Genomic DNA, 56,336 nt, shown 5'->3' with positions numbered 1-56,336 from the left:
GGTGTACTCAGGCGCGACGGAGGGCGCGGGAGTCCGCCTCGTGGCCGAGCTGCTCGTCTTGCCTGCCGCGGGCGCGGCGCCGGAGGGAGCACCGCGGGGAGGGGGCGGCGACTCCTTAAGGACGAGCCGGCTGCCGTGCGTAGATGTCTGCTGCCGACCGAACTCGCGATGGGACCTTTCCCCGAGGCTGGGCTCGACGGTAGACGCCTCGCTCTCGGCAGTCGCGTCTCCCCCCTGCGGTCGCCCTGGTCGGCGGACAGCCGTCGGCGCCGCGACCGAATCGCCGGCGTCCGGCTGGGAAAGTCCGCCGACGTTGCCATCGCCGGAGGGTGACTGGATCGAGGTGCTCACGAGGCCTCCTGCAGATATGCAGTGTGAAACTTATTGGGCAGCATATGGGTGAGGCGCGCCAGGTCCTCGACGGTTGCACCATTCTCAAGGCGCGAACGGAGACGTTGCATCATCAGTGAGGGCTGCTCTAATGGCAGATCCACCGGCTCCTTGAGTCTGTAGCCGGCCGTCGAGAGCTCGATGTTCAACTTCTTGTACTCGTTCTCCGTGATGGTCCCGACATCGCGGGCCTTGCGGACCAGTGCTGCCATGGACGCGCCCCACTTCCGCTTCAGCAGCGCGAGTTTGCCCAGGTCGAGATTCACGAGGTCGTCGCGCACACCGGCAGCAGGAAGAAGCAGCTCGCTGGCGAACTGGTCAGCTTCGCGCTCCTGGTCAGTCCGTGGCTCGGAGTGCATCACGGCGTGTCCGAACTCGTGCGCGAGGGTGAAGCGGCGCCGGTCGGCCGGCGAGGACGCGTTGAGCAGGAACAGAGGCCGGTACCCCTCGGGCCATGAGCCGATGGCATCGATCTTGGTCGCCTGGAGATCGCGGACCAAGATCACGGCGCCGAGGGACTCCACGACACCGACCAGATCGGGGATCGGATCGTTACCGAGCCCTGCAGCTTCGCGGATGTCGTAGGCGATGTCAGCGGGCGTGGTCCAGCCGTCGTCCGACGGAGTCTCGCGCGGGACGCTGACATGCGGTTCGACATCAGAGAGGACGGCGGCGACCTCTAGGCCGGTCAAATCGAGGATCGCGCGGATTCGCTTGGCATCGGAGACCGGCAGGCTCGCCCGCTTGCGGTGGAAAGCGCATGCGCTCAGTACGCCGCCGGCGGGAGCCCCGTCGAGGAACCGATCGATCGGCACCTCAAGAACCTCAGCGACTAGGGCAAGCCGGGCGTCGTCGAGCGCGACAATCCCGCTCTCGGCCTTCGACAGCACGGCCTGCGAGATCCCGGTGGCGTTGGAGAGCGCATCCTGCGTAAATCCACGCGCTACGCGCACGAGCTGCAGCATTGCGCCAATGTCCGCTACGGAGTTCACGGGACGACGATAGACATACGTCCAACAGATAAGCAAGAATATTTCTGCAATCGTGCGGGCGAATGTGACAGGATGGGTCTCACGGCCAGCCGGGACTCCCGCTGGCGACAACGCGACAACGCCGCGGCCACGTCGATCCGGGTCGCGGGGCCCGCCATCGTGATTATGCGAGGGGAGATGACACCTTGGCTGGTGCAACGTCGGCACCGAGCGCGACCTCAACCACGACGACGAGTTACGTCCCGGCAGTGACCGCGTCCGCCGCGGAGGCCGAGACTGTTGCCCATGACGGCAAGCTGACCAAATTCCTCACCATCACCCAGAAGGCTCCACCGACGACCCAGAAGTGCACCTGGCACCTCGGCACCGCGGTCGGGCTGTCCCCAGTCGAGCGAGCGGCAGTCGCGTGGGTTATCGCGGAGGCGGCGATGAAATACCGCGGCGGCAATTCGATCGTCTACTCGACCTGGCGCGCCGCCGCGCTCGCCGGCGTGAAGCTGACCGGCACCGACCGCGAGGTCGTAGCCGCGTTCGTAGACAGCGTCTTCGGCCTGCCGCCCACGGGCAAGAGCGAGGACCATCTCGTCGGGCACGTGGCGGAGTGGATGTGGTACCTCCACGCCTCCGAGACGGTCGACCCCGCGCGAACCCCCGTCGTGCTGGAGCCCCCGAAGTTCAACGTCACCGAGCCAGGCGCCGACGGGTTCATCGTCTTCCGCGAGACTGTGACCGACGAGCACCACTACCGCCTGTGGGAGCTGAAGAAGCACACCGCTGCCGGGCCGGTCTCCTCAACCGTCAGCACCGCCTACGTCCAGCTGCGAACCAAGGCCATGCGGTACCTAGCGCAGCAGGTCTCGATCTACTCGACGGCCGAAGGCCCCGTCGGCGAGTTGTGCAGCAAGCTCGTCGAGTTCTGGCTTGAGAGCCACGAGCGCGCCGGAGCAGGCGTCGGGGTGGCGTCTGCGACTACTCCCCCGCCCAACACGTGCTTCACCACGATGGGCAAGCAGTTCCCCGGGTTCGACAAGCCCGGACAACTCGAGGGTCTGCTCCTCGCCGTGGAGGACCTCTTGGAGATCGCGAAGGACGTGCGGGGGTACTTGTGGACCGTGCTCTGAACCCCGAGATTCTCGCCGAGGCTATCGGGCAACACACCCCGGGAGTCCTACCCACCGTCGAGGAGCTCACCGCGCTCATCGCCGAGGTTGAGGTCCGCACTTTCATCGAGCCGACCGACGTCGATGACGATCTTCTCCGCACGGCTTGGTACCTACACGGCGTCGCGTCGGCAGAACAAGCCGGGGACATGTATACCCCGGCGCGACAGCAGCGCGCCTTCGCCGTCTCCGCGCACATCTTCGACCTGGCGTTGAATGGTCCGGGCCGAACGATTCACGACCAGCTTACCTTGGCCTTCGGCGCACAAGTCGGCTACCGCCGAGGAGACCTGGAGCCCAACGCGACAGCGATATGGCGCCGCGTCAACCTCCACCTGGACCAGCCCCAGTCCGAGACCGACGAGACCGGTACCCCGGATGCCGATGCCCAGTGGTCCGACACCGACCACACTAGGGACCCCGGAGACGCCGAAGCACTCGTACACCTTCCGCGGAGCCTGGCCACGATGGCCTTGCGTGCCGGGGTCGCGTTCCTCGGGCTGGACGTGCGGCGTATCCAGATCCTGCTGAGGCAGTGGCGAGACGAGATCACCTCGATGCGTTCCCTGCTCAACCAGGACTCCCTCGCGTCGACGATGTTCGGCCCGGCTGAGGCCGTGACCCAGGCCGTCAGCGACCTCATGGTCTTCCTACGCTACGGAGACCGCGAGCGCCTCCAGGCCGCGCGGGACGCGCTGCGGTCCGTGGTCAATTTGGAGGCAGGACAAGGCGATCACGACGCACGGTGGGTCGCCGTGCACCTGCTTCACATCGCCGACGGCATGGAAACCTCGAGCGTGTGGGCCGTGCTGCCTGACGACACGCCCCCAATCGTCGCTCAGGCGTTCACCATCGGAACCCCTCCAGTGCTGACCCTCTGGCCGCCGCAGCGTGACCTGCTCACCCGCAACACCGCAAACCCGCTGGACCCCACGACGCGGCGGCTGCTGCTCTCGGTCCCCACCAGCGCCGGTAAGACCCTGATCGCGCAGTTGCTGATCTGCCACCATCTAGTCACTCAGCCGGGCGACGTCTGCTACGTCACGCCTCTGCGAAGCCTCGGACGAGAGATGCGTCAAGCGCTGAGTGGGCGGATGCGGGTTATCCAGAAGGGTCTGGGTGCCGACTTCGCCGACTTCGGCAACGTCACCATCGAGGAGTTCTTCGACCTCCTCGGCGAGCCCGCCGACGGCTCGGTGGAGGTGATGACCCCCGAACGGCTCAGCCACCTGCTGCGCCACGACCCCACCTCGGTGCTCGAGCGGTACTCGATGTTCGTCATCGACGAGGCCCACCTGCTCGCCCAACCCGGCCGAGGGCTCCTCCTGGAGACCGTGATCGCCGCGGTCGCCACCACCGACGCGCGCATCGTGCTGCTCTCGGGTGTCATGGGCAACGCCCACCAGATCGCGTCATGGCTCGACCCGACCCAGGAGGCAGCGCTGTTCGCGTCGGGCTGGCGGGGCCCGCGTCGCCTGCACGCGCTGCTGTACTCGCAAGTTGAAGGCAGCGCCGTCGACCGGCTGCCGTCAAAGTCATCGACCTTCACCCACCTCGAGCGCTTTCCGATCACGGCTGACCTACGGGTACGACCAGTCGAGGGGACCGTGCATCGATTGGTCACGACCGCGGACAGCCCGATCGGGCATCTCGTGCGCAAGATGCGCCCACCCGGCACCGGCAGGCCCGACGTGGAGGAGTACGACGCGTTCTACCGGATGTGCGCGAGGACCGCGCGCGAGCTCCTCGGGGCCGGCAGTCTGCTGATGATCCTGTCGCGACGCGATTACGCCCGCAACGCAGCGCAGGAGCTCACCACACGGCTCGACGTCACCCACACCACCAGCGACCTGTGCGAGTTCCTCGTCGAGCGGCTCGGAGCTGAGCACCCCCTGATCGACTGCGTCCGCCACGGCGTGGCCTACCACCACGCGGGGCTCCCCATCGATGTCCTCGACGAGCTCGAGCAGGCCATGCGCGCCGAGACGCTGCAGGCGATATTCGCCACCTCCACCCTGACCGACGGAGTCAACCTGCCGGTGCGCACCGTGGTGATCTGCGAGACGCGCTACGAGGGGCAAGACCCCGGCCAGCAGCTCGATGGCCCGCGACTGCTCAACGCCGTCGGCCGTGCAGGCCGCGCGGGTAAGGAGACCGAGGGGTGGATCATCCTCGGCCTGAAAAAGCGAGCCCGAGACAGCGACTTCGACCAGCTCCAGCCCGCCGACAGCGACTTGGAAATCCTGTCGACGCTCAACTCCGAGGTGGCCCTCGAGCGCCTGGCGGAGGTCGAGGCGCTCATCGCGTCGACGGCCGACGCGCTGTTCACCGTCGAGCAGGGGGAGGCCGCCGACTTCGCGGCGTACGTGTGGTTCGTCCTGTCCGCGCAGGAACGGCTCGCCGCCGTCGCCACCGACGCTGACCTCGCTGGGGCGATCGACGGGCTGTTGGCGTTCGTGCAGCTGCCTCCGGCCACCGCGGCTCGATGGAAGGCCTTCGCCGAGTATGTCCGCGAGCAGTACGAGGCAACCCCCGACGAGAGCCGGCTGCGTTGGACCCTGACCGGTACGACGCTTTCCAGCGCACGACGCGTCGAGCAGATCGCGCTAACCGTCGCCGACCAAGCCAGGACGCTGTTCGGGGAGCTCGACGAGCACGGAACCGCCGGCCCCGTCCTGCGGGCGCTGACTCTTGAGGAAGCCATGCGCGTCCTCGACCGCTCCGGAGCTCTTGACGCACTTCTGCAGCTGCCCGAGGCCGCCGGGGTGTGGAAGTTCAAGCCCACCGTCGGCGCCAGGACAGCCATCGCCGTCCCGGTCGCCGATGCGTTGGGCGGATGGCTGGCCGGCCTTAACATGCCGGATCTGGCCCAGCGAATGCTGCCCGGAGTGCCGGACGTGTCGTGGCGGCTCGAGCAGACGGTCGATGCGATCAGCGGCGCGTTCGAGCACTTTCTGAGCTGGACAATTGGGGTGGTCACCACTCAGGCGAACGAGCTCCTGGTCGATCAGGGCGGCATCGAGGCGCTCCCCGAGGACCTCGCGTACTTCGTGCGGTATGGGGTCGACACTGCGATCGCCCTCAACCTTCTCACCAGCGGCATCCGGTCACGGCGGGTCGCGTACGCGATCGGTCGTCGTGCCACCGCGCTCGGACTGGACTGGTCGCAGGTGCGCGACTGGCTCCGCGGCCTGCACATCGACGGGTGGAGGACGGAGTTCACAGCTGCTCGGCGCGAGATCGAAGACCTGGTCGAGTTCTGCCGCTCGCCGACGACGAGCCCGCTGCGGCAACTGCTGGAGCAGCACACGACCTCCGTCGAGCTGCACGCCCCGATGGCGCCGCCTCCGGCTGCGGGCAGGTTGCCGGTCGAGCTGCGGATCACGCGCGGCTCCGAGCCGATCGAGGTCTGGACCTCCGGGACGGCCAGCTACCGAGTCGGAATCATCGCCGCCGCGTCACATGCAGATGTCGCCCTGCTCGGGCTCAGCGGCCTGGAGTACAGAGCGGAGACAGACGGTAGCTCTGTAATGCTCCACGAGGTGCGATGACTCGGCTCCCACCGACCAGATTGGCGTTGTCGACGCTCCAGAGCGATCGGGCCTGGCCACACCACTTGACCTGTGCAGCTCCACATCTGCCGAAGGCTGCCCGGCACGCGGTCGGGCAGGGTGAGAGCCATCGCTCATGTGGTCGATCGAGCCCGCCTTCAATTCCCTGACGATGTAGTCGGCTCGCCGTTCAAGGATTCCCGCGCCGCGATCCGCTGGTCCAGCGGCTGCGCCTACCTTCAAGGGCTGACGTCACGGACCTGCCATCTGGGACCGCCGGGCCAGGTACTGGACCCTCCGAGACAGCCCGGTCGAGCCAATTGCTACTGAAATTCTTGCGGACTCTGTGCGGACTGGGAGTGATCACACCCCCTCTGAACTGCGGAAACGCACCGATTCACACGTTGAAGCGGAACTCCACGACGTCCCCGTCGTGCATCACGTAGTCCTTGCCCTCCATGCGGACGCGGCCGGCCTCGCGGGCCTTCACCATCGTGCCGTGGGCGACCAGGTCGTCGAAGGAGACGATCTCGGCCTTGATGAAGCCCTTCTGGAAGTCGGTGTGGATGACACCGGCGGCCTCGGGGGCCGTGTCGCCCTTCCTGATCGTCCAGGCCCGCGTCTCCTTGGGGCCGGCGGTCAGGTAGGTCTGCAGGCCCAGGGTGTCGAAGCCGACGCGGGCGAGGACCTCGAGGCCGGGCTCGGCGATGCCGGCGTCGGCGAGGAACTCGGCGGCCTCCTCCTCGTCCAGCTCGGCGAGCTCGGCCTCGAACTTGGCGTCGAGGAAGATCGCCTCGGCCGGCGCGACGATGTCGCGCATCTTCTGCTTGAGCGGCTCGTCGGCGAGCTCGTCGGAGTCGCAGTTGAAGACGTAGATGAAGGGCTTGGCAGTGAGCAGCGAGAGCTCGCGCAGCAGGGAGCGGTCGATCGAGGTGGCGATGATCGGGGTGCCCGCCTCGAGCGCCTCCTTCGCCTCCTTGGCGGCCTCGAGGTTCGCGACGAGGTCCTTGACCTTGCGCGACTCCTTCTCGAGACGGACGACGGCACGCTCGACGGTCTCCAGGTCGGCCAGGATCAGCTCGGTCTGGATGGTCGAGATGTCGTTGCCGGGGTTCACCTCGCCGTCGACGTGGGTGACGTCCTCGTCCTCGAACACGCGGGTGACCTGGCAGATCGCCGCGGACTCACGGATGTGGGAGAGGAACTTGTTGCCCAGGCCCTCGCCCTGCGAGGCCCCGCGGACGATGCCCGCGATGTCCACGAACTCCACCGTCGCCGGGAGGATCTTCTCGCTGGAGAAGATCTCCGCCAGCTTCGGCAGCCGGGAGTCCGGCACGCCCACGACGCCGACGTTCGGCTCGATCGTCGCGAACGGGTAGTTCGCCGCGAGCACGTCGTTCTTGGTCAGGGCGTTGAAGAGGGTGGACTTGCCGGCGTTGGGCAGGCCGACGATGCCGATGGTGAGAGCCACGGGCGTCGAGTCTAGGGGCGCGGCGCGCCAGCACCCAACGCGCACGACGAGCGCCCGCCGGACGCACGACGAGGGCGCAGGCGGACGCCGGCCGCCGACCGTGCCCGGACTAGGGTGCGCCCGTGCGGATCGCGACCTGGAACGTCAACTCCCTGCGCACCCGGATCGACCGTGTCGAGGCCTTCCTCGAGCGCCACGACGTCGACGTGCTGGCGGTGCAGGAGACCAAGGCCAAGCCCGAGCAGCTGCCCGTGATGGGGCTGGAGGCGAAGGGCTACGAGGTGGCCGCGTCCGGCTACAACCAGTGGAACGGCGTGGCGATCATCAGCCGCGTCGGCTTGGACGACGTCACCGAGCACTTCGCCGGCCAGCCGGCCTTCGGCAAGGGCGGCGCCGACCCGGTCGTCGAGGCCCGGGCGCTGGGCGCGGTCTGCGGCGGCGTCCGCCTCTGGTCGCTGTACGTGCCCAACGGTCGCAAGCCCGACGACGAGCACTACCACTACAAGCTCGACTGGCTGGCGAGGCTCAAGACGGCGTCGGACGCCTGGCGCGACGAGCCGACCGCCCTGGTCGGCGACTGGAACATCGCCCCGCTGGACACCGACGTCTTCGACATCACGGCGTTCGCTAAGGACACCCACGTGACCCCGCCCGAGCGCGCCGCGTTCGGTGCCTTCACCGGTGACGGATGGACCGACGTCGTCCGCCCCCACCTGCCCGACCCCGAGGTCTACACCTACTGGGACTACTACCGGCAGCGCTTCGAGCGGAACCGCGGCATGCGCATCGACTTCGTGCTCGGCTCGGACGCCTTCGCCTCGCGCGTGACCGGCGCCTTCGTGGACCGCGAGGAGCGCGACCCCGCCGTCTTCGCCGGCGCTCCCTCCGACCACGCACCCGTGGTCGTCGACCTCGCCGACTGACGCGATGGTCGCCCTGCGCCCCGCGACCCACGCGGACGTCCCTGCGCTGCTGGCGCTGTGGGAGGTGGCGGCGGAGAACGACAGCCGCCCTGTCGACGACGCGGCCGCCGTCGAGCGGCTGCTGGAGCGCGACCCGGACGCCTGCCTGGTGGCCGAGGCGGAGGGCCGGTTGGTCGGCAGCATCGTCGCCGGCTGGGACGGTTGGCGCGCCCACCTCTACCGCCTGGCCGTGCACCCCGACGCCCGCCGCCAGGGCGTCGCGACCGCCCTGCTGGAGGCCGCGTCCACGCGCTTGGAGGCCTTGGGTGCCTCGCGCCTGGACGCGATGGTGCTGGAGGGCAACGACCTGGGCCAGTCGCTGTGGCGGGGTGCCGGGTTCGCGCCCCAGCCCGCGTGGCGGCGGTGGGTCCGCGCGGTGGGGCCGCGCGCCTGACCGTGGGCTGTCGGTGGTCTCCGCCATGGTGGTCGCATGGACGTCGGCACCTTGCTCATCCTCGCCACCACCCTGCTCGTCGGGGTGCTGCTCGGCGTGCTCGTCGGCTGGTCGCTGGCACGCGCCCAGCGGGGCTCGTCCTCGGGTGACGACGTGGTCGCCTCCCTGACCGCACGGGTCGAGGAGTCGGCCGTGGTCAAGGAGGGTCTGGAGCGGCTCGGCGACCAGCTGCGCGACCTCGAGCACAACCGCGCCACGTGGCAGGGCCAGCTGCACCAGCAGGTGCTCGACATGCGCCACACCACCGACCTGCTGCGCCGCGAGACGTCCTCGCTGGCCACCGCCCTGCGCAAGCCGCAGGTGCGCGGACGCTGGGGCGAGCTGCACCTGCGGCGCGCCGTCGAGCTGGCCGGCCTGGTGGACCGGGTGGACTTCTCCGAGCAGGTGCGCCTGGAGGACGGCGCCCTGCGGCCCGACCTCGTCGTGCACCTCGTCGGCGGGCGCAGCGTCGTGGTCGACGCCAAGGTGAGCCTCGAGGGCTTCCTCGACGCCACCGCGGCCGAGGAGGACGACGAGCGCGAGGCTCACCTGCGGCGGCACGGCCGCCAGGTGCGCACGCACGTCGACCAGCTCGCGTCCAAGGGCTACTGGGAGGCCCTCGACTCCGCGCCCGAGTTCGTGGTGCTGTTCCTGCCGGCCGAGTCGGTGCTGGCCGCCGCGCTCGAGGCCGACCCGTCGCTGCTCGAGCACGCCGCCGCCAAGCAGGTCGTGCTGGCCTCCCCCACCACCTTGATCGCCCTGCTGCGCACCGTCGCCCAGGGCTGGCGCCACGAGGCGCTCGCCGAGCAGACCCGCGAGGTGCACCGGCTGGGCCGCGAGCTGCACCGTCGCCTGGGCACCCTCGGCGGCCACCTCGACTCGGTCGGCCGCTCGCTCAACGCCGCCGTCGGGCACTACAACGCCGCGATCGGCTCGCTGGAGTCGCGGGTGCTCGTCTCCGCCCGTCGCTTCGAGGAGCAGGGCGTGACGGAGGAGCACCTGACCTCCCCGCGCCCCGTCGACCTGCAGGCCGTCGCACGGCGTGGCACCGATCACCCGGGCCAGACCCGCCCTAGCGTGGGGCTGGAGGCGGTCCAGCTGGAGCGTCCCGAGGAGCACGGCGACCAGGACCAGATGCGCGAGGCGGACTCACGATGACGGCACGCACGGTGTGGGAGGAGGGCCGCGAGCCCGGGTGGCAGGTCGCCGCCCTCGCCACGGCCGCCACCGGTTCCGCGCTGGCCCTCGACCTGTGGTGGGGCGCCGACGTCGGCTGGCTCTTCGACACCGTGTTCGTGCTGGCCTGCATCGCCATGGCCCTGCTGGTGCGCCCCGGCGACTTCTTCGTGGTCGGCAGCGCCCCGCCCTGGCTGATGGTCGGGCTGATGGTCGTCACCGCCCTGATCGACCCGGCGTTCCTGGCCGAGGCCGACGACCGGGCCGTGCAGGCCGTCGTCGCCGGCATGAGCATGCACGCGTTCCCGCTCGTCCTGGGCTACGCGCTGGCGCTCGCGGTGCTCTACGTCCGGGACAGGGTGCGCAAGTCGCACACGCACCCGCGACCGCACCCGACGGCCTCCTGAGCCGCCGCACGCCCAGTGCCGTAGCGGCACCGGGAACGGCCGTCACTCGAAGCGGCTGACGTCCCCCGCGCCCTCGCGCAGCACCTCGGGGTACCCGTCGGTCCACTCCACGACCGTGGTCGGCACGGCGGGGGTCTCGCCGGCCTCGATGACGATGTCGACGGCGTGGTCGAGCTCCTCCTTGACGTCCCAGCCGATGGTCCGGGGCTCCTCCTCGCCCGGGAGGATCAGCGTCGAGGAGAGCAGCGGCTCCCCCAGCTCGGCGAGGATCGCCTGCGTGGCGACGTGGTCGGGGATGCGCACGCCGACGGTCTTCTTCTTCGGGTGCAGCAGCCGACGCGGCACCTCGGGCGTGCCCGGCAGGATGAACGTGTACGGGCCCGGCGTGCAGGCCTTGATCGCCCGGAACGCGGCGTTGTCGATGTGCACCAGCTGGCCGAGCTGGCTGAACTCCGAGCAGAGCAGCGTGAAGTGGTGGCGCTCGTCGAGGCCACGGATCTTGAGGATGCGGTCGCGGCCGTCCCGGTTGCCCAGCCGGCAGCCGAGCGCGTAGCCCGAGTCCGTCGGGTAGGCGATCAGCGCGTCGTCGTCCCGGAGGGCGTCGACGACCTGCCGGACGAGCCGGGGCTGCGGATTCTCGGGGTGAAGGTCGACGAAGCGTGCCACCCGACGAGCCTAGTCCTGCGCGGCGGCAGCGGCCTTGGCGGCCTTGAGGTCGCGACGCAGCTCCTTGGGGAGCGCGAAGACGAGGGACTCCTCGGCGGAGTGCACGGCCTTGGCGTCCGGGTAGCCGCGCTCGGCGAGGTAGGAGAGCACGCCCTGGACCAGCTCCTCGGGCACCGAGGCACCCGAGGTGACCGACACGGTGGAGACACCGTCGAGCCAGGCCTCGTCGATCTCCGAGGCGTCGTCGACGCGGTAGGACGCGCCGGCGCCGGCCTCGAGGGCGACCTCGACGAGCCGCACGGAGTTCGAGGAGTTGCCGGAGCCGACCACGATGAGGAGGTCGGAGTCCTTGGCGATCTCCTTGACCGCCAGCTGGCGGTTCTGGGTGGCATAGCAGATGTCGTCCGACGGCGGGTCCAGCAGCAGCGGGAAGCGCTCACGGATCGCGTCGACGGTCGCCATGGTCTCGTCCAGCGACAGGGTGGTCTGGGAGAGCCAGGCGACGCGGGCGGGGTCGCGCACGACGACGTTCGCCACGTCGTCCGGGCCCTCCACGAGCTGGATGTGCTCGGGCGCCTCGCCGGCGGTGCCCTCGACCTCCTCGTGGCCCGCGTGGCCGATGAGCAGGATGTCGTAGTCGTCGTTCGCGAAGCGCTTCGCCTCGTGGTGCACCTTCGTGACCAGCGGGCAGGTCGCGTCGATGGTCTTGAGGTTGCGCTCCAGCGACTCGCGGTGCACCTCGGGGCTCACGCCGTGGGCGGAGAAGACGACCGTGGCCCCCTCGGGCACCTCCGGGATCTCCTCGACGAAGATCGCGCCGCGCTTCTCCAGCTCGGCCACGACGTGCTTGTTGTGCACGATCTGCTTGCGCACGTAGACGGGTGGGCCGTAGAGGTCGAGAGCCTCCTCGACGGTGACGACGGCGCGGTCGACGCCGGCGCAGTACCCGCGCGGCGCGGCCAGCAGCACGCGCTTCTCGGCCTCCTCGGGCGACAGGACCGGCGGCATCCCCATGTCGGTGCTCATGACCTCATCGTAGGGGGACGTCGGTGGCGTCCTCTAACCTCGCCGCCATGCCCCTGGAGACCTCGCCGAGCGCACCGGCGCCCGTGCGTCAGATCGCCAACCTGATGTCGGGCTACATCGACCGGCTCGGCGCGGTCTGGGTGGAGGGCCAGGTCGCCCAGCTGAGCAAGCGGCCGGGCATGAACCGCGTCTTCCTCACGCTGCGCGACTCGGTGGCCGACCTGTCGGTCACCGTCACCTGCAGCCGCGTCACGGTCGACTCGCTGCCCACGCCGCTGGTCGAGGGCGCGAGCATCGTCGTCTACGCCAAGCCCTCCTACTACGCGCCCCGCGGCACGCTCTCGCTGGAGGCCCGCGAGATCCGGATGGTGGGCCTCGGCGAGCTCCTGGCCCGGCTCGAGCAGCGCCGCCAGCTGCTCGCGGCCGAGGGCCTGTTCGACGCCGCCCGCAAGCGCCCCCTGCCGTTCCTGCCGCGCACGGTCGGGCTGGTCACCGCGCCCGGCAGCGCCGCCGAGCGCGACGTGCTCGAGAACGCCCGACGCCGCTGGCCGGCCGTCTCCTTCGAGGTCGCCCACGCCACCATGCAGGGCACCCGCTGCGCGGGCGAGGTCATCGAGGCGCTGCGCCGGCTGGAGAACGACCCGGAGGTCGACGTCATCGTGGTCGCCCGCGGCGGCGGCTCCGTGGAGGACCTGCTGCCGTTCTCCGACGAGGGCATGGTGCGCACGGTCCATGCCCTGCGCACCCCGGTCGTCAGCGCCATCGGCCACGAGCCCGACACCCCGCTGCTCGACTACGTCGCCGACGTGCGCGCCTCCACCCCCACCGACGCGGCCAAGCGGGTGGTGCCGGACGTGGCGGAGGAGCTGTCCGGCGTCGCCTGGTCCCGCGAGCGCCTGCGCACCCTGCTCGCCGCCCGCCTCGAGCGCGAGCAGCACACCCTCGACGCGCTGCGCTCCCGCCCCGCGATGGCCGACCCCCGCTACCTGCTGGACGAGCGCGCGGGCGAGCTGCTCGCGCTGCGCGACCGCGCCAGACGCAGCCTGGGCCACCGCCTCGACCGCGCCGCCGACGAGATCGACCACCACCGCGCCCGGGCCCGGGCGCTCTCCCCCCTGGAGACCCTGCGGCGCGGCTACGCCGTCCTCCAGGACGACGGCGGGCACGTCGTGTCCTCCGTCGACGCCGTGGCCGCCGGGAGCCGGGTGTCGGTGCGGGTCGCCGACGGCCGGGTGCACGCCGACGTCACGGGCACCGAGAAGACCAGCACTACGCAGAAGGACGCAGATGGCTGAGACGAAGAAGGCCCCCGCCGAGGACGGCCTCGGCGACCTGACCTACGAGCAGGCTCGCGAGGAGCTCGTCGAGACCGTGCGTCGGCTCGAGGCCGGCGGCACGACGCTGGAGGAGTCACTGGCCCTGTGGGAGCGGGGCGAGCGCCTCGCCACCGCGTGCCAGGGGTGGCTCGACGGTGCGCGGGAGCGGCTCGAGGCCGCCCTGGAGAAGGACGCAGAGCAGGGCTGACGTCGCTTGTCGGGTGCGGGCGTCTCGAGGCTCGTCGCTGACGCTCCTCACACCTCGACGACCGGTGGTCTCGAGACAGGACTACGCCTTCCTCGACCTCCGGGGGTGTCAGCCGCGGGTCGAGACGAGCAGGCCGAGCATCTCCTGGAGGTCCTCGGCGGGCGCGGAGCCGTAGACGATGACGGACTTCTCCTGACCGCCACGGCCGATCGTCGCGGTGTAGGCGGTGTCGCCACCCTCGTCGGTCCAGGTCTCCCACTCGCTCGGCACCCCCGCGGACGCGCCCTCGAGCGTGTAGACGCCCTCGTCACGCGCCGCGGCATCGACGTAGGTGTCGACCAGCTCGTCGACGTCCTCGTCCTCCACGTGCACGCCCACGAAGAAGCCGGTCTCCTCGTCGCTGTCGTGGTCGGTGAGGATCGCCAGGTCGACGAACCCCTCGGCCGAGGGGATGCGCGGGTCGGTGTTGAGCACCCATCCCGCGGGCAGCGACGCCGGGTAGACCCAGGTGCCGTCGGAGAGCGCGAGCGCGTCGGCCACGTCGGGGTAGGCGATGTCGGTGCCCACGGGCGAGACCTCGTCGTCGCGGAACGCGCCGAACGCCTGCCACGCCACCACCACGACGACGACCATCACGATCATCGAGCCGATGAGGCCACCGGTGGTGCGCTGGTAGCGACCCGGCTTCTCGGTGGCCGGCTCGGGGGCGGAAGCGTCCTGACTCACGCCTCCCATCGTCCCCGACGCACCCCGAGCAGCCACATCCGCGTCCTCCCCACCACCAGTCCTGCGGCCCCCACAGCGCGGAGGAACCGCAGATGCGGCATCATGGACGGGTGAGCACCTACGCAGTTGCGGAAGCAGCGACGGTCCTGGGCGTCAGTGACGACACCGTGCGCCGCTGGGTCGACGCGGGCCGGGTCGCCTCACGACGCGACCAGGGTCGTCTCGTCATCGACGGGCCCGACCTCGCGGCCCTGGCCACCAGCCTGGTCGAGAACCCCGACCCCGGGCTGACCCGCACCGCGCACGTCAGCGCCCGCAACCGGCTGCCCGGCATCGTCACCCGGGTGCTGCGCGACACCGTGATGGCCCAGGTCGACATGGTGTGCGGCCCCTACCGCCTCGTCTCGCTCATGTCCGCCGAGGCCGCCGACGACCTCGGCCTCGAGCCCGGCTCGCGCGTCGTCGCGAGCGTGAAGTCCACCAACGTCACCGTGGAGACCCCGTGAACCCCCGCACCCCCAGCACCCGCCTGAGCACCCGCCCGAGCACCCGCACCCGGACGGCGGCGCTCCTCGCCGCCACCCTCCTGGGCGCCGGCGCCCTGACCGCCTGCTCCGGCGACGGGTCGAGCACGGGGTCGGGCACGGGGTCGGGCACGGGGTCGGACACGGGCGCCGACACCGAGCTCACCGTGCTGGCGGCCGCATCGCTCACCGAGACCTACACCGCACTGGCCGACGAGTTCGAGGCCGAGCACCCCGGCGTCGAGGTCACGCTGGCCTTCGACAGCTCCGCGACGCTGGCCGCCCAGGCCGTGCAGGGTGCGCCCGCCGACGTCCTCGCGACCGCCGACCTGCGGACGATGCAGGACGCGACCGACGCGCTCGCCGACGCCCCCCAGCTGTTCGCCTCCAACCAGCTGGTGGGCGTCACCCCCGCCGACGACCCGGCCGGCATCTCCGACTTCGCCGACGCCGTGGCCGAGGGCGTCGACTACGTGGCATGCGTGGCGACCGCCCCGTGCGGCGACCTCTGGGCGACCATCGCCGACGAGCAGGGCGTGACGACCGACCCCGCGAGCCTCGAGGTCGACGTGAAGGCCGTGCTCCAGAAGGTCACCTCGGGCGAGGCGGACGCCGGGTTCGTCTACTCCACCGACGCGGTCGCGGCCGGCGACGACGTCACCTCCTTCGCGGTGCCCGGCGCGGCCGACCACCTCACCGACTACGCCGTCGCGCCGCTGAGCCAGGCCGAGGAGCCCGACCTGGCCGTGGAGTTCATCGACCTCGTCCTCTCCGACGCCGGGCAGCAGGTGCTGGCCGACGCGGGGTTCGGCGCCCCGCGCGACTCCCAGGGCTGAGCCCCGTGGGACCAGGGAGCCAGCAGGGCACGGCCGGACGCGGAGGCGGCGCGAGCCGGCCGAGCACGCGGCCCGTCCGGCTGGGTCGACCCCCTGCCGTTCTGCTGGTGCCGGCGGCCCTGGCGGCGCTGCTCCTCGTGGTGCCCGTGGTCGCCCTCGTGGTGGCCGCTCCGTGGGGCACGCTCGCGGAGCGTCTGGCGTCCCAGGCGGTGGGTGAGGCGCTGGTGATCTCCCTGGGGACGTCGCTGGCCACCGTGCTCGTCTGCCTCCTGCTGGGCACGCCGCTCGCGTGGGTGCTGGCGCGGCTGGACCTGCCCGGCCTCGGGCTGCTGCGGGCCCTCGTCGCGGTACCGCTGGTGCTGCCGCCGGTCGTGGCCGGCGTCGCGCTGGTGACCGCGTTCGGGCGCACCGGCGTGGTGGGCGCCCCCCTGCGCGAGGCGTTCGGCCTCACGCTGCCGTACACGACGGCCGGCGTGGTGCTGGCGCACGTCTTCTGCGCGATGCCCTTCTACGTGCTCAGCGTGGAGGGCGCCCTGCGCAGCGCCGGGGAGCGCTGCGACGCCGTGGCGGCCACGCTCGGCGCGAGCCGCTGGTACGCGTTCCGCCGGGTGGTGCTGCCCCTGGCCGTGCCCGGCGTGCTCGCGGGCTGCGTGCTCGCGTGGGCGCGCAGCCTCGGCGAGTTCGGTGCCACCATCACCTTCGCCGGCAACTTCCCCGGCACCACGCAGACCATGCCGTCGCTGGTCTACACGGCGCTCCAGGCGGACGCCGACGACGCCCGCGCGCTCGCGCTCGTGCTGCTGGCTGTCTCGCTGGCCGTGCTCGCCGGTCTGCGGCACCGCTGGCTCGACCCGCTGCGCGGCCGGCGCCGGGAGCGGGCATGAGCACGGCGAGCGGGGACGGTCTGCACGCCCGGGTCCGGGTGCCGGGTCGGGTCGAGGCCGACGTCCGGGCCGCGCCGGGAGAGGTGCTCGCGGTGGTCGGGCCGAACGGGGCGGGCAAGTCCTCGCTGGTCGGTGCGCTGGCGGGCACGGTGCCGGCCCTCGGGCCGGTGCGGCTGCGGGGTCGCGACGTGAGCGCCGGGCCGGTGCAGGAGCGGCGGGTCGGGCTGGTGCCGCAGGACGGCGGCCTGTTCGAGCACCTCACCGCGCTGGAGAACGTCGCGTTCGGCCTGCGCGCCCGGGGAGTGCGGCGCGGGCCCGCCCGCGAGGCGGCCGCCGCGTGGCTCGAGCGGCTCGGCGTGGGCGCGCTCGCGGGCCGTCGTCCGGGTGACCTCTCGGGGGGTCAGGCGCGCCGGGTGGCCGTGGCCCGCGCCCTGGTGACCGAGCCCGACCTGCTGCTCCTCGACGAGCCCTTCGCGGGCCTGGACGTCGGCGTGGCGGCCACCCTGCGCGCCGAGCTGGGCCAGCACCTGGCCGCCACGGCCGCTGCGCACGGCACGGTGACCCTGCTGGTCACCCACGACGCCGTCGACGCCCTCACCCTGGCAGACCGGGTGCTCGTGCTCGAGGGCGGCCGGGTCGCCCAGGAGGGCACGCCCGCCGACGTGGCCGCCCGCCCGGCCACCGCGCACGTCGGCAGGCTCGTGGGTCTCAACGTGCTCACCGACGCCGACGCCGTCCGCACCTTCCCGCCGTCGGCGGTGACGGTGGACCTGACCGAGCCGCACGGGTCGGCGCGGCTGCGCTGGCCCGCTCGCCTGCTGGGGCTGACGCGCACGGGCGACGTGGTCCGGCTGCTGGCCGAGGTGCAGTCCGGCCACCTCGAGGGAGCCGGAAGCGGGGGCGAGGGGCGCGGGAACGGGTCGACCGCACCGGTGGTCCAGACCCTCCTGGCGGACGTGACGCCCGCGAGCGCGGAGCGTCTGGACCTGCGACCGGGGAGTGAGATGTGGCTCAGCGTCAAGGAGACGGCAGTCACCACGGCTACCATGCGCCCATGACCGAGCCGGCCACCCTGCAAGTCGCCCCTGAGTCCCCGGACCGCAACCTCGCCCTCGAGCTGGTGCGCGTCACCGAGGCGGCCGCCATGGCCGCCGGCCGCTGGGTCGGCCGCGGTGACAAGAACGGGGCTGACGGCGTGGCCGTCAACGCCATGCGCACCCTCATCTCGACCATCGGCATGAACGGCACCGTCGTCATCGGCGAGGGCGAGAAGGACAACGCCCCGATGCTGTTCAACGGCGAGAGCGTCGGCGACGGCACCGGCCCCGAGTGCGACGTCGCCGTCGACCCGATCGACGGCACCACGCTGTGCGCCAAGGGCATGACCAACGCCGTCTCGGTGCTGGCCGTCGCCCCGCGCGGCTCCATGTACGACCCCTCCGCGGTCTTCTACATGGACAAGCTCGTGACCGGCCCCGAGGCCGCGGACGTCGTCGACATCCGTGCCTCGGTCGCGGACAACATCCACGCCGTCGCCAAGGCCAAGGGCAAGAAGGCCCAGGACGTCACCGTCTGCGTGCTCGACCGCCCCCGCCACGACCAGCTGGCCGACAAGATCCGCGCGACCGGCGCGATGATCAAGTTCATCTCCGACGGCGACGTCGCGGGCTCGATCCTCACCTGCCGTCCCGACTCCTCGGTGGACCTGCTGCTGGGCATCGGCGGCACCCCCGAGGGCGTCATCACCGCCTGCGCGATGAAGGCCATGGGCGGCACCATCCAGGGCAAGCTGCGCCCCAAGGACCTGGAGGAGCGCGAGAAGGCGCTGGAGGCCGGCCTCGACCTCGACCAGATCCTCGACACCGACACCCTGGTCACCGGCGACGACTGCTTCTTCGTCGCCACCGGGATCACCGACGGCGAGCTGCTCCGCGGCGTCCGGTACTTCCCCGGCGGCGTCTCCACCCAGTCGCTGGTGATGCGCAGCCGCTCCGGCACCATCCGCCAGATCGACTCCCAGCACCAGCTCTCCAAGCTGGCCGCCTACTCGGCGATCGACTTCGACTACCAGGGCTGAGCCCGGCAACCAGCCCCTGGCCGTCACCGCGACGCCCGGCCCCTCCTGGGGCCGGGCGTCGCTGCCGTCCGGAGGTGGAGGGTGGGTCAGGCCGTGCGGTCGAGCGGGACGACGACGGCCGGCGGCACCTCGGCGGCGACCGCGCGGTGGCGGGCGAGGGCCTCGCGCACGACGGCGAGGACGGCGGGGCTCACGCCCATCCCCAGGTGCGTGCCGCTCACCTCGACCGCGGCGTGCGCGTCGGGGTCGATGCAGGCCTGCCACGCCACGATGCCGTCGGCCTTGGAGTAGACGCAGGTGTGCGGGACGTCGGGGGCCAGCGCGGCCCGCGAGTCGAGGAAGGAGTCGCGGGCGCACTCGCCGCGCACGCAGTCGTGCCCCATCACCTGCTCCACCCCGGCGGCGTGCAGCCCGACCAGCGCCGCGATCGAGACGCTCAGCGCCACGTGGTGGGCCCCGGGCGCCAGCACCGGGCTGCCCAGGGTGGTGACCCCGGCGGCGAGGTCGGGGCGGGCTGCGGCGACCCCGCGGGCGAGCATGCCGCCCAGGCTGTGCCCGACCAGCTGCACGCGCCGGCCCGAGCGCTCGGCGGCCTCCTCGAGCCGCTGCTCCACCAGGCGTGCCATCTCGCTGGTGCAGCCGACGTTGGCGGCGATGCCGGAGCGGTACGTGCGCCACCCGGCGCGGCGCAGGCCGCGGTGCAGGCCGAGCAGCGAGTAGTCGCCGCAGAGGAACCCCGGGACCAGGAGGACGGGGTCGTCCGCCCCGTCCTGGGCCGCGCGCCAGCGGCTGGCCACGCGCAGCCGGGTGACGGTGCCACGGGCCTGCGCACCGACCTCGGCGGCCGCCGCGCGGGCGCCCTCGGCGAGCAGGTGACGCTCGCGCAGCACCGCAGCGTGACCGGGGCGGGCGAAGCCCTCCGGCAGCAGCAGCGATGTGACCTCCGTCATGTATTGACAGTACAACCGTCGTCCCACCTTGTGAGGTGAGACACAGTCAAGGCTGCGGCAAGTTCCGGGCAACCGCGGCTCGGGTCTACTGGGACGCATGGCCCACCCCGGCACGGACACCGTCGACACCCCCGTCGACTCCCCCGTCCACCCGTCCACGACCGCCCTGCGCGACCCCGACGGCCACGACCCGAGCGACGTCGCCACGTCCGGGCTGCTGCGCGCGCCGGTCAGCGGCGACCTCGAGCTGTGCTACCAGACGTTCGGCGACCCCGCCGACGAGCCCCTGCTCCTGGTGATGGGGCTGGGCGGCCCGCTGACCTGGTGGGACGAGCGGCTCTGCCGGATGCTGGCCCGACGCGGCTTCCACGTCGTCCGCTACGACAACCGCGACGCGGGCCGCTCCACCTCGGTGGCTTCGCCGGCGCGCCGCACCGCCGTCGTCCGCACCTTCCTCGGGCTGCCGACCCCGGTGCCCTACGGCATGGCCGAGCTCGCCGATGACGCAGTGGCGCTGCTCGACCACCTGGACCTGCCGGCGGCGCACGTCGCGGGCATCTCCATGGGCGGGATGATCGCCCAGACGCTCGCGATCAACGCGCCCGAGCGGGTCTGGTCGCTGTCCTCCCTGATGTCGACCACCGGGCGGCGGGCCGTGGGGTGGCAGCACCCCTCGCTGCTCGCGCCGCTGCTCAGCGACACCCACGTGGGCCGGGAGCGCACCGAGGAGGAGGATCGTGACGCCTACGTGCGCCAGAGCGTGCGGACGTGGCGCCTGACCGGGTCGCCCGGCTGGCCGCTCGACGACGAGGCCCTGGCGCGGCGCGCCCGCGACACCTGGGACCACGGGGTCAACCGGGCCGGCACCGTGCGGCAGATGCTGGCCGTGCTCACCGCCCCCGACCGCGAGCCGGCGCTGCGCGAGGTCGGGGTGCCCACACTCGTCCTGCACGGGCTGGCCGACCGCATGGTGCATGTCTCGGGCGGGCGGGCCACCGCGGCCGCGGTGCCCGACGCGGAACTGGTGCTGGTCGAGGGCCTCGGGCACGACGTGCCCCTGCCGCTCTTCGGTCTGGTCGCCGACGCCCTGCGCCGCACCGCCGACCGGGCCGAGCGACCGACGCGCTGAGCGCAAGCCCCGTCCCAGGTTCTCGACAGCTGTCAGAGATCACCCGGACAGGTGGGGTCAACCTCACCCGAACGGGGAATGGGCACGGGCGCGGGGCCTGACCGACCCCGCCGCCGTCCCCGCTCCCGGCCCGGGAGCACCTGCGGACGTGCACCCGAGACGGAAGCGACCGCCTCGGTCGCGGCCGCGGTGCGGAGGACGAGATGGGCAGGACGACGAGGACGTCGTCGACCCGGTGGAGGCTCGGCAGGTGGCGGACGGGGGTCGCGGCCCTGGCGCTGGCGACCGCCGGCGGGCTCCTGGCCGGGTGCAGCAGCGACGGGAAGCCGACGCTGACCTGGTACCTCAACCCGGACGGGCAGGACACGCTGAACGCGATCGCGCAGCGCTGCTCGACCGACGACTACGACATCCAGACCCGGCTGCTGCCGACGTCCGCGACGGACCAGCGGGTCCAGCTCGCGCGGCGCCTCGCGGCGGAGGACGACACCACCGACCTGATGAACCTGGACGTGGCGTTCGTCAGCGAGTTCGCCAACGCCGGGTGGCTGCTGCAGCTGCCGGACGACACCATCAGCGACGACACGCTCTCCGGCATCGCCTCCACTGTGCAGTGGGACGACGGCGTCTACGCCGCTCCGCTGTGGGCCAACACCCAGGTGCTCTGGTACCGCAAGAGCCTGGCCGAGCAGGCCGGTCTCGACATGTCCCAGCCGGTCACCTGGAAGCAGGTGATCGACGCCGCCGACTCCGTCGACGGCGCCACCGTCGGCGTGCAGGGCAACAAGTACGAGGCCTACGTGGTGTGGATCAACGCGCTCATCGAGGGGGCGGGGGGCCAGATCCTCTCCGACCCCGAGGCGGGCAAGGATGCGGAGGTCGACCTCGACACCGAGGCCGGCAAGGACGCGGCCGCCGTGATCGCCCAGCTCGCCGGCTCCTCGGCGGCGCAGTCGGACCTGTCGGTCTCCAACGAGGGCACGGCGCTGGCCGCCATGTACGGCGGCCCCGGTGAGTTCATGGTCAACTGGACGTTCGTCTACAAGAACTACGAGCCCAGCGACGCCAACGACTACAGCAAGGACCAGTTCGACGACCTCGGCTGGGCCCGCTACCCGCAGACGGTGGCCGGCGAGGCGTCCAAGCCGCCGGTGGGTGGCATCGACGTCGGCGTGGGCGCTTACACGCAGTACCCCGAGTACGCGCAGGAGGCCGCGGCCTGCATCACCTCGGTCGAGAACCAGGTGCAGCTCGCCGTGGACGCCGGACTCATGCCGGCCACCTCGTCCGGCTACGACGCCCAGGAGCTCACCGACGCCTACCCGGCGGACCTGCTCGACCTGTACCGCCGCAGTATCGAGGACGCCGGCCCACGACCGCAGAGCCCGTTCTGGGCCACGGTCTCCAGCGCCATCCAGGCGACCTGGCACTCCCCCGCGGACGTCGACCCCGACACCACCCCGGAGAAGTCCCAGGACTACGTGACCCAGGTCCTCGAGGGGAAGGCACTGCTGTGAGCGCCACGACCACCGCATCCACCGCCGGCACCCGCGCGCCCCGCGCCGAGACCGAGCGCGCGAGGAACGAGAACCGGCTGGGCCGGCGCCTGGTCGCCCCCGCCGTGATCGTCATGCTGCTCGTCACCGCGTTCCCGATCCTGCGGGCGCTGTGGCTGAGCTTCTACAGCTACTCGCTGACCGCGCCCGACGACCGCGAGTTCATCGGCCTCTCCAACTACGTCACGGCGCTGACCGACTCGCTGTTCTGGCGCGACATCGGCGTCACGGTCGTCTACATGCTGGTGACGGTGGCCTTCGAGCTGGTCATCGGCTTCGCGTTCGCGCTGGTGATGCACCGGGTCGTGTTCGCACGCGGGCTGATCCGCACCTCGATCCTCATCCCCTACGGCATCATCACCGTCGTCTCGGGCTTCGCCTGGCAGTTCGCCTTCACCTACCAGAACGGGTTCGTGAACTCCTGGCTGCCGTTCGTGCCCACCGACTTCAACTGGTTCGGCGACACCCTGCCGGCGATGATCGCGATCATGGTCTCCGAGATCTGGAAGACCACCCCGTTCATGTCGCTCCTGCTGCTCGCGGGCCTGGCCCAGGTCAGCGACGACATGGTCGAGGCCGCCAAGGTCGACGGCGCCACCTGGTGGCAGCGGATGTACAAGGTGATCCTGCCGAACATGCGGGCCGCGATCATGGTGGCGGTGCTCTTCCGAGCCCTGGACGCCTACCGCATCTTCGACAACATCTTCGTGATGACCGCCGGCGCCGAGGGCACCGAGTCGATCTCGTTCCTGACCTACCGCCAGAGCATCGAGCAGTTCCAGCTCGGCATGGGCTCCGCCCTCGCCGTCCTGCTGTTCCTGTCCGTGCTGCTCGTGGCGTTCGTCATCGTCAAGCTGTTCCGGGTCGACCTGGCCCAGGCCCGAGGGGAGGGCTGAGATGAAGCGCAAGATCGGACTCGTCGTCGGCGTCGCACTGGTGCTCGTGTGGTGCCTGCTGCCGGTGGCCTGGATCCTCGCCCTGTCGTTCAAGAGCCAGGCCGCCGTCTCCAACGGCAGCGACCCCGGCTTCCTGCCGCTCGACTCCTTCGCCGGGTGGAGCAACTACGCCGACGTGTGGGCGGACGAGCAGTTCCGCCGCGCGATCCTCAACTCGATCGGCATCAGCCTCATCTCGACGCTGCTGTCGGTGATCATCGCGACGCTGGCCGCCTACGCCATTGCGCGGCTGGAGTTCCGCGGCAAGAAGGCCGTGCTCTCGGTCGCGCTGGCGATCGCGATGTTCCCGGTGGTCTCGCTGGTCAGCCCGCTGTTCGACCTGTGGCGCACCATCGGGCTCTACGACACCTGGCCGGGCCTGATCCTGCCGTACATGTCGTTCACGCTGCCGCTGGCGATCTGGACCCTGACCGCGTTCTTCCGGGAGATCCCCTGGGAGATGGAGCAGGCGGCCCAGGTCGACGGCGCCACCTCCTGGCAGGCGTTCCGCAAGGTCATCGTGCCGCTGGCCGCACCCGGCGTGTTCACCGCGGCGATCCTGACCTTCTTCTTCGCCTGGAACGACTTCGTCTTCGGCATCACGCTGACCTCCACCGAGGCGGCCCGACCGATCCCGGCGGCGCTGTCGTTCTTCGTCGGACCCGACCCGTTCCAGCGTCCGGCCAGCCTCCTGGCCGCCGCCGCCGTCATCGCGACGATCCCGATCGTCCTCATCGTCCTCGTCTTCCAACGCAAGATCGTCGCCGGCCTCACCTCCGGCGCCGTGAAGGGGTGACCCGCATGTCCGCCATCAAGCTGAAGAACATCGTCAAGCGCTACGGGGACGGCTTCCCGGCCGTCAACGACGTCTCCATCGACATCGCCGACGGCGAGTTCGTCATCCTCGTCGGGCCCTCCGGCTGCGGTAAGTCCACGCTGCTGCGGATGATCGTGGGCCTGGAGGACATCACCGACGGCGAGCTCTCCATCGGCGAGAAGGTCGTCAACGACCTCCCGCCGCGCGAGCGGAACCTGGCGATGGTCTTCCAGAACTACGCCCTCTACCCGCACTTGAGCGTCTACGAGAACATCGCGTTCCCGCTGCGGCTGGCCAAGGCGCCCGACGACGAGGTGGACACGAAGGTCCGCGAGGCCTCGGCCACGCTGGAGCTGGACGAGCACCTCGAGCGCAAGCCCGGCAACCTCTCCGGCGGCCAGCGCCAGCGCGTCGCGATGGGCCGCGCGATCGTCCGCGAGGCCGACGCGTTCCTCTTCGACGAGCCGCTCTCCAACCTGGACGCCAAGCTGCGCGGCCAGATGCGCACCGAGATCGCCCGGCTCCAGAAGAAGCTCGGCATCACCACGGTCTACGTCACCCACGACCAGACCGAGGCGATGACGCTGGGCGACCGCGTGGCCGTGCTGAAGAAGGGCGTCCTGCAGCAGCTGGCCACCCCGCGCGAGCTCTACGAGAACCCCGGCAACCTCTTCGTGGCCGGCTTCATCGGTTCCCCGCCGATGAACTTCCTGCCCGCCGAGGTCGAGGGCACGCAGCTCAAGCTGCCCTTCGGCACCGTCGAGATCGGCGAGGAGAAGGCCGCCAAGGGCCGCGACAAGGGCCTGCTCATCGCAGGCATCCGTCCGGAGCACTTCGAGGACGCCTCCCTCTCGGACAAGGCCTCGGACGGCTCCACGTTCTCCGCCCCGGTCGACTTCGTCGAGTGGCTGGGCCACGAGACCTACGCCTACGTGCCCTTCGAGGCGCCGGCCGAGGTCAAGGAGCGGCTCGCCGAGCTGGAGAAGGACCTCGACGGCGAGGGGCTGCGCACCCAGCTGGTCGTCTCCCTCGACGGCGCCACGACGATCAAGCAGGGCGAGGACGCCAAGCTCTGGGTGGACGCCTCGAAGATCCACCTGTTCGACCCGTCGTCCGGGGAGAACCTCACCGTCGACGCCGAGCACGCCGGCGAGATCCACGGCCGGGCGATGGCCGAGGCGGCCGCCCTGCCCGACTGAGACACCCCCGCCGGACGCGACGAGGCCCCGGGAACCGTGGGTGGTTCCCGGGGCCTCGTGCTGTCGACGACCGAGGTGCTCCTCGCGTCGGGTGGTCAGCTCACCCGTGCTCAGTCGGAGAGGCGCAGCCCGGTGGTCGTGTCGAACACGTGCACGTGGTGGGGGTCGGTGGTGACGTGGACGGTCTCGCCCTTGCGGGCGTGGTCACGACCGGAGACCCGCACGATGACCGTGCTCGGGACACCCGCGACGTCGCTGGTGCCGTAGAGGTAGTTGTCCGCGCCGAGCTCCTCGACGACGGTGATCTTCAGCGGCAGGCCCTCGCCGGGGCCGACCATCCGCCAGTTCTCGGGGCGGACGCCGATGGTGATGTCGCCGGCCATCTTCTGCTCGGCGGCCGGGTCGACCGGCACCTCGTACTCGCCGATGTAGGCCTTGCCGTCCTTGGCCACGGCCTCCATGAGGTTCATCTGCGGGGAGCCGATGAAGCCGGCCACGAAGAGGTTCGCGGGCCGGTCGTAGAGCTTCAGCGGGGTGTCGCACTGCTGGAGCTCACCGAGCTTCATGACGGCCACGCGGTCGCCCATCGTCATGGCCTCGACCTGGTCGTGGGTGACGTAGACGGTGGTGATGCCCAGGTCGGCCTGGAGCTTGGCGATGTCGGTACGGGTCTGCACGCGCATCTTGGCGTCCAGGTTCGACAGCGGCTCGTCCATGCAGAAGACCTGCGGCTGGCGGACGATCGCGCGGCCCATGGCCACGCGCTGACGCTGACCACCGGAGAGGGCCTTGGGCTTGCGGCCGAGGAACTCGGTCAGGCCCAGCATCGCGGCGGCCTCCTCGACGCGCTTGGTGCGCTCCTCGGTGGGCACCTTGGCCATCTTGAGGGCGAAGCCCATGTTCTCGGCGACGCTCATGTGGGGGTACAGCGCGTAGTTCTGGAACACCATCGCGATGTCGCGGTCCTTCGGCGGCATGTGGGTGATGTCCCGGTCGCCGATCATGATGCGGCCGTCGTTGACCTCCTCGAGGCCCGCGAGCATGCGCAGGGTGGTCGACTTGCCGCAGCCCGAGGGGCCGACGAGGACCATGAACTCACCGTCGTTGATCTCCAGGTCGATGCCCGGGACGGCGGGGGTGTCGGCGCCGGGGTACCAGCGCTGAGCCTTCTCGAAACGCACAGATGCCATGACAAATTGCTCCTTCACCGGCAGGCACGTGCCGGACGATCCGTCGTAAAGGGAGTGACGCCACTCACGTGGCGCAGGCCACAACCTACCCCGGTGACCGCGATCACGCGAGGGGTCCGCGCGGAGCACTCCTCCGCCCGGGCACGACCCGGGCCGTCGTCCTGCCCGGAGCGGGCACGGGATCGGGCCCGGGATCGGGCACGCGCCGGTGGCTCAGTCGCGCTCGCGCCGCTCGACGGCGACGGCGCCCCACACCGCGAACCCGGTGACCCGGAGCGTCCGGGCGGGCTGGTCGGGCACGGCGACGGCCTGGTGGTCGCGCGGGCCCTCGTAGCCGCTCATGATCCCGATGCCTTCCATGACGACCTCGACCTCGGGCCCCACGACGACGTGGACGCCGCCCATCACGGCGCTGGCGGCGATCTCCATGGTGTCGCCGGGCCAGGCGGCCTCGCGCAGGTCGAGCTCGACACCGCCCCACCAGGCGAGCGCCCGGAACCGGCGCGGCGCGCGCCAGCGACCCCTGCGCACGACGCCGGAGAACACCGCGACGTGGGTGGACCGCTCGGCGTGCCCGGCCGGCAGGGGCCCGCTCGTGGTCGCCGGCGCCGAGGCGGGGCGGACGACGGGGGCCGACCCGGTCGCCGCGGGCAGGTCGATCGTCAGCTCGGCGAGGTCGGCGTAGGTGCGGGCGGCGAAGCAGGCCTCCAGCCGCTCCTCCAGCTCCTCGAGGTCGAGGCGGCCCTCCCCCGCGGCCTCGCGCAGCCGCTCGGCGGTCTCGTGGCGGTCGGCGTCGCCGACCCGGAGCCGCGACGCCTGCTCCTGCTGCTTCTCCTGCCCCTGCTCACGCCCCTGCTCCTGCCCCTCCTTCTGCCCCTCCTTCTGCTCAGGGTCGGGCCCGCTCATCGCGCCCACCACCGGGCGCGCTCCTCGCCGGGCAGTGCGCGACGACGGACGGTGACCGAGCCGAGCAGCGCCGTGCCGGTCACGCGCACGACCGGGGAGTCCGGCCGCAGCTCGGCCGGGACGCTGCGGCGGTGCAGCTTGAAGTCGCCGGCCAGGCCGGTGCCCTCGAGCACGACCCGGGTCTCGGGGTCGACGTCGATCTTCACGTCGCCGAGCACGGCGACGGCGTGCAGCACCAGCACCGGCGGCAGGTCGGCGTGCCGCAGGTCCAGCTTCACGTCGGCCAGGACGGCGGTGGCCGAGTGCCGCTCGCCCGGCCGCCAGGGCCCCTCGCGACGCACCGTGCCGAGGAACGCGGTCGAGGAGCGGACCACGCCGGCCTGCGCGGGCAGCGGGGTGCCGGGCAGCGGGGTGCCGGGCAGCGGGGTGCCGGGCAGCGGGGTGCCGGGCACGGGCGGCCCGGGCACCGGGGTGCCCGGCCGCGCCGCCGGCCAGTGCGGCGGGGCCCACCCGGGCGGCAGCGGGGAGGCCATGCCGGGCAGGTCCGCCAGCAGCGGACCCAGGTCCGCGTAGGTGCGTGCGGTGAACGCCGCCTCGAGGCGGTGGTCCAGCTCCTCGAGGTCCAGCCGGCCGTCGCCGGCGGCGTGGCGCAGCGCCTCGGCCACCTCCGTCCGCTCCGCGTCCCCGACGCGCTGCTGCCAGGGGTCGGGGACGGCGGACGGCGGAGTCATGCGGCCAGACTACGAAAGCCGGGCGCCGCTCGGGGCCGGGTCGCCCGCCTCGTCCTCGACGTAGACGGTGGCGCCGAGGGCGAGGAACTCCTCGCTCTTCTCCCGGAAGGCCTCCCGGACGTCCTGGCTGATCCGCATGGAGCAGAACTTCGGCCCGCACATGGAGCAGAAGTGGGCGGTCTTCGCGGCCTCCGCCGGCAGCGTGGCGTCGTGGTAGGCCTGCGCGAGCGGCGGGTCGAGCGAGAGCGCGAACTGGTCGTGCCAGCGGAACTCGAACCGGGCGCGGGAGAGCTCGTCGTCCCAGGCCCGCGCGCCGGGGTGCCCCTTGGCGACGTCGGCGACGTGCGCGGCGAGCTTGTAGGTGACCACCCCGGTGCGCACGTCGTCGCGGTCGGGCAGGCCCAGGTGCTCCTTCGGGGTGACGTAGCAGAGCATCGCGGTGCCGTGCTGGGCGATGGTGGCGGCGCCGATGGCCGAGGTGATGTGGTCGTAGCCAGGCGCGACGTCGGTGGCCAGCGGCCCGAGCGTGTAGAAGGGCGCGCCGTCGCACCAGTCGTGCGCGAGGTGCACCTGCTCGGGGACGCGGTCCAGCGGCACGTGGCCCGGCCCCTCGACCATCACCTGCACGCCGCGCTCGCGGGCGCGACGGGTGAGCTCGCCCAGCGTCCGCAGCTCGGCGAGCTGGGCGGCGTCGCCGGCGTCGGCCAGCGAGCCCGGGCGCAGGCCGTCACCCAGCGAGAAGGAGACGTCGTGGGCGGCCAGCACCTCGCAGAGCTCGTCGAAGTGGGAGTACAGGAAGTTCTCCTCGTGGTGGGCCAGGCACCAGCCCGCCATGATCGAGCCACCGCGGCTGACGATGCCGGTGACCCGCTCGACGGTGAGCGGCACGTGCCGCAGCAGCACCCCGGCGTGCACGGTCATGTAGTCGACGCCCTGGGCGCACTGCTCGAGCACCGTCTCCAGGTAGACCTCCCACGAGAGGTCCTCGGCCCGGCCGTTGACCTTCTCCAGGGCCTGGTAGATCGGCACCGTGCCGATCGGCACGGGCGAGGCGCGCAGCACCGCCTCGCGGGTCTCGTGGATACCGGGGCCGGTGGAGAGGTCCATGACGGTGTCGGCGCCCCAGCGCACGGCCCAGTCGAGCTTCTCGACCTCGCCGGCGGTGTCGGAGGTGACCGCGCTGGTGCCGATGTTGGCGTTGATCTTCACCAGGAAGGCGCGCCCGATCACCATCGGCTCGAGCTCGGAGTGGTGCACGTTGGCCGGGATGATCGCCCGCCCGGCCGCGACCTCGCTGCGCACCAGCTCGGGGTCGCAGCCCTCGCGGGCCGCCGCGTAGCGCATCTCCTCGGTGACGACGTCGGCCCGGGCCAGCTCGAGCTGGGTGACCAGGCCGTCGGCGCGCTCCGCGCGGGCCGCGAGCCAGGGCGCGCGCAGCGCGGGCAGCCCGCCCGCCTCGTCCCGCTCGGGGCCGGCGGTGGTGTAGCGGTCGAACGTGCGGCCGTCGGTGAGGTGCACGCGCGTCACGGGCACCTCCAGGCCGTCGTGGGGCACGAGCACGCGCTCGTGGTTGGGGTGCAGGGGCTCGGTCATCGGTCTCCTCCGGTGGGGGTGGCCGCCCGCGGTCCGCGGGCGGTGGCTGGGGTGCTGGCTGGGGTGCTGGCCGGGGTGCTGGCTGGGGCGGGCTCGGGGACGGTGTGCGCGACCGGCCCGCGGCCCCGGCCGAGCCGCCAGCCGGCGCCGGCGCGCATCCGCTCGGCGGTGAAGGCGGCGGCCGCGCGCACCGCGGTCGCGAGGTCGGCGCCCCGCGCCAGGTGGGCGGTCAGGGCGGCGCTGTGGGTGCAACCGCTGCCGTGGTCGTGCACGGTGGGGACGCCGGCGTGGGTCAGCGGCAGCGGCGGGCTGCCGGGCAGCGCGAGCCAGTCGGTGCGCGTGCCGTGGCGCCGGTCGGCGGCGGTGGGCTCGCCACCGGTGAGGACGACGGCGCAGCCGAGGTCCGCCAGGGCTGCCGCCAGGGCAGGGTCCGGGGTGTCGGCGGCGAGGCCGGTCAGCGCGAGCGCCTCGCTGCGGTTCGGGGTGACGACCGTCGCGACCGGCAGCAGGTGCTCGACCAGTGCCGCGGCCACGTCCGCGTCGCCGAGCACCGCGCCGGAGGTCGCCACCAGCACGGGGTCGACCACGAGGGGCAACCGCTGCTCCACGGCCACCGCCGCGACCAGGCGGACGACGGCGGGGCTGCCGAGCACGCCGGTCTTGGCCGCGGCCACGAGCAGGTCACCGACCACCGCGTCGAGCTGGGCCGCGACCTCGCGCGGCGGCAGGGCGTGCACGGAGGCGACGCCGGTCGTGTCCTGGGCCGTGACCGCGGTGACGGTGCAGGCGCCGTGGACGCCGAGGGCCGCGAAGGTGGTGAGGTCGGCGGCCAGGCCGGCCGCGCCTCCCGAGTCGGTGCCGGCGACGCTCAGCGCCACGGGCGGGCTGCCGGCGGGTGAGCGGCTCACGCGGCGCCTCCCGTGGTCGCAGGCACGTCGGCCGGCAGGGCGGTGAGCAGGCTCGCGACCATCCGCGCGGGGTCGGCCGCCCGCATCACCGCCCCCATCACGGCGACGCCGTGCGCGCCTGAGGCGAGGGCCCCGGCGGCGTCCTCGGGCGTCGTGATCCCGCCGAGGGCGAGCACCGGCAGCGGCACGTCGGCGAGGCCGTCGCGCCCGACCGGCGGTCCGTACCCGGCCTTGCTCAGGGTGGCGCCCCAGGGCGAGAGCGTGGCCCAGGAGGCTCCCTCGGCGGCGGCTGCGCGCACCTCGGGGACCGCGTGGCAGCTCCGCCCCCACCACCCGTGGGTCGGGGCGGGCTGGTGGGCCGCCAGGTGGGTGCCCGCGGCGAGCGGGTGCGTCCGGCGGGAGAGGAGCAGGGCGAGCCCGGGGATCGCCGCGGCCTCCCGGACCAGCGCCTCGAACGGCTCCCCGACGAGGTCGGGCTCGCGCAGGACGACGGCGCGCAGACCCGCGTGCGCGCACTCGCGCAGGGTGCGCACGAGGTCGCGGCCCAGGCGCAGCTGCGCGCGGTCGGTGAGCAGGACGAGGCGGGGCAGCGATGCGTGGCTCATGCCGGCGCCCCCACGCGTCCGTGCCGGGGGCTGGAGGCCCGCGCGACCGTGCGTCGGGGGATGCGCCCGGCCCCGGCCGCCGCGTGCCCGGCCTCGACGGCCAGCGCCAGGGCTCGGGCCATCCGCACGGGATCGTCGGCGCGGGTGACCGCGCTCGCGGCGAGCACGGCCGAGCAGCCGAGCTCGAGGGCGAGCGCGGCGTCGGACGCGGTGCCCACGCCGGCGTCCAGCACCACCGGCACGTCCACGGCCGCGACCAGCGAGGCGATCGCGTGCGGGCTGCGGATGCCCAGCCCGGACCCGATCGGCGAGCCCAGCGGCATGACCGCCGCGCAGCCGACGTCGGCCAGGCGCCGGGCCAGCACCGGGTCGTCGGTGGTGTACGGGAGCACGGTGAACCCGTCGGCCACCAGGCGCTCGGCCGCGTCGAGCAGCTCGACGGCGTCGGGCAGGAGGCTGGCCTCGTCGCCGACGACCTCGAGCTTGACCCAGTCGGTGCCCAACGCCTCGCGCGCCAGGTGCGCGGTGAGCACGGCCTCGCGGGCGGTGGTGCAGCCGGCGGTGTTGGGCAGGACGGGCACCCCCGCCTCGTGCAGGGTGCCGAGCAGGGTGCCGGGGCCGGTGACCGACGTCCGGCGCACCGACACGGTCACCATCGCGGGCCGGGCCTCGGCCAGGACGGCCGGCAGGAGCCCGAGGTGGGGCAGCCCGCCGGTGCCCAGCAGCAGGCGGGAGGTCAGCCGGCGACCGGCGAGCTCCCACGAGGTCGCGGGGTCGCTCATCCGCCCTGCACCGCCCCGACGACCTCGACGACGTCGCCGGTCCGCAGCTCGCGACCGGCGTGCTCGGCGCGGGGCACGACCCGCTCCCCCACGGCCACGGCCAGGCCGGTGGGGTCGGGGACGAGGTCGGCGACCGTGCTGCCGGCGGGCAGCAGCCGCGGCCGGCCGTTGACGTGCACCTCGACGGTGCGGGGTGGGTGGGTGCCGGTGGTGGTCATCGGACCTCCTGGGTCTGGGGCTGGGTCTGGGTCTGGGTCTGGTGGTGGGAGTCGGGCTCGTGGCGACCGGGGTCCAGGAGCCGCCCCAGCACGGGGTCGACGCGGCCCTCGACGTGGTCGGCGACGAGCGCGGCCACGAGCGGGGCGAGCAGCACTCCGTGCCGGTGGAGGCCGGAGGCGAGGACGGTCCGGGGCCCTGCCTGGGCAGCCGCGCCGGGTGCCGGCCCGACCAGCGGGAGCCCGTCGGCGCTGCCGGGCCGGTCGCGGGCCAGCGCCTCGCCCAGCACGGCCCGGTCGAGGCCGGGCAGCAGTCGGCGGGCGTCGTCCAGGAGGGCGTGCACGCCGCCGGCGGTGACGACGGGCGGGCCGGCGTGCTCCTCGGTGGTGGCGCCGACGACGACCTCGCCGTCGGCGCGGGGCACGACGTAGACGGGGCGTCCGGCGACCAGGCCGCGCACGACCCGCTCCGGCGGGTCCTCGCTGCGCAGTCGCAGGATCTCCCCACGCACCGGCCGCACCAGGTGGGCCCAGGGCTGCGGCAGCACCGCGCCGGTCGCGATCACCTCGGCGTCGGCCGTGGCGCTCGACGCGACCGGCCGCACCGGGACCCGACGCAGCAGGGCGGCCACGACCGCGCGCGGGTCGACGCTGTGGTCCTCGGGCAGCCAGGCCCCGCCGGCGACCCGGGCCAGCCGCGGCTCGAGGGCCCGCAGCCGGGCCGTGGTCAGCCGCTCGGCGGGCTCGCCGAGGTCGGTCAGCAGGTCGAGGTGGCGGTCGAGGTCGGCACGGTCGCCGGCGTCGTGGGCCACGAGCAGGGTGCCGGTGCGGTGCAGGCCCACGCCGAGGCGGTCGGCCAGCGCCGGCCACCGCCGGAGGCTCCGGCGTCCCAGCGGGACGACGTCGCGCACGGCCGGCCCGGCCTCGCCGCCGGGGCTCAGCATCCCGGCGGCGGCGTGCGAGGCTCCGCTGCCCGGGGTCGGGTCGACGGCCTCCACCCGGTGCCCGCGCCGCAGCAGCTCCTCGGCGACGGCGAGACCGACGACGCCCGCTCCGCGGACGCGCACCAGCAGCCGGCCGGGGCGGTGGCCCGGGCCGGTGACGCGGCTGCTCACCGGACGGCGGTGAGCAGCTCCTGCGCGGCGACGAGGGGGTCGGGCGGGTCCCAGAGCGCGCCGATGACGGCCACCCCGTGGGCGCCGGCGGCACGGCAGCGCAGTGCCGTGCCGGCGTCCACCCCACCGATGGCCACGAGGGGCAGCGGTGCGGGTGCGGCAGCCTCGGCGCGGGCACACGCGGCGATCGCCTCGACACCGAGCGGTGCCGGGAGGCCGGGCTTCGAGCGGGAGGCGCGGACCGGTCCGACGCCGGCGTAGTCGGCCCCCGTCTCACGGGCGGCCCGCACGTCGGCGGGGCCCCGGCAGGTGGCGCCCACCAGCAGGTGGGGCGCGAGCCGACGCACGTCGGCCACGGGCAGGTCGTCGGCACCGACGTGGACGCCGTCGGCGCCGGCCGCCAGGGCCACGTCGACCCGGTCGTCGACCACGACGCTCGCGCCGTGCGGCCGCACCGCCGCGATCACCCGGCGGGCGTGCGCGAGCACGGCCGCGTCGCCGCCGTCCTTGTCGCGCACCTGGAACCCGCGGACGCCGACGGACGCCAGCGCGCCGGCCACGGCCGGGTCGTGCTCGGGGCCGACGAGGACCCACAGGCGTGGCAGGCGCACCCCGGACGTGGCGTGGTCGGTGGCTCGTTCGGACTTCTCGCGCCGCAGCGCACTGGAAAGCATCTGCTCCCCCGCTCCCTTCGCCGGCACTACCCGGATCAGGTTCGACGGTCGGAGCGGCTCCAGCTCCCTCTCAGCCCGCTGCCGCGAGCTCCCGTGGTGGACAGGGGCGACCGTAGCGTGACCCGTGGCACCCACGTCAAGGCCCGAGGCCGTAAGGTGCGGAGTCGTGGCCGCCGCAGAGTTCCGCTACTCCGACCTCCTCCCGACCGGCAAGGACGACACGCCCTACCGGCTGATCACGACCGAAGGGGTCAGCACCGTCGAGGTCGACGGGCAGACGTTCCTCAAGGTCGACCCGGAGGCGATCCAGCGCCTCACGGCGGAGGCGATGCACGACATCGCGCACTACCTGCGTCCGGCGCACCTGACCCAGCTGCGCAAGATCCTCGACGACCCCGAGGCCTCCGGCAACGACCGGTTCGTCGCGCTGGACCTGCTCAAGAACGTCAACATCTCCGCCGGCGGCGTGCTGCCGATGTGCCAGGACACCGGCACCGCGATCGTGATGGGCAAGAAGGCCGAGGGCGTGCTGACCGGCGCGGACGACGCCGAGTGGGTCAGCAAGGGCGTGTTCGACGCCTACACCAAGCTGAACCTGCGCTACTCGCAGCTGGCGCCGATCACCACCTACGAGGAGAAGAACACCGGCTCGAACCTGCCGGCGCAGATCGAGCTGTACTCGACCCCGTCCAAGGACGGCAAGCCCGAGTACAAGTTCCTCTTCATGGCCAAGGGCGGCGGCTCGGCCAACAAGTCGTTCCTGTTCCAGGAGACGAAGGCGATCCTCAACCCCAAGCGGATGCTGCAGTTCCTCGACGAGAAGCTGCGCTCGCTCGGCACCGCCGCCTGCCCGCCGTACCACCTGGCCGTGGTCATCGGCGGCACGAGCGCGGAGTTCGCCCTCAAGACCGCCAAGTACGCCTCCGCGCACTACCTCGACGCGCTGCCGACCGAGGGCTCCATGGACGCCCACGGCTTCCGCGACCTCGAGCTCGAGGAGGAGGTCTTCAAGCTCACGCAGGACTTCGGCATCGGCGCGCAGTTCGGCGGCAAGTACTTCTGCCACGACGTCCGCGTGGTGCGCCTGCCCCGCCACGGCGCCTCGTGCCCCGTCGCGATCGCCGTCTCCTGCTCGGCCGACCGCCAGGCGCTGGGCAAGATCACCGCCGAGGGCGTCTTCCTCGAGCAGCTCGAGACCGACCCGGCGAAGTACCTGCCCGCGACCGGCGCCACCCAGCCCGAGGACGACGCCGACGTCGTGCGCATCGACCTGAACCGGCCGATGTCGGAGATCCTCTCGACGCTCAGCGAGCATCCCGTGAAGACCCGGCTGTCGCTGACCGGTCCGCTCGTGGTGGCTCGCGACATCGCGCACGCCAAGATCCAGGAGCGCCTGGACGCCGGCGAGGACATGCCGCAGTACATGAAGGACCACGCCGTCTACTACGCAGGCCCGGCCAAGACGCCCGAGGGCTACGCGTCGGGCTCGTTCGGCCCGACGACAGCCGGCCGGATGGACTCCTACGTGTCCTCGTTCCAGGCCGCGGGCGGCTCGATGGTGATGCTCGCCAAGGGCAACCGCTCGAAGGTCGTCACCGAGTCGTGCGACACCCACGGCGGCTTCTACCTGGGCTCGATCGGTGGCCCCGCCGCTCGCCTGGCGCAGGACTGCATCAAGTCCGTCGAGGTGCTGGAGTACCCCGAGCTGGGCATGGAGGCGGTCTGGAAGATCGAGGTCGAGGACTTCCCCGCCTTCATCGTCGTGGACGACAAGGGCAACGACTTCTTCACCGACCCCTCCGGCGCGGTCACCGTGCCGCTCTCCGGCATCCGGGTGCGCTCGCAGGAGTAGGGCGGAAACGGGGTACGACCCACCACATTCGTGGTTCCACCTTGCCGAGACCACGAATGTGGTGGGTCGTACCCCCTCTACCCCGGCCGCGGACCTAGTTCTTGTTCGAACCGGCGCGGGAGTTGGGACCGGTCGGACCCTCGTCGACGGCGCCCGACTCGGCGTCCGGCTGCCCCGCGACCGACTGGTCGTCGCTGATCGGGGTGTCCGCGTCGGCCGGGTCCATCGCGGAGACCTCCGAGACCTGGCCGTCCGCGTCCTTCTCGGTGCGGTGCTGGGCGTTGATCGCGTCGCGCTCTTCGGGTGTGGGCATGGCGAGTCGGTATCCCGGCCACGTCGGTCCATCCCACCCGGCCGGGCGGAGATCACCCGCCCGGCGGGAATGACACGCCCATCGGCGAGGTAGGTAAGAGATGTGACTACCGACGCGACGCAGGCCGGCCGGCAGGAGTTCCGCACCGAGCACGACAGCATGGGCGAGGTCCTCGTCCCGAAGGACGCGCTGTGGCGGGCGCAGACCCAGCGTGCGGTGGAGAACTTCCCCATCTCCGGGACGCCGATCGAGCCGGCGCTGATCCACGCGATCGGCCACGTCAAGGCCGCGGCCGCCACCGTGAACACCGAGCTCGGCATCCTCACCTCGGACGCCGGCGCGGCCATCGAGACCGCGGCGGGTGCCGTGGCCGCGGGCGAGCACGACGACGCGTTCCCCATCGACGTCTTCCAGACGGGGTCGGGGACCTCGTCCAACATGAACGCCAACGAGGTCATCGCGACCCTCGCCCAGCGCGCGGGCACGCAGGTGCACCCCAACGACCACGTGAACGCGAGCCAGTCCAGCAACGACACCTTCCCGACGGCGATCCACGTGGCGGCCGCCGTGGCGGTCACCGAGGGGCTGCTGCCGGCGCTGGACGTGCTGGCCACCAGCCTCGAAGGCAAGGCCGAGGAGTTCGCCGGCCTGGTGAAGTCGGGCCGCACCCACCTCATGGACGCGACTCCGGTGATGCTGGGCCAGGAGTTCTCCGGCTACGCCGCCACGGTGCGCTACGGGGCCGAGCGGCTGGCCGCCGTCCTGCCGCGCGTGCGCGAGCTGCCGCTGGGCGGCACGGCCGTCGGCACCGGCATCAACACCCCCGCCGGCTTCGCCGAGCGCGTGATCGAGGTGCTCGGCGAGCGCACCGGCCAGCCGTTCACCGAGGCGCGCAACCACTTCGAGGCCCAGGGCACCCGCGACTCCCTCGTCGAGCTGTCGGGGGCGCTGAAGACGGTCGCCGTGGGCCTCACCAAGATCTGCAACGACCTGCGCTGGATGTCGTCCGGCCCCACCACCGGCCTCGCCGAGATCCACCTGCCCGACCTGCAGCCGGGCTCGAGCATCATGCCGGGCAAGGTGAACCCGGTGCTGCCCGAGGCGACGCTGATGGTCTGCTTCCAGGTGATGGGCAACGACACCGCCGTCACCGTCGCCGGCGCGTCCGGCGCCTTCGAGCTGAACGTGGCGATGCCGGTGATGGCCCGCAACGTGCTCGAGTCCACTCGCCTGCTCGCCGCGTCGTCACGGGTGCTGGCCGAGCGCTGCGTCGACGGCATCACCGCCGACGCGAGCCGGATGCGCACCTACGCCGAGTCCTCCCCCAGCGTCGTCACCCCGCTCAACAAGCACATCGGCTACGAGAACGCCGCCAAGGTCGCCAAGAAGGCGCTCGCCGACGGCGCGACCATCCGCGAGACCGTCCTCGCCATGGGCTTCGTCGACCGCGGCGAGGTGACCCTCGAGCAGCTCGACGCCGCGCTCGACGTGGAGTCCATGACCCACCCGTGAGTACCCACACGTGAGGTTCGGCCAATAGTGCGCGACGAAGTGGCTGCTCGGAGAGCCGATTCGGGTGCTTTTCGTCGCGCACTATCGGCTCAGCGCCCGCGCAGGGACACGGGCGGGCCGGAGTAGGCGGAGAGCAGGGTGCGCAGGTCGTCGTCCATCGGCCAGGGCTTGCCGGTGCCCGGGTCCAGCAGGACGACGGTGGTCTCACCGAGCACGGCGGGCTCGGCGTCCCCCGACAGCCGTAGCTCCAGGCCGACGTCCAGCGAGGACGAGCCGAGGCGCGTCACCCGGACCGCGACGACGTAGGGCCGCGTGGGGTCCAGCGGCACCTCGCTGACGTACTCGACCCGGTGCGCCACGACCAGCTCGGTGACGTGGCCCGGTGCCGCGGCCAGCACGCCGGTGAACGGCACGCCGTCGGGTGAGACCAGCGGGGCGAACCGGAAGAACCGGGTGCGCGCCTCGTCGAGGATGCGCAGCAGCTCGACGTTGTCGGCGTGCCCCTCGAGGTTGACGTCGCGCACGCGGGCGCCGATCTCGCACTCGTACGGGTCCGCTACCTGCTCGCTCATGTCCCCGATGCTGCCAGGCGGGACGTTGCAGGTCTGTGACGCGTCAGACGTGGACGCGGCCACGCACGTCGCAGGACGCCCGGGGCGGGCTCAGTACCAGTTGACGGACTGGCTGTGCGCCCAGGCCGAGCACGGGCTGCCGTAGACGTCCTGGATGTAGCCCAGGCCCCAGGTGATCTGGGTGACGGGGTTGGTCGCCCAGTCGGCGCCGGCGGAGGCCATCTTGGAGCCGGGCAGGGCCTGCGGGATGCCGTAGGCGCTGGACGTCGGGTTGTCGGCGTCGACCTGCCAGCCGGACTCCTTGGTCCACAGGGAGTCCAGGCAGGTGAACTGGCTGCTGTCCCACCCGTAGCTGCCGAGCATGGCCGAGGCGATGGAGCGCGGGTCGAGGTCGGAGGAGTCCTCCGAGCGAGTCATGGCCTCGCCGTCGGAGGAGAGGATCGCGACCTTGGTGTCGTCGGTGTCGGCGCGGCGGTCGGCGCTGCGCGAGACGACGCCGCGGTCCTCGGTGGCGATCTCCTGAGCGGCGGCCGCGGTCTCCTCGACGCCGGTGAGGAGGTCGGCGGCGGTGAGGCCGACCGACTGCGTCGTCGCGGTGTCGGCGGCGGCCACCGGGGTCGTGCCTCCGGCGAGGCCGACGCCGCCGGCCACGGCGGCACCGGTCGTCCCGACGGCGAGGGCGGAGACCACGACGGTCGTCCGGGCGGCCAGGCGCGGGGCCTGGGCGACGCCGGCAGGGATGACGGAGGCCCGAGGAGCGGCGTGCCGGGCGGCGGAGTGCTTCGGGGCGGACGACTCGGGACGCGGGGTCACAGGGTCGTCAGCGGTCCGACGGCGTCGGCCTGGCTGGCGGTGCTTCGACAAGGGCTGGTCCGGGGTACTGGTCGGGGGCGGCGCCGGGGCGCGCACCTCGTGCTCGGGCAGGTGCCGAGACCCCGAGGGGCCCGGCGGTGGTGCGTGGACGCCTGCACCTCTCATCGGCCGGGGGCCGGCTGACCTGCGTGACGTCCGCGAGCCACGATGCATGACGCGGATGGGTCAGACAAACCGAACTCGTAACTTCTGTGCACTTCTTCACGTTTCACAGCACATCCGTCACACCAGTCACACGTGTCGGGCAGTGGCCCACCCGCCGGGGTGAGCTCGGTCCGGACAGGCCGCCGCCGCCCGGCGCTCTGCGTGAGGGCACCGGACGGCGGAGGGGCTGGTGGGAACCCCGGACCCGGTCGGCATCGGCGCCGCTGAGCGGTCGACGACGGGTCGGGCGGGGCGTCGAGGTCAGACCGTGACGTTCTCCAGCATCTCGGTGACCAGCGCCGCGATCGGCGAGCGCTCGGACCGGGTCAGGGTCACGTGGGCGAACAACGGGTGACCCTTCAGCTTGTCGATCACGGCGACCACGCCGTCGTGCCGGCCGACGCGCAGGTTGTCGCGCTGCGCGACGTCGTGGGTCAGCACGACCTTGGAGTTCGCACCCATGCGCGAGAGCACGGTCAGGAGCACGTTGCGCTCCAGCGACTGCGCCTCGTCCACGATCACGAAGGCGTCGTGCAGCGAGCGTCCGCGGATGTGGGTCAGCGGCAGCACCTCGAGCATCCCGCGGTCGACGATCTCGTCGATCACGTCGGGGGTGGTCATGGCCGAGAGGGTGTCGAAGACGGCCTGCGCCCAGGGCGACATCTTCTCCGACTCCGAGCCCGGCAGGTAGCCGAGCTCCTGGCCGCCGACGGCGAACAGCGGGCGGAAGATGACGACCTTGGAGTGCTGACGGCGCTCCAGGACCGCCTCGAGACCGGCGCACAGCGCCATGGCGGACTTGCCGGTGCCGGCGCGGCCACCGAGCGAGACGATGCCGATCTCGGGGTCGAGCAGGTGCTCCAGCGCGATCCGCTGCTCGGCGCTGCGGCCGTGGATGCCGAACGCCTCGCGGTCCCCGCGGACCAGGTGCACCCGCTTGTCGGCACCGACCCGGGCCAGCGCGCTGCCCCGGTCCGACATGAGCCGCAGGCCCTGGTGGCAGGGCATGTCCCGGGCCTCGTCCAGGTCGGTGACGCCCGCGTCGTAGAGGTCGTCGAGCGCGGTCGCGGCCACGTCGAGCTCGGCCATGCCGGAGTAGCCGGTGTCGGACTCCGAGACCGCCTCGGCGCGGTACTCCTCCGCGTCCAGGCCCACGGCCGAGGCCTTGATCCGCAGCGGCATGTCCTTGGAGACGAGGGTGACGTCGTGGCCCTCGGAGGCGAGGTTCTTGGCGACGGCGAGGATGCGGGTGTCGTTGTCGCCCAGCCGGAAGCCGGAGGGCAGGCAGGTGGGGTCGATGTGGTTGAGCTCGACGCGGACCGAGCCGCCCTCGTCGCCGACGGGCACCGGGGTGTCCAGGCGGCCGTGCGCCACCCGCAGCTCGTCGAGCATGCGCAGCGCGGCGCGGGCGAAGAAGCCCAGCTCCGGGTGGTGGCGCTTGCCCTCCAGCTCGGTGATGACGACGACGGGGAGGACGACCTCGTGCTCGGCGAAGCGGCGGATGGCCGCCGGGTCGGCGAGCAGCACGCTGGTGTCCAGCACGTAGGTGCGGACGGCGGGCTGCTTCTTGCGAGGTCGTCGGGTGCTGCGGGTGCTGGTCGCGGTGCCCTCGGTCGCCGAGGTGGCGGAGGTGGGGCGGGGGGACTGCTGCGACTGCATGGCCTGGTCCGGCACGGTTTACCCCTCACGGACCGACGCAGGCACTCCTTGCCCCGGCCCTAGCTCACACGGTTGGACCGGGACGCCCGAAAGCGGGAGTGCCCGCCTCCGATCGCGCGGCAGGCGCAGTGCGTCTGCCGTGCGGTGCAGTCGTGAATCTCCACGAGCGGGCCTCCAGGTTCAGCAGGCTTCCCCACCTGCTGATGCCACGGAAAGTAGCCCCAGGACGGACGTGATCGGGGCGACACGCGGGAGTGACGCGCAGTGTTCACACCGCCGTCACACACGACCCGCCCTCCGGCAGCGGCCGCTCAGGCGCCGAAGCGGCGCTGCCGCAGCGCATAGCTGCGCAGGGCGCGGAGGAAGTCCACGCGGCGGAAGTCCGGCCAGTACGCCTCGCAGAAGTAGAACTCCGAGGTGGCCGACTGCCAGAGCAGGAACCCGCCGAGCCGCTGCTCCCCCGACGTCCGGATGACGAGGTCGGGGTCGGGCTGGCCCTTGGTGTACAGGTGCTCGGAGATCGCGTCGATGTCGACCTCGCGGGCCAGCTCCTCCAGCGAGGCTCCGCGCCGGGCACCGTCGGCCAGCAGCGAGCGCACGGCGTCGGCGATCTCCTGCCGGCCGCCGTAGCCGACGGCCACGTTGACCCACAGCCCGTCGACGTCGCGGGTGGCCTCCTCGGCGGCCTTCAGCCGCTCGGCGAGCCGGTCGGGCAGCAGGTCGACGGCGCCCACGGGGTGCAGTCGCCAGCGGCGGGTGTCGGCGAGGGAGTCCACGGCCTCGGCGATGATCTCCAGCAGCGGCTCGAGCTCCTCGGCGGGACGGTGCAGGTTGTCGGTGGAGAGCAGCCACAGCGTGACCACCTCGACGCCGACCTCGTCGCACCAGCCCAGCAGCGGCTCGATGTTGGCGGCGCCCGCCCGGTGGCCGTGCGCGGTGGACTGGCCCACGGCCTTCGCCCAGCGGCGGTTGCCGTCCAGCATCACGCCGATGTGCCGGGGCAGGTTGTCCGGCATCCGGCGCACGAGACGTGCCTCGTACAACGGGTACAGCACCCGTTGGAGCACGCGCTTGACCTGACCCACGAGCGACAGGGTAGGCCCACCGCGGCGCCGCGCGGCATCATCGGCGGCAGCAGGGGCCGCACGACCGGCCCCACGCCTGCCGACCGGCCCCGCTACCGACCGGCCCCGCTACCGACCGGTCACCGTGACGCCACCCGGGCGTCGTCATGCGGACACGAACGTCCGCCGGATGTGACACGGCTCGCCGTCGGCGGGGTGATCCCCAACCGTCCGGCCGCTACCGTTGGTCCATGACCACTCATCTGCCGCCCTCGGTCCGCGCCGGCGTCGACTCCCTGCACGAGTCCCTGTCGGAGCTGAAGGCCGAGATCAAGCCGCGTCTGCGCGGCTGGCAGCACCTGGTGGTCGCCCCGCTCACCCTGGCCGCGGGCATCGTGCTGATCGCGCTCTCCCCCGACACGGTCACCAAGGTCGGCTCGGCCGTGTTCACCGGCTCGGCGCTGATCCTGTTCACCGTCTCCGCGATCTACCACACGGGCACGTGGTCACCGAAGGTCTGGGCGTTCCTGCGCCGCTTCGACCACTCCAACATCTTCGTCCTCATCGCGGGCACCTACACGCCCTTCGCGCTGATCCTGCTCGACGGCCTCCAGCAGACCGTCCTGCTCTCCGTCGTGTGGAGCGGCGCGATCCTGGGCGTCGGGTTCCGGGTGTTCTGGAGCCACGCCCCGCGCTGGCTCTACACCCCGATCTACATCGCCCTGGGCTGGGCCGCCGTCTTCTTCCTCCCCGGATTCCTCGACGGTGCCGTGAGCCTGGGCCTCGGCATCGGCATCGCGGTCTTCGTCCTCATCTGCACCGGCGGCGCGCTCTACACGATCGGCGGCGTCGTCTACGGCGTGAAGCGCCCCAACCCCTCGCCCCGCTGGTTCGGGTTCCACGAGGTGTTCCACAGCTTCACGGTGCTGGCCTTCGTCACCCACTACGTGGGCGTCTCGATGGCCACCTACGCCCTGCGCTGACCTCGCCCCGGGGACGATCTCCGGGTCGGCAGGAGCGACTCAGGCCGCGAGCACCTCGTCGGCCACGGTACGCCGGCGCGCGACCCGGTCCGCCAGCACCACCGTGAGCGAGCCGACCACCGCGAAGCCCACGCCCACCACGGCCCAGCCCGGGGCACCGGTACCGAGCACCACGCTGGTGAGCACGCCCGGCGCGAGCATGCCCGCCAGGGCCATGCCGGTCTGGCTGACGCCCTGGTAGGCACCGGCCGCCCGCGGGTCCGCCAGCTCGAAGGAGAGCCCCCAGGAGCCTGCCTCGCCCCAGACCTCGCCGAAGGTCGCGAGGACGCCGGCGAGCAGCAGCACCGCGACCACCACCGGCACCGACAGCGCGGACCAGCCCGACAGCGGGAAGACCAGGCAGGCCGCGAGCAGCAGGAACCCGGCCCGACGCACGGCCCGGCCGGAGACGGCGACGTCCTCGGTGCCGCGCGAGACCCGCACCTGCGTGAGCGCCACGAGGACCGTGTTGGTGACCAGCACGACCGAGACCATCACGTGGGGCGCGTCGGTGCGCTCGGCGATCCACAGCGGCACGACGACGCCCTGCAGGCCGAACTGGAGCGCCATGAGCGACGTGAGCAGCGTGGCGGTCAGGTAGGTGCGGTCGCGCAGCGGCGAGACCCGCGGCGCGGCGGCTTCCTCCGGCGACGCGCGCCGACCCAGCCGCTCGAGCAGGCCCGGCACCCGGTGCCGCAGCCCGACGACGGGCACCACGGCCAGCAGCGCCAGCACCCCGACCAGCACGATGGTGGCGTGGTAGGCCGCCGGCGTCCCGACCAGGAGCGGGAGGGCGGCCAGCACCGTGCCCACGCCGATGAAGACGTTGAGCACGACGTGCAGGCGGGCGCGCACGGCCACCCGGTCGCGACCGGAGAACCACTGCGCGAGCATCGCCTGCCGGGCCGAGCCCTGGACGCTGCGGGCGCCCGAGACCGCCGAGGCGACCAGCACGAAAGACAGCGCGTCGTCCGCGGTGACGTAGACGAGCAGGCCCACGGCCTGGGCGATGCCGGAGACCTGCATGATCCGGTCGGCGGGCACCCGGTCGGCCAGGCGCCCGCCCAGCAGCGAGCACAGGACGCCGACGCCCCCGGCCACCGAGAGGCCCCACCCGACGGTGGCGGCCGACAGCCCGATGACCTGGGTGAAGTACAGCGCGCTGATGCTGTAGAAGAGGCCGTTGGCCAGCGCCCAGCCGGCCGTCGAGAAGGTGAGTGCCCGCTCCATCGCGGACGTCGGAAGGGCGGTCTGCGCCAGGGACAGGGCGAGACGTCCCCCCGCGGCAGCGAGGAGCTGGGCGACGCGACGACGGCCGTGGTGATCTCCGGTGGTGCGACCGGAGGGCTGACCGGGGGGAGTCGTGGGCGACGCTGAAGGCACGCCCGATGCTCGCCCACCCGACAGTCGTCCGGCCATGGATGTAGCGTCGGGCTTCATGCTGACCTACCGGCTGGACGGGACCGACCTGGGCGCGGTGCGCTTCGCGGTCTCCCCGCTGGGGGAGCTCTCCCTCTCGTTGCGGACGTGGCGCGAGCCCGGCCGCTACCCGCTGCACCTGCCGTGGCTGCAGCGCACGATCCCCCTGCGCAGCGGCCTCGACACCGACCTGCTGCTGGCCCTCACCAACGAGCGGCTGTCGCTGCCCGACTTCCTCACCCCCCGACCCCACTCCCCCCTCACCCGGCTCGCCGACGAGCTCGGCCGGATGGCCGACCTCGACCCGGACGTGGTCGCCGAGGACCTCGCCGAGGTGCACCGCGACGGCCTGCCGCCCGCGCTGCGCGGCGACCCGGCGGCGACCCGCGACCGGATCGTGGCCGCGCTCGCCGAGTACGGGCGGGTCTGCCTCGAGCCCTGGTGGCCACGGGTGCGCACCGTCCTGGAGGCCGACGTCGTCCACCGCGGCCGCCGGCTCGCCCAGGGCGGCCTGCCGGCGGTCTTCGAGGACCTCTCGCCCCGCATCCGGCTCGAGGGCGACCTGGTGCGTGTGCAGCTGCGCGGCGGCCACACCGCCGAGCGCGCCACCTCCGGCGAGGGCCTCACGCTGGTCCCGAGCACCTTCACGCTCGGCGTCACCGCGCCCATCTCGGTCGCCGAGGCGCCCCTGCTCCAGTACCCCGCCCGTGGGGTCGGGACGCTGTGGGAGGGCGAGCGGGCCCGGCAGCTGGACGACGGGCAGCACGAGGCCGTCAGCGCCCTCCTGGGCCCCACGCGGACCGAGCTGCTCGTGGCGCTGGCCGAGCCCGCCTCGTCCTCGGAGCTGGGGCTGCGCTCGGGGGTGACCACCTCCGCGGTCAACCAGCACCTGCGGGCGCTGCGAGCGGCCGGCCTGCTCACCTCGGCCCGCCACGGTCGGCTCGTGCTGTACCGGCGCACCGACCTCGGGGACCGGCTGCTCACCGGCGGCTGATCGCACGCCCGCCCGCCGATAGTGCGCGACGAAACGGCTGCCCGAGGGGCCGGAACAGGTGCCTTTCGTCGCGCACTATCGGCGACGACGGGTCAGGCCCGCCGGGTCAGGACGACGGCGGGGCGGTGGTCTCGCGGACGATCAGCTCCGTGGAGACGGTGACGTGCTCGGGCACGTGCTCGTCGTCCGGCTCCGAGGAGAGCAGGTGCAGGGCCTGGCGAGCGGCGATCTGACCCTGCTGGACGACCGGCTGCCGCAGCGTCGTCAGCCCCATGAACCGCGACATCTCGTGGTCGTCGATGCCGATCACCGAGAGGTCCTCGGGCACGCGGACGCCGCGCTCCTTGGCGGCGTGCAGCACCCCGATCGCCATCTCGTCGGACGCCGCGAAGACCGCGGTCGGCCGGTCCGGCCGGCTGAGCAGGGCGTGCCCGGACTCGATGCCGCCGTCGCTGGTGAAGCCGCCGTCGACCTCGAGCGTCGGGTCGTGCGGGAGGCCCGCGGCGGCCAGCGCCTGCCGGTAGCCGCGCAGCCGGAGCCGGGGCGTGGTGAAGTCCAGCCCCTCGTCCTTGAGCCCGCCGACGTAGGCGATGCGTCGGTGCCCGAGGGCGACGAGGTGCGCCATCGCCTTCTCGGCCACCTCGACGTCGTCGATGCTGACGCTGGGCCAGTGCGGCACCCGCAGGCCGACGGTCACCACGGTGCGGCCGGGGCGGGCGAGCCGACGCTGCTCGGTGGCGGTGGGCTCGATGCCGACGATGACGATCGCGTCGACCCGCTTGGTCAGCAGCTCGGTGCCGAGCACCCGGTCGCGCGCCTCGGGGTCGCCGCCGAGGTTGTAGAGCGCCAGGTCGTGGTCGCGGCGCCGCAGCTCGCGCTCGGCCCCGAGCAGGATGGTGGAGAAGTACCAGCGGGTGACGAACGGGACGACGACGGCCACGGTGCGCGTGCGACCGCCGCTGGCGAGGCCGACGGCGTGCGGCGAGGGCGTGTAGCCGAGGCGGACGGCCGCCTCGAGCACCCGGGCGCGGGTGTCCTCGGAGACCCGCGGCAGCCCGCGCAGGGCCCGGGAGACCGTGGCGGTGGAGACGCCGCACTCGCGGGCGACGTCGTCGATGCTCGTCACCGGGCACCCCCCTCGCGGTCGTGGTCACGGCCGCCGTGGTGGGCCTGGCGGCCGCGCCCCTCGGGGGTCCCCCCGGACCGCGGGCACCATGCTCCCGGCCCTGGCACGTGACAGGCATGTCGCACCCGCGCGGCGGGCCCTAGGTTGTGACCATGCGCACGTCTGCCTACACCGGTCCGCTCCCCGTCCGCCTGCCCGACGGCAGCCGCCTGGAGCTGGGCACCGCCACCGCCTCCTACCAGATCGAGGGCGCCGTCGCCGAGGACGGACGCGGCCCGTCGATCTGGGACACCTTCACCGAGCGCCCCGGCGCCGTCCGCGACGCATCCTCGGGCGAGACCGCCTGCGACAGCTACCACCGCTGGCGCGAGGACGCCGACCTCGTCGCCGGCCTCGGCGTGGAGTGGTACCGCTTCTCCATCGCCTGGCCGCGCGTCGTGCCGGCCGGCACCGGCGCCGTGGAGCCGCGCGGGCTGGACTACTACGACCGCCTCGTCGACGGCCTCCTGGAGAGGGGCGTGAAGCCCACGGCCACGCTGTACCACTGGGACCTCCCCCAGCCCCTCGAGGACGCCGGCGGCTGGCTGGTCCGCGAGACCGCCGAGGCGTTCGCCGACTACGCCGCGGTGGTGGCCGAGCGGCTCGGCGACCGCGTGGGCGCCTGGGCCACCCTGAACGAGCCGTGGTGCGCCGCGTACCTCGGCTACGCCGCCGGCGTCCACGCGCCCGGGCGTCGCGAGGGCGGTGCAGCCCACCGGGCCGCGCACCACCTGATGCTGGGCCACGCGCTGGCCGCCGAGCGCCTGCGGGCCGCGGGCCCGTGCGACGTCGGCGTCGTGCTCAACCTGGCCCCGATCTGGCCGGAGACCGTCGGCGACCCCGCCGCCGACGCGGTCACCGACGCCATCGACGCGCTGCGCAACCGCGTCTGGCTCGACCCGCTGGTCGACGGGGCCTACGACGAGGGCCTGCTCGCGGTCGCCCCGGAACTGGGCGACACCGACCTCGTGCGCCCCGGGGACCTGGAGGCCGTCAAGGGCTCGGCCGACTGGGTCGGCTTGAACTACTACACGCCCGTGCGCCCCACGCCGGCCGCCGGCGGTGCGGCGCACCCCGAGGGCGGCGCCTACCCCGGCGCCCCCGCCTTCGACCTCGTCGTGCGCGAGCCGATCACCGACATCGGCTGGGAGATCGACGCGAGCGGCCTCGAGGAGCTCGTGCGCACCACGGCGGAGCGCACCGGGCTGCCGGTGCTGGTGATGGAGAACGGCGCGGCCATGGCCGACGCCAAGGTCGCCGACAACGTGGTCGACGGCGTCGTCGACGACCAGGACCGGGTCGCCTACCTGCGCGACCACCTCGCTGCCACGCGAGCGGCGCGGGACGCCGGCGCGGACGTCCGCGCGTACGTGGTGTGGACCCTGCTCGACAACTTCGAGTGGGCCGAGGGGTACACCAAGACCTTCGGGCTCGTGCACATCGACTCCTCGGACCAGGCGCGGACCCCGAAGGCCTCGTACCACTGGGTGGCCGAGGTCGCGCGGGAGGCGCGTGGCTGATGGGGGGACGACCCCGTGGGAAGGGGTCGGTGAGGACGCCGGCGGCGCGGTGCGCACGCCGGCGTCCTGCACTCCTGGGCGTCAGCCCTTGACGCTGCCCGCGAGCAGACCGCGGACGAAGTAGCGCTGGAGGCTGAAGAAGACGACCAGCGGGATCACCAGGGAGATGAACGCACCGGAGGCCAGGAGGTACCAGTCCTCGCCGCGCTGGCCGACCAGCAGCTGCAGGGCGACCGTGAGCGGTTGCACCTGTGGCGAGCTGAAGACCTTGGCGACGAGCAGGTCGTTCCAGACCCACAGGAACTGGAAGATGCCGAACGCGGCGATGGCCGGGGCCATCAGCGGCAGCATCATGCGGGTGAAGATCTGCACGTGACCGGCGCCGTCCACGCGGGCGGACTCGATCAGCTCACCGGGGATCTCCCGCATGAAGTTGTGCAGCAGGAAGATCGCCAGCGGCATCGCGAAGATCGTGTGCGAGAGCCACAGGGCGTAGAGGCCGCCGGCGGGCGCCCCGTTGCCGGAGAGCGGGACGAGGCCGAACGGCATGTCCCGGTAGAGCTGGAGAAGCGGCACCAGCGTGACCTGGATGGGCACGATCTGGAGGGCGAAGACCGCCACGAACAGGGTGTCGCGGCCCTTGAAGTCCATCCACGCGAACGCGTAGGCGGCCAGCGTGGCGAGGCTGATCGGGATCAGCACCGCCGGGACCGTGATGACGACCGAGTTGATCAGGTTGTCCATCAGGGTGCCGGCGCCCGCGCTGGAGTCCAGCGCCGTGCGGTAGTTGTCCAGCGTGAACTGGGGGTCCTGGAAGAAGTTCCACCAGCCGTTGGACTTCACCTCGGCCTCGGGGCGGAAGGACGAGACCAGCAGGCCGAACGTCGGCACCGTCCAGACGAGCGCGACGATGAGCGCGATCGCGGACCCGACCCGGCCGCCGGCCGACTCCTTGAAGGCCGACGCCGCGGACTTGGGCCGGCCACCCTTGGACCCGTTGCCGCCCTCGGGCGGGGTCGGCTCGGTGCCGACGGGGTTCTCCACTGCGGCGGTCATCGTGCCTCCAGCTTGCGCATCGAGCGGACGTTGTAGATGACGATCGGGACCACGAGCACGAAGATCACGACCGCGATCGCCGTGGCCAGGCCCTGGTTACCGGAGACGAAGTTCTGCGTGTAGAACTCGTAGGCCATCACCGACGTGCCGAAGTTGCCGCCGGTCGCGGTCTGCACGATGTCGAAGACCTTCAGCGTGGCGATGGTGATCGTCGTCAGCACCACGATGAGGCTCGGGCGGATGCTCGGGATCGTGATGTGCCGGAACATCTTCCAGCCGCCCACGCCGTCCAGCCGGGCGGCCTCGACGATGTCGTCGGGGATCGCCTTGATGGAGGCGGACAGGATCGTCATCGCGAAACCGGCCTGGATCCAGACCAGGATGACGATGAGGAAGAACGTGTTCCAGGGCTGGTCGAGGATGAAGTTGTACGGGTCGAGCCCGATCATCGTGAGCAGCTGGTTGGCGAGACCGATCTGGTCGACGCCCCCGGCCGCCTGGGCGGAGGAGAGACCCTCCGCGCTGCGGTAGGCGTAGACGAACTTCCAGATGATCGAGGCACCGACCATCGAGATCGCCATGGGCAGGAAGAGCAGCGCCTTGGCTGCCTTCTCGAAGCGGGAGCGGTCCACGAGGATCGCGTAGACCAGGCCGATGCCGGTGGAGAGCAGCGGCGTGAGGATGACCCAGAAGAGCGTGTTGCGCAGCACCTGGAGCTGCGTGGGGTCGGTGAAGAGTCGCGTGTAGTTGTCCAGCCCGACGAACGGGGCCTCGAAGGGGCCGGCGCCGTAGAACGAGCGGATGAGGGTGCGGACCGCGGGGTAGAGCAGTCCGACGAGGATGAGCAGCAGGGCGGGCAGCACGAAGGCCGCTGCCTGGACGCGCTCGCCGTTGCGCGAGCGGAGTCGCTGCGTGAGCAGCAGGATCACGGCCATCACGCCGAAGAACAGCGCGACGGCGATGACCATCTGGATGAGCTTGTCTGACGTGGTCACGGTCCTACCCGTCTCTCGAGAGCGGTCCCCCGCCGGTGTCGCCCGGCAGGGCGTGCTTCAGCGGGCCCGGGCCGCGCGGGCCGGGGCGGGTGGGTCTACCAACCCGCCCCGGCGACGCGACTCAGGCCGTGGCGCTCGTCAGGAGGCCGGCCAGCTGTTCTCGATGTTGTCCAGCGCGGTCTGGGTGTCCTCACCCGTGATCCACGCCGTCATCTGCTTCCAGAAGGAACCGGCACCCACGGCGCTCGGCATCTGGTCGGAGCCGTCGAAGCGGAAGACCGCCTCGGGGTCCTGCAGCGTCTCGGCGGAGAGCTGGTCGATCGGGCCGACCAGGTTCGCCACGTCGAGACCGGTGTTCGCGGAGACCCAGCCACCGGTGGTGGTGGCCTTCGCCTTCTCGTTGGCCCACACGTCGGTCGACAGGTAGGTCTGGAAGGCCTGGACCTCCGGGCGGTCGGAGAAGGCCGCCACGAACTCGCCGCCGCCGAGGACGGGCTTGCCGTTGTCCTCGTTGGTGGTCGGCAGGTAGAAGGCGAACACGTCGCCGTCCTCGGCCACGGTCACGCCGTCGCCCCACTGGGTGCCGTAGAAGGACGCCTGGCGGTGCATGGCGCAGTTGTCGTCGAGGATGGGCAGGCCGCCCTCCTGGAAGGACGTGGTGGCGACGGAGTCGACGCCGCCGAAGCCGCCGTTGACGTAGTCGGAGTTCTTGAGGATGTCGCCGACCCGGTCGAGCGACTCGGCCACGCCGGCGTCGTTGAACGGCACCTCGTGGTTGACCCACTGGTCGTAGTAGTCGGCGCCCTGGTCGCGCAGGATCGCGTCCTCCAGCCAGTCGGTGGCCGGCCAGCCGGTGGCCTCGCCGGACTCGATGCCCGCGCACCACGGCTTCATGCCCGAGGCTGCGATCTCGTCGGAGAGGGCGAGCATGTCGTCCCAGGTCTCCGGGATCTCCCAGCCGTTCTTCTCGAACGTGCTCGGGGAGTACCAGACGAACGACTTCACGTTGGCGCCCAGCGGGGCGGCGTAGAAGGTGCCGTCGACGGTGCCGTAGCCCTTCCAGTCCTCGCCGAACCACTCGTCGACGTTGTCGGACACGGTCTGCGGGGCCGCCACGGCCAGGCCCGAGCCGACGACGGTCTGCAGGAGACCGGGCTGCGGGATGTAGGCGATGTCGGGGGCGTTGCCGGCCTGGAGGCGCACGACCAGCTGGGTCTCGAACTGGTCCGAGCCCTCGTAGCTGACCTCGGCGCCGGTGCACTCGGTGAAGAGCTCGTAGGAGGCCTCGTGCTGCTCCTGCTCCGGGGAGAGGATCGAGGTGTAGACGCCGACCGTCGTGCCGGTCAGGTCACCGAAGTCCGCGAGCTGCTCGAGGCCCTCGCAGTTGCTGTTGCCGTCGCCGGGCCAGGTGCCGCCGGCCGACTGGGTCTCGCTGGTGTCACCGTCGTCGCTCGCGCAACCGGCCAGGACCAGGCCGGCCACGGCCAGCGCAGCGACAGAAGCCTGCCGCATCTTCTTCGAACGCATGCTGGGTCCCTCTCTCGTCAGCGGCGAGAGCGACCTTGCCCCCGCCTGATGGACTCTGCGTAAGAGGCATGACAGCGCTTGCACTCAGGTAACGTCAAGGTTTCTCAGCAACAATTGTGTAACGGGGCTCACAGAGAGCTGAACACTTCTCTCAGGACGGCCGGGTCGGCGGTCGGACGCTGGCAGACGAATCCCCTGCACAGGTAGGCCGCCTCTGTCGCGCCGGGCACCGGGGCCCTCCCCTCCAGCAGGGCCAGGCCCCCGTCCAGCGCTGCGGACCAGACCGGTGAGGCCGGGTCGGCGACCGCCACCACGGCCCCCGGCAGGCGACGGGCCTCCCGCTCGAGGGCGTCGCGCCGCTCCCCCGGCGCCCCGACGACGGCCACCTCGGGCACGCCGGGGGCCGCGACGGCGGCGGCCGCCAGCGACCACCCGGCGAAGCGGGGCGAGCGGACGGCCAGCGCCGCGACCGTCCCGAGCGCCTCGTGCGCGGCGTCCAGGTAGCGCTGGGTGCCGGTCAGCGCGTGCGCCGCGAGCAGCGCGTGCACGGTGGCCGAGAGCCCCGAGGGGCTCGCGTTGTCGCCGGGGTCGCGGGGGCGGGTGAGCAGGTCGGACGCGTCGGCGGGGGTGTCGAGGAACCCGCCGTCCTCGGCGCGGAACCGGGTGAGGGCGTCCTCGAGCAGGGCGAGCGCCCGGTGCAGCCACACCGGGTCGGCGGTGGCACCGGCCAGGGCGAGGAAGCCACCGGCCACGCAGCCGAGGTCCTCCAGCACGGCCGTGTGCCGACCGGCCACCCCGTCACGACTGACGCGCAGCAGCCTCGACCCCGCCTCGGTCTCCACGAGGTGGACCTCCGCGAGCAGCCGCCCCGCGTCCAGCGCCGCGTCGAGCAGGTCCGGGCGGCGCAGCAGGCTGCCGGCGTCCACGAGGGAGGAGATGACGAGGCCGTTCCAGGCGGCCACCACCTTGTCGTCGCGCGCGGGGCGGGTGCGCGTCTCGCGGGCGGCGCGGAGCACGGTGCGGACGTCGGCCAGCCGCTGCTCCCCCGGTCCCTCCGGGTCCGCCCGGCGCTGGAGCACCGAGGAGCCGTGCTCGAAGGTGCCGCGCTCGGTGACGCCGAAGACCTGGGCGGCCCAGTCGGCGTCGTCCGGCCCGAGGACCTCGGCCAGCTGCGCCGGCGTCCAGACGTAGTAGCGCCCCTCCTCGCCCTCGGTGTCGGCGTCGAGCGCGGAGGCGAAGCCGCCCTCGGGGGTGCGGAGCTCGGCGAGCATCCAGTCGGCGGTCTCGGCTGCGACGCGATCGCCGAGCGAGGTGCCGAGCCGGGCGTAGAGGCCGAGCAGCTGGGCGTTGTCGTAGAGCATCTTCTCGAAGTGCGGCACGACCCAGCGGTCGTCGACGGAGTAGCGCGCGAACCCGCCCGCGAGCTGGTCGTACATGCCGCCGCGGGCCATCGCCTCCACCGTCGCGGTCAGCATCTGCCGTGCTCGCGGCGACTCGCCGGTGCCCTGCACCGAGACGCGCCGCAGCAGCTCAAGCACCATCGACGGCGGGAACTTCGGGGCACCCCCGAACCCACCGCGGACGTCGTCGTGCTGGCCGTCGAGCGCGCGCACGGCGGTCGCGACCTCGGCCGCACCCAGCGGCGCGGGCGGCACCGAGCCGTCGCTCGCCAGGTGCTCGCGCAGGTTCGCCGCGACCCGGCCGACCTCGTCGCGCCGGTTCTCCCAGGCGTCGGAGAGGCCCTCGAGCACCTGCCGGAACGACGGCATGCCGTGCTGGGGGACGTCGGGGAAGTAGGTGCCGGCGAAGAACGGGCTGCCCTCGTGGTCGAGCACGCAGGTCATCGGCCAGCCGCCCTGGCCGGTCATCGCCGTGGTCGCGTTCATGTAGACGGTGTCGACGTCCGGCCGCTCCTCGCGGTCGACCTTCACGCAGACGTAGTGCGCGTTGAGGTAGGCCGCCGTGGCGTCGTCCTCGAAGGACTCGTGCGCCATGACGTGGCACCAGTGGCAGGCCGCGTACCCGACGCTGAGCAGCACCGGGACGTCGCGGTGACGGGCCTCCTCGAACGCGTCCGGCCCCCACTCCCACCAGTCGACGGGGTTCTCGGCGTGCTGGAGGAGGTACGGGGACGTGGCGGCGGCGAGGCGGTTCGGCACCACCCCATCCCACCACGTCGATCCCGGCCGGCGTCCGCTGCTCGGTGGAGCCCGGGGCGCGCCACCGACAGCGGGCCGCCTCAGCCGTCGACGAGTGCGACGAGCGCCTCCACGTACGGGGCCGGCTCGACGTCGCCGCGGACGGCCAGCTGCTGGCTGTAGCCGTTGCACAGGGCGACGAAGGCCTCGGCGGTGCGCGCCGCGCGTGCCGGGTCCTGCCCCGACAGCTTCGCCGCCACGTCCCGACGGAGATCGGCGAGCTGACCCTCGACGACGGCAGCGAGCGCCGGGGAGACAGCGGCCTCGGCGTAGATCTGCGCGACGAGCCGGGCGTGGTCCCGGGCCCCGTCCCGCCCGCGGATCTGCTCGAGCAGGCCGGCGATGCTCTCCGTGGTCAGCTCGTCGGGGAAGACCTGGCTCGACCCCTCACAGATCGCGGCGACGATCTCCTCCTTGCCCGTGAAGTACCGGTAGATCGCTCCCACCGAGAGGCCGGAGGCCTCGACGACGTCGGTCATCGAGGTGCGACCGAAGCCGCGGGCGGTGAAGCAGGCACGGGCTGCGTCCAGGATCTGCTGCCGTCGTGCGTCGAGGTGTGCCTGGCTGACCTTGGGCATAAAAGAATGAACCTTCGCTTTGGGTGTACGTTCACCACCGTACCGTCCCCGACACCGAGGAGCACCACCACAGATGCGCTACCAGACCTTCGGACGAGGCACCGGCCTGAGGACCTCGGAGCTCGTGCTGGGCACCGCCTCCTTCGGCTCTGCCCCCGGGACCGCCGGCGTCCAGGCGGCCCGCGAGGTCTTCGAGTCCTTCGTGGCCGCCGGCGGCACGACCTTCGACACCTCGAACCTCTACCAGGACGGCGAGGCCGAGCAGGTCCTGGGCGGACTGCTCGGTGACCGGCGGGACGACTACGTCCTGATCACCAAGTACTCGGGGACGCGGAACCCCAGCGCGCCGCCGGGCACGACGGGGAACAGTCGCAAGGTCATGATCCGCTCCCTGGAGGACAGCCTGCGACGACTGCGGACGGACCACGTCGACGTCCTCATGCCGCACTTCCCCGACGGCGTCACCCCGACCGAGGAGATCCTCGCCGGGCTCGACGACCTCGTCCGCGCCGGCAAGGCCCGCTACGGGGGCTTCTCCAACTTCCCCGCGTGGCGGGTCGCGGGCGCCGCCGTCCGCGCGGGCCGGGCCGGAGGCCACGGACTCGTCTCCGCCGTCCAGACCGAGTACAGCCTGGCGCAGCGCTCCGCCGAGCGCGAGGTCCTGCCCATGGCCGAGGCGCACGGGCTCGGCGTCCTGCTCTACTCCCCGCTGGCCGGCGGCCTGCTCACCGGCAAGTATCGACGCGGCGACCAGGGACGGCTCGGCGCGCACGCGCACGACGCCGACAGCGGACAGCGCGCAGCCGTGCTCGACGAGGTCCTGGCCGTCGCCGACGAGCTCGGCACGGGCGCCGTCCAGGTCGCCCTTCTCCTGGTTGCGCGAGCGTGCCGCACGAGCCGCCACCTCGATCAGCCCCATCGTCGGCCCTCGGACCACGGCCCATCTCGACGGCTACCTCGCCGCCCTGGACGTGGCCCTCGAGCCGAGCCAGTACCGACGGCTCGACGAGGTCAGCGCCCCGGCGCTCGGCGCACCCCACGAGGACGTCTCAGCCGCGCTCGCCCACGGCTTCGACGGCGACCGCAGCCTCCTGGCGACCCCGGCGACTCCCGTCGCCTGACCCACCGCCGACCATCCCGACATCAGGAGCTCTCATGCCCACCCCGACGCTCGCCGCCATCAACCTCGAGTGCCCCGACCCCGCGCCCCTGGCCGCCTTCTGGGCTCGGCTCCTGGACGGGACCGTCGTCCTGGAGACCCCGGACTACTGCGCCGTGAGCGCCGCCGGGCTCGTCCTGGGCGCGGCCCGGGTCGAGGGCTATCGCCCGCCGACCTGGCCGTCGAACGACCGGTCCCAGCAGGTGCACCTGGACCTGCGCGTCGACGACCTCGACGGCGCGGAGCGCGATGCCCTCGCACTCGGCGCCACCAAGGAGGACCACCAGCCCTCGCCGGAGCGCTCCCGGGTCCTGCGCGACCCTGCCGGGCACCCCTTCTGCCTGCGCGCCTGACGGCGTGCTCCGGGGCGTCCTGCTCGCCGCACGATCACTCGCGTGCATCCTGGTCGCCACCTCGCACCATCCCGAGCGAGGCTCTCCGCCGTGCGTGGAGACACAGCCGTGGAGCCGTCGTCGACTAGAGCGTGTCTGCTTAATCCGGGCGTGGTGGTCGGCGATGGTTGACACATGTCGCGTGTGGCAGTGCTGAATGACGCTCAGTGGGAGCGGATCGAGTCGTTGATGCCGTCCTCGGATGGCCAGCG

General features: G+C 72.5%; 53 protein-coding genes, 1 pseudogene and 1 riboswitch. Of the genes and pseudogenes, 26 read left to right on the top strand and 28 right to left on the bottom strand.

All coding sequences use genetic code 11. From position 1 onward, the window contains the following. Window positions 1-347: 347 nt before the first annotated feature. A complete protein-coding gene (locus M8330_RS17290; protein ID WP_250828340.1) occupies window positions 348-1,382 on the bottom strand; it encodes a helix-turn-helix domain-containing protein in 1,035 nt (344 codons plus the stop codon). Between the two features lie 248 nt (window positions 1,383-1,630). Here M8330_RS17290 and M8330_RS17285 point away from each other — a divergent pair, with 248 nt between their 5' ends. Next, entirely contained in the window at window positions 1,631-2,503 is an 873-nt protein-coding gene (locus tag M8330_RS17285; protein WP_250828339.1) for a hypothetical protein, read from the top strand. After that, a complete protein-coding gene (locus tag M8330_RS17280) occupies window positions 2,488-6,093 on the top strand; it encodes a DEAD/DEAH box helicase (protein WP_250828338.1) in 3,606 nt (1,201 codons plus the stop codon). The genes M8330_RS17285 and M8330_RS17280 overlap by 16 nt, the downstream gene beginning before the upstream one ends. Window positions 6,094-6,490: 397 nt before the next feature. On the opposite strand, the gene ychF is transcribed toward M8330_RS17280, so the two are convergent. Continuing rightward, a complete protein-coding gene (gene ychF / locus M8330_RS17275) occupies window positions 6,491-7,564 on the bottom strand; it encodes a redox-regulated ATPase YchF (protein WP_250054295.1) in 1,074 nt (357 codons plus the stop codon). 122 nt (window positions 7,565-7,686) lie between these two features. On the opposite strand from ychF, the gene M8330_RS17270 reads away from it, so the two are divergent. The 4 genes from M8330_RS17270 to M8330_RS17255 are packed head-to-tail and all read left to right on the top strand — an operon-like array spanning window position 7,687 to window position 10,542. After that, window positions 7,687-8,487, top strand: coding sequence for an exodeoxyribonuclease III (locus M8330_RS17270; RefSeq protein WP_250828337.1), 801 nt, complete (start codon window positions 7,687-7,689; stop codon window positions 8,485-8,487). A 4-nt stretch (window positions 8,488-8,491) separates the two neighbouring features. Further along, window positions 8,492-8,920, top strand: coding sequence for a GNAT family N-acetyltransferase (locus M8330_RS17265; RefSeq protein ID WP_250828336.1), 429 nt, complete (start codon window positions 8,492-8,494; stop codon window positions 8,918-8,920). 36 nt (window positions 8,921-8,956) lie between these two features. Continuing rightward, a complete protein-coding gene (locus tag M8330_RS17260; RefSeq protein ID WP_250828335.1) occupies window positions 8,957-10,117 on the top strand; it encodes a DNA recombination protein RmuC in 1,161 nt (386 codons plus the stop codon). Continuing rightward, window positions 10,114-10,542: a DUF6542 domain-containing protein gene (locus tag M8330_RS17255; RefSeq protein WP_250054305.1), complete on the top strand. Its 429-nt coding sequence runs from the start codon at window positions 10,114-10,116 to the stop codon at window positions 10,540-10,542. The genes M8330_RS17260 and M8330_RS17255 overlap by 4 nt, the downstream gene beginning before the upstream one ends. Before the next feature lie 42 nt (window positions 10,543-10,584). Here the strand turns inward: M8330_RS17255 and M8330_RS17250 are convergent, their stop codons facing one another. Next, window positions 10,585-11,208, bottom strand: a complete 624-nt coding sequence (locus tag M8330_RS17250) for an L-threonylcarbamoyladenylate synthase (protein WP_250828334.1) — start codon at window positions 11,206-11,208, stop codon at window positions 10,585-10,587. A 9-nt stretch (window positions 11,209-11,217) separates the two neighbouring features. Further along, the gene (locus M8330_RS17245; protein WP_250828333.1) at window positions 11,218-12,234 is read right to left on the bottom strand and encodes a 4-hydroxy-3-methylbut-2-enyl diphosphate reductase; all 1,017 of its coding nucleotides are present in this window, start codon (window positions 12,232-12,234) and stop codon (window positions 11,218-11,220) included. Window positions 12,235-12,281: 47 nt separating this feature from the next. Here M8330_RS17245 and xseA point away from each other — a divergent pair, with 47 nt between their 5' ends. Together xseA and M8330_RS17235 are read left to right on the top strand one after the other, a co-directional pair. Continuing rightward, on the top strand, window positions 12,282-13,529 hold the full coding sequence (xseA, locus tag M8330_RS17240; protein WP_250828332.1) for an exodeoxyribonuclease VII large subunit: 1,248 nt from the start codon (window positions 12,282-12,284) through the stop codon (window positions 13,527-13,529). Further along, a complete protein-coding gene (locus tag M8330_RS17235) occupies window positions 13,522-13,758 on the top strand; it encodes an exodeoxyribonuclease VII small subunit (protein WP_250828331.1) in 237 nt (78 codons plus the stop codon). Before xseA ends, M8330_RS17235 begins: the two co-directional genes overlap by 8 nt. A 108-nt stretch (window positions 13,759-13,866) precedes the next feature. Here M8330_RS17235 and M8330_RS17230 read toward each other — a convergent pair whose 3' ends face one another. Further along, complete coding sequence (locus M8330_RS17230; RefSeq protein WP_250828330.1) at window positions 13,867-14,484, bottom strand: DUF4245 family protein; 618 nt, start codon at window positions 14,482-14,484, stop codon at window positions 13,867-13,869. Window positions 14,485-14,594: 110 nt separating this feature from the next. On the opposite strand from M8330_RS17230, the gene M8330_RS17225 reads away from it, so the two are divergent. From M8330_RS17225 to glpX, 5 genes are all read left to right on the top strand, one after another. After that, complete coding sequence (locus tag M8330_RS17225) at window positions 14,595-14,990, top strand: TOBE domain-containing protein (protein WP_250054317.1); 396 nt, start codon at window positions 14,595-14,597, stop codon at window positions 14,988-14,990. Further along, window positions 14,987-15,844, top strand: a complete 858-nt coding sequence (modA, locus tag M8330_RS17220) for a molybdate ABC transporter substrate-binding protein (protein WP_250828329.1) — start codon at window positions 14,987-14,989, stop codon at window positions 15,842-15,844. Before M8330_RS17225 ends, modA begins: the two co-directional genes overlap by 4 nt. 107 nt (window positions 15,845-15,951) lie before the next feature. Then, window positions 15,952-16,728, top strand: a complete 777-nt coding sequence (gene modB, locus M8330_RS17215; protein ID WP_250828328.1) for a molybdate ABC transporter permease subunit — start codon at window positions 15,952-15,954, stop codon at window positions 16,726-16,728. Next, a complete protein-coding gene (locus tag M8330_RS17210; RefSeq protein ID WP_250828327.1) occupies window positions 16,725-17,786 on the top strand; it encodes an ABC transporter ATP-binding protein in 1,062 nt (353 codons plus the stop codon). The genes modB and M8330_RS17210 overlap by 4 nt, the downstream gene beginning before the upstream one ends. After that, on the top strand, window positions 17,783-18,805 hold the full coding sequence (gene glpX, locus M8330_RS17205; RefSeq protein WP_250054326.1) for a class II fructose-bisphosphatase: 1,023 nt from the start codon (window positions 17,783-17,785) through the stop codon (window positions 18,803-18,805). The genes M8330_RS17210 and glpX overlap by 4 nt, the downstream gene beginning before the upstream one ends. A gap of 86 nt (window positions 18,806-18,891) precedes the next feature. On the opposite strand, the gene M8330_RS17200 is transcribed toward glpX, so the two are convergent. Then, complete coding sequence (locus M8330_RS17200; RefSeq protein WP_250828326.1) at window positions 18,892-19,755, bottom strand: lipase family protein; 864 nt, start codon at window positions 19,753-19,755, stop codon at window positions 18,892-18,894. Between the two features lie 97 nt (window positions 19,756-19,852). On the opposite strand from M8330_RS17200, the gene M8330_RS17195 reads away from it, so the two are divergent. The 5 genes from M8330_RS17195 to M8330_RS17175 all read left to right on the top strand — a co-directional run bounded on the left by M8330_RS17195 (window position 19,853) and on the right by M8330_RS17175 (window position 25,391). Continuing rightward, complete coding sequence (locus tag M8330_RS17195; RefSeq protein ID WP_250828325.1) at window positions 19,853-20,884, top strand: alpha/beta fold hydrolase; 1,032 nt, start codon at window positions 19,853-19,855, stop codon at window positions 20,882-20,884. A gap of 203 nt (window positions 20,885-21,087) precedes the next feature. Then, a complete protein-coding gene (locus tag M8330_RS17190) occupies window positions 21,088-22,401 on the top strand; it encodes an extracellular solute-binding protein (protein ID WP_250828324.1) in 1,314 nt (437 codons plus the stop codon). Further along, on the top strand, window positions 22,398-23,336 hold the full coding sequence (locus tag M8330_RS17185) for a carbohydrate ABC transporter permease (RefSeq protein WP_250054334.1): 939 nt from the start codon (window positions 22,398-22,400) through the stop codon (window positions 23,334-23,336). The genes M8330_RS17190 and M8330_RS17185 overlap by 4 nt, the downstream gene beginning before the upstream one ends. A 1-nt stretch (window position 23,337) precedes the next feature. Then, on the top strand, window positions 23,338-24,171 hold the full coding sequence (locus tag M8330_RS17180) for a carbohydrate ABC transporter permease (protein WP_250054336.1): 834 nt from the start codon (window positions 23,338-23,340) through the stop codon (window positions 24,169-24,171). A 5-nt stretch (window positions 24,172-24,176) separates the two neighbouring features. After that, the gene (locus M8330_RS17175; RefSeq protein ID WP_250828323.1) at window positions 24,177-25,391 is read left to right on the top strand and encodes an ABC transporter ATP-binding protein; all 1,215 of its coding nucleotides are present in this window, start codon (window positions 24,177-24,179) and stop codon (window positions 25,389-25,391) included. A 110-nt stretch (window positions 25,392-25,501) separates the two neighbouring features. Here the strand turns inward: M8330_RS17175 and M8330_RS17170 are convergent, their stop codons facing one another. The 10 genes from M8330_RS17170 to M8330_RS17125 form a co-directional block, all read right to left on the bottom strand. Further along, window positions 25,502-26,581: an ABC transporter ATP-binding protein gene (locus M8330_RS17170; RefSeq protein ID WP_250054340.1), complete on the bottom strand. Its 1,080-nt coding sequence runs from the start codon at window positions 26,579-26,581 to the stop codon at window positions 25,502-25,504. 213 nt (window positions 26,582-26,794) lie between these two features. After that, window positions 26,795-27,487 (bottom strand): DUF1707 SHOCT-like domain-containing protein, encoded by a 693-nt coding sequence (locus M8330_RS17165; RefSeq protein ID WP_250828322.1) that lies wholly within the window; start codon window positions 27,485-27,487, stop codon window positions 26,795-26,797. Beyond that, window positions 27,484-28,218, bottom strand: a complete 735-nt coding sequence (locus M8330_RS17160; protein ID WP_250828321.1) for a DUF1707 domain-containing protein — start codon at window positions 28,216-28,218, stop codon at window positions 27,484-27,486. Before M8330_RS17160 ends, M8330_RS17165 begins: the two co-directional genes overlap by 4 nt. Window positions 28,219-28,227: 9 nt before the next feature. After that, a complete protein-coding gene (thiC, locus tag M8330_RS17155; protein ID WP_250828320.1) occupies window positions 28,228-29,811 on the bottom strand; it encodes a phosphomethylpyrimidine synthase ThiC in 1,584 nt (527 codons plus the stop codon). Further along, window positions 29,808-30,719 (bottom strand): bifunctional hydroxymethylpyrimidine kinase/phosphomethylpyrimidine kinase, encoded by a 912-nt coding sequence (thiD, locus tag M8330_RS17150; RefSeq protein ID WP_250828319.1) that lies wholly within the window; start codon window positions 30,717-30,719, stop codon window positions 29,808-29,810. The genes thiC and thiD overlap by 4 nt, the downstream gene beginning before the upstream one ends. Then, window positions 30,716-31,324 carry a thiamine phosphate synthase gene (locus M8330_RS17145; RefSeq protein ID WP_250828318.1) on the bottom strand — a complete coding sequence of 203 codons (609 nt, stop codon included), beginning with the start codon at window positions 31,322-31,324 and terminating at the stop codon, window positions 30,716-30,718. Before M8330_RS17145 ends, thiD begins: the two co-directional genes overlap by 4 nt. After that, window positions 31,321-32,106, bottom strand: coding sequence for a thiazole synthase (locus M8330_RS17140; RefSeq protein WP_250828317.1), 786 nt, complete (start codon window positions 32,104-32,106; stop codon window positions 31,321-31,323). Before M8330_RS17140 ends, M8330_RS17145 begins: the two co-directional genes overlap by 4 nt. Further along, complete coding sequence (gene thiS / locus M8330_RS17135) at window positions 32,103-32,324, bottom strand: sulfur carrier protein ThiS (RefSeq protein ID WP_250828316.1); 222 nt, start codon at window positions 32,322-32,324, stop codon at window positions 32,103-32,105. The genes M8330_RS17140 and thiS overlap by 4 nt, the downstream gene beginning before the upstream one ends. Next, entirely contained in the window at window positions 32,321-33,436 is a 1,116-nt protein-coding gene (locus M8330_RS17130) for an FAD-dependent oxidoreductase (RefSeq protein WP_250828315.1), read from the bottom strand. The genes thiS and M8330_RS17130 overlap by 4 nt, the downstream gene beginning before the upstream one ends. Next, window positions 33,433-34,110: a thiamine phosphate synthase gene (locus tag M8330_RS17125; RefSeq protein WP_250828314.1), complete on the bottom strand. Its 678-nt coding sequence runs from the start codon at window positions 34,108-34,110 to the stop codon at window positions 33,433-33,435. Before M8330_RS17125 ends, M8330_RS17130 begins: the two co-directional genes overlap by 4 nt. Then, window positions 34,104-34,215, bottom strand: a riboswitch (TPP riboswitch). Its footprint overlaps the gene before it by 7 nt. Before the next feature lie 61 nt (window positions 34,216-34,276). Between M8330_RS17125 and M8330_RS17120 the strand changes: the two genes are divergently transcribed. Continuing rightward, a complete protein-coding gene (locus M8330_RS17120; RefSeq protein WP_250054356.1) occupies window positions 34,277-35,962 on the top strand; it encodes a fumarate hydratase in 1,686 nt (561 codons plus the stop codon). Window positions 35,963-36,056: 94 nt separating this feature from the next. Here M8330_RS17120 and M8330_RS17115 read toward each other — a convergent pair whose 3' ends face one another. Further along, the gene (locus tag M8330_RS17115; protein WP_250054357.1) at window positions 36,057-36,275 is read right to left on the bottom strand and encodes a hypothetical protein; all 219 of its coding nucleotides are present in this window, start codon (window positions 36,273-36,275) and stop codon (window positions 36,057-36,059) included. A gap of 102 nt (window positions 36,276-36,377) precedes the next feature. Between M8330_RS17115 and M8330_RS17110 the strand changes: the two genes are divergently transcribed. Next, complete coding sequence (locus M8330_RS17110) at window positions 36,378-37,787, top strand: class II fumarate hydratase (protein ID WP_308196307.1); 1,410 nt, start codon at window positions 36,378-36,380, stop codon at window positions 37,785-37,787. A gap of 89 nt (window positions 37,788-37,876) precedes the next feature. Here the strand turns inward: M8330_RS17110 and M8330_RS17105 are convergent, their stop codons facing one another. From M8330_RS17105 to M8330_RS17090, 4 genes are all read right to left on the bottom strand, one after another. After that, window positions 37,877-38,359: an acyl-CoA thioesterase gene (locus M8330_RS17105; protein ID WP_250828313.1), complete on the bottom strand. Its 483-nt coding sequence runs from the start codon at window positions 38,357-38,359 to the stop codon at window positions 37,877-37,879. 90 nt (window positions 38,360-38,449) lie between these two features. Continuing rightward, complete coding sequence (locus M8330_RS17100; RefSeq protein ID WP_250054374.1) at window positions 38,450-39,172, bottom strand: aggregation-promoting factor C-terminal-like domain-containing protein; 723 nt, start codon at window positions 39,170-39,172, stop codon at window positions 38,450-38,452. Window positions 39,173-39,637: 465 nt separating this feature from the next. Next, on the bottom strand, window positions 39,638-41,035 hold the full coding sequence (phoH2, locus tag M8330_RS17095; protein WP_272495057.1) for an RNA 5'-3' helicase PhoH2: 1,398 nt from the start codon (window positions 41,033-41,035) through the stop codon (window positions 39,638-39,640). 311 nt (window positions 41,036-41,346) lie between these two features. After that, window positions 41,347-42,051, bottom strand: a complete 705-nt coding sequence (locus tag M8330_RS17090) for an isoprenyl transferase (RefSeq protein ID WP_250054372.1) — start codon at window positions 42,049-42,051, stop codon at window positions 41,347-41,349. 299 nt (window positions 42,052-42,350) lie between these two features. On the opposite strand from M8330_RS17090, the gene trhA reads away from it, so the two are divergent. Continuing rightward, window positions 42,351-43,082 carry a PAQR family membrane homeostasis protein TrhA gene (gene trhA, locus M8330_RS17085; RefSeq protein WP_250828312.1) on the top strand — a complete coding sequence of 244 codons (732 nt, stop codon included), beginning with the start codon at window positions 42,351-42,353 and terminating at the stop codon, window positions 43,080-43,082. A gap of 39 nt (window positions 43,083-43,121) precedes the next feature. Here trhA and M8330_RS17080 read toward each other — a convergent pair whose 3' ends face one another. Beyond that, a complete protein-coding gene (locus M8330_RS17080) occupies window positions 43,122-44,351 on the bottom strand; it encodes an MFS transporter (RefSeq protein WP_250828311.1) in 1,230 nt (409 codons plus the stop codon). A gap of 208 nt (window positions 44,352-44,559) precedes the next feature. Here M8330_RS17080 and M8330_RS17075 point away from each other — a divergent pair, with 208 nt between their 5' ends. Beyond that, complete coding sequence (locus tag M8330_RS17075) at window positions 44,560-45,534, top strand: ArsR/SmtB family transcription factor (protein ID WP_250828310.1); 975 nt, start codon at window positions 44,560-44,562, stop codon at window positions 45,532-45,534. Window positions 45,535-45,640: 106 nt separating this feature from the next. On the opposite strand, the gene M8330_RS17070 is transcribed toward M8330_RS17075, so the two are convergent. Beyond that, window positions 45,641-46,660: a LacI family DNA-binding transcriptional regulator gene (locus M8330_RS17070; protein WP_250828309.1), complete on the bottom strand. Its 1,020-nt coding sequence runs from the start codon at window positions 46,658-46,660 to the stop codon at window positions 45,641-45,643. 152 nt (window positions 46,661-46,812) lie between these two features. Here M8330_RS17070 and M8330_RS17065 point away from each other — a divergent pair, with 152 nt between their 5' ends. Further along, on the top strand, window positions 46,813-48,219 hold the full coding sequence (locus M8330_RS17065) for a GH1 family beta-glucosidase (RefSeq protein WP_250828308.1): 1,407 nt from the start codon (window positions 46,813-46,815) through the stop codon (window positions 48,217-48,219). Between the two features lie 81 nt (window positions 48,220-48,300). Here M8330_RS17065 and M8330_RS17060 read toward each other — a convergent pair whose 3' ends face one another. The 5 genes from M8330_RS17060 to M8330_RS17040 all read right to left on the bottom strand — a co-directional run bounded on the left by M8330_RS17060 (window position 48,301) and on the right by M8330_RS17040 (window position 54,573). Then, a complete protein-coding gene (locus M8330_RS17060) occupies window positions 48,301-49,275 on the bottom strand; it encodes a carbohydrate ABC transporter permease (RefSeq protein WP_250056627.1) in 975 nt (324 codons plus the stop codon). Next, on the bottom strand, window positions 49,272-50,270 hold the full coding sequence (locus M8330_RS17055) for a carbohydrate ABC transporter permease (protein WP_250056629.1): 999 nt from the start codon (window positions 50,268-50,270) through the stop codon (window positions 49,272-49,274). Before M8330_RS17055 ends, M8330_RS17060 begins: the two co-directional genes overlap by 4 nt. Before the next feature lie 138 nt (window positions 50,271-50,408). Then, complete coding sequence (locus M8330_RS17050) at window positions 50,409-51,797, bottom strand: ABC transporter substrate-binding protein (protein ID WP_250828307.1); 1,389 nt, start codon at window positions 51,795-51,797, stop codon at window positions 50,409-50,411. 128 nt (window positions 51,798-51,925) lie between these two features. Further along, the gene (locus M8330_RS17045) at window positions 51,926-53,956 is read right to left on the bottom strand and encodes a thioredoxin domain-containing protein (protein WP_250828306.1); all 2,031 of its coding nucleotides are present in this window, start codon (window positions 53,954-53,956) and stop codon (window positions 51,926-51,928) included. Window positions 53,957-54,036: 80 nt separating this feature from the next. Further along, complete coding sequence (locus tag M8330_RS17040) at window positions 54,037-54,573, bottom strand: TetR/AcrR family transcriptional regulator (protein WP_250828305.1); 537 nt, start codon at window positions 54,571-54,573, stop codon at window positions 54,037-54,039. A 73-nt stretch (window positions 54,574-54,646) separates the two neighbouring features. Between M8330_RS17040 and M8330_RS22725 the strand changes: the two are divergent. The 3 genes and pseudogenes from M8330_RS22725 to M8330_RS17025 all read left to right on the top strand — a co-directional run. Beyond that, window positions 54,647-55,381: pseudogene (locus M8330_RS22725) on the top strand (aldo/keto reductase); the annotation flags it as partial. Window positions 55,382-55,544: 163 nt separating this feature from the next. Next, complete coding sequence (locus tag M8330_RS17030) at window positions 55,545-55,694, top strand: hypothetical protein (RefSeq protein ID WP_250828303.1); 150 nt, start codon at window positions 55,545-55,547, stop codon at window positions 55,692-55,694. Window positions 55,695-55,728: 34 nt separating this feature from the next. Next, the gene (locus tag M8330_RS17025) at window positions 55,729-56,085 is read left to right on the top strand and encodes a VOC family protein (protein ID WP_250828302.1); all 357 of its coding nucleotides are present in this window, start codon (window positions 55,729-55,731) and stop codon (window positions 56,083-56,085) included. Window positions 56,086-56,336 lie beyond the last annotated feature (251 nt).

This window comes from Nocardioides bruguierae (assembly GCF_023656415.1).
Classification (GTDB): domain Bacteria; phylum Actinomycetota; class Actinomycetes; order Propionibacteriales; family Nocardioidaceae; genus Nocardioides; species Nocardioides bruguierae.
The sequence above is the reverse complement of the archived record's forward strand: the minus strand, read 5'-3'. Positions and strand labels throughout refer to the sequence as shown.

Excerpts from the sequence above, each read along its gene's own strand:
- M8330_RS17265 (WP_250828336.1), top strand. The coding sequence starts at position 8,492 with ATGGTCGCCCTGCGCCCCGCGACCCACGCGGACGTCCCTGCGCTGCTG.
- M8330_RS17260 (WP_250828335.1), top strand. The coding sequence starts at position 8,957 with ATGGACGTCGGCACCTTGCTCATCCTCGCCACCACCCTGCTCGTCGGG.
- M8330_RS17255 (WP_250054305.1), top strand. The coding sequence starts at position 10,114 with ATGACGGCACGCACGGTGTGGGAGGAGGGCCGCGAGCCCGGGTGGCAG.
- M8330_RS17245 (WP_250828333.1), bottom strand. The coding sequence starts at position 12,234 with ATGAGCACCGACATGGGGATGCCGCCGGTCCTGTCGCCCGAGGAGGCC.
- xseA (WP_250828332.1), top strand. The coding sequence starts at position 12,282 with ATGCCCCTGGAGACCTCGCCGAGCGCACCGGCGCCCGTGCGTCAGATC.
- M8330_RS17235 (WP_250828331.1), top strand. The coding sequence starts at position 13,522 with ATGGCTGAGACGAAGAAGGCCCCCGCCGAGGACGGCCTCGGCGACCTG.
- M8330_RS17210 (WP_250828327.1), top strand. The coding sequence starts at position 16,725 with ATGAGCACGGCGAGCGGGGACGGTCTGCACGCCCGGGTCCGGGTGCCG.
- glpX (WP_250054326.1), top strand. The coding sequence starts at position 17,783 with ATGACCGAGCCGGCCACCCTGCAAGTCGCCCCTGAGTCCCCGGACCGC.
- M8330_RS17200 (WP_250828326.1), bottom strand. The coding sequence starts at position 19,755 with ATGACGGAGGTCACATCGCTGCTGCTGCCGGAGGGCTTCGCCCGCCCC.
- M8330_RS17195 (WP_250828325.1), top strand. The coding sequence starts at position 19,853 with ATGGCCCACCCCGGCACGGACACCGTCGACACCCCCGTCGACTCCCCC.
- M8330_RS17190 (WP_250828324.1), top strand. The coding sequence starts at position 21,088 with ATGGGCAGGACGACGAGGACGTCGTCGACCCGGTGGAGGCTCGGCAGG.
- M8330_RS17180 (WP_250054336.1), top strand. The coding sequence starts at position 23,338 with ATGAAGCGCAAGATCGGACTCGTCGTCGGCGTCGCACTGGTGCTCGTG.
- M8330_RS17175 (WP_250828323.1), top strand. The coding sequence starts at position 24,177 with ATGTCCGCCATCAAGCTGAAGAACATCGTCAAGCGCTACGGGGACGGC.
- M8330_RS17170 (WP_250054340.1), bottom strand. The coding sequence starts at position 26,581 with ATGGCATCTGTGCGTTTCGAGAAGGCTCAGCGCTGGTACCCCGGCGCC.
- M8330_RS17165 (WP_250828322.1), bottom strand. The coding sequence starts at position 27,487 with ATGAGCGGGCCCGACCCTGAGCAGAAGGAGGGGCAGAAGGAGGGGCAG.
- M8330_RS17160 (WP_250828321.1), bottom strand. The coding sequence starts at position 28,218 with ATGACTCCGCCGTCCGCCGTCCCCGACCCCTGGCAGCAGCGCGTCGGG.
- thiC (WP_250828320.1), bottom strand. The coding sequence starts at position 29,811 with ATGACCGAGCCCCTGCACCCCAACCACGAGCGCGTGCTCGTGCCCCAC.
- M8330_RS17145 (WP_250828318.1), bottom strand. The coding sequence starts at position 31,324 with ATGAGCCACGCATCGCTGCCCCGCCTCGTCCTGCTCACCGACCGCGCG.
- M8330_RS17140 (WP_250828317.1), bottom strand. The coding sequence starts at position 32,106 with ATGAGCGACCCCGCGACCTCGTGGGAGCTCGCCGGTCGCCGGCTGACC.
- thiS (WP_250828316.1), bottom strand. The coding sequence starts at position 32,324 with ATGACCACCACCGGCACCCACCCACCCCGCACCGTCGAGGTGCACGTC.
- M8330_RS17125 (WP_250828314.1), bottom strand. The coding sequence starts at position 34,110 with ATGCTTTCCAGTGCGCTGCGGCGCGAGAAGTCCGAACGAGCCACCGAC.
- M8330_RS17115 (WP_250054357.1), bottom strand. The coding sequence starts at position 36,275 with ATGCCCACACCCGAAGAGCGCGACGCGATCAACGCCCAGCACCGCACC.
- M8330_RS17105 (WP_250828313.1), bottom strand. The coding sequence starts at position 38,359 with ATGAGCGAGCAGGTAGCGGACCCGTACGAGTGCGAGATCGGCGCCCGC.
- phoH2 (WP_272495057.1), bottom strand. The coding sequence starts at position 41,035 with ATGCAGTCGCAGCAGTCCCCCCGCCCCACCTCCGCCACCTCGGCGACC.
- M8330_RS17090 (WP_250054372.1), bottom strand. The coding sequence starts at position 42,051 with ATGCCGGACAACCTGCCCCGGCACATCGGCGTGATGCTGGACGGCAAC.
- trhA (WP_250828312.1), top strand. The coding sequence starts at position 42,351 with ATGACCACTCATCTGCCGCCCTCGGTCCGCGCCGGCGTCGACTCCCTG.
- M8330_RS17080 (WP_250828311.1), bottom strand. The coding sequence starts at position 44,351 with ATGGAGCGGGCACTCACCTTCTCGACGGCCGGCTGGGCGCTGGCCAAC.
- M8330_RS17075 (WP_250828310.1), top strand. The coding sequence starts at position 44,560 with ATGCTGACCTACCGGCTGGACGGGACCGACCTGGGCGCGGTGCGCTTC.
- M8330_RS17065 (WP_250828308.1), top strand. The coding sequence starts at position 46,813 with ATGCGCACGTCTGCCTACACCGGTCCGCTCCCCGTCCGCCTGCCCGAC.
- M8330_RS17060 (WP_250056627.1), bottom strand. The coding sequence starts at position 49,275 with ATGACCGCCGCAGTGGAGAACCCCGTCGGCACCGAGCCGACCCCGCCC.
- M8330_RS17050 (WP_250828307.1), bottom strand. The coding sequence starts at position 51,797 with ATGCGTTCGAAGAAGATGCGGCAGGCTTCTGTCGCTGCGCTGGCCGTG.
- M8330_RS17040 (WP_250828305.1), bottom strand. The coding sequence starts at position 54,573 with ATGCCCAAGGTCAGCCAGGCACACCTCGACGCACGACGGCAGCAGATC.
- M8330_RS17025 (WP_250828302.1), top strand. The coding sequence starts at position 55,729 with ATGCCCACCCCGACGCTCGCCGCCATCAACCTCGAGTGCCCCGACCCC.